The organism is Myceligenerans crystallogenes, from assembly GCF_039529775.1.
Classification (GTDB): Bacteria; Actinomycetota; Actinomycetes; order Actinomycetales; family Cellulomonadaceae; genus Myceligenerans; species Myceligenerans crystallogenes.
In genome coordinates this window covers 397900-454127 of the sequence record NZ_BAAANL010000005.1, presented here as the reverse complement: position 1 = coordinate 454127, position 56228 = coordinate 397900, and the positions used below count along the sequence as shown (strand labels likewise).

General features: G+C 73.8%; 54 protein-coding genes, 2 tRNA genes, 1 pseudogene and 1 riboswitch (1 of these 58 running past the window's edge). Of the genes and pseudogenes, 38 read left to right on the top strand and 19 right to left on the bottom strand.

Going from position 1 to position 56228, the window contains the following annotated elements:
* Positions 1–159: 159 nt before the first annotated feature.
* Positions 160–615, top strand: coding sequence for a DUF3515 family protein (locus ABD208_RS14555; protein ID WP_344104122.1), 456 nt, complete (start codon positions 160–162; stop codon positions 613–615).
* Entirely contained in the window at positions 612–1385 is a 774-nt protein-coding gene (locus ABD208_RS14550) for a TetR/AcrR family transcriptional regulator (RefSeq protein WP_344104120.1), read from the top strand. Before ABD208_RS14555 ends, ABD208_RS14550 begins: the two co-directional genes overlap by 4 nt.
* Positions 1386–1445: 60 nt before the next feature.
* Here ABD208_RS14550 and rsmD read toward each other — a convergent pair whose 3' ends face one another.
* From rsmD to rpmB, 3 genes are all read right to left on the bottom strand, one after another.
* On the bottom strand, positions 1446–2024 hold the full coding sequence (gene rsmD, locus ABD208_RS14545; RefSeq protein WP_344104118.1) for a 16S rRNA (guanine(966)-N(2))-methyltransferase RsmD: 579 nt from the start codon (positions 2022–2024) through the stop codon (positions 1446–1448).
* A 41-nt stretch (positions 2025–2065) separates the two neighbouring features.
* Entirely contained in the window at positions 2066–2572 is a 507-nt protein-coding gene (locus tag ABD208_RS14540; RefSeq protein ID WP_344104116.1) for a GNAT family N-acetyltransferase, read from the bottom strand.
* Between the two features lie 167 nt (positions 2573–2739).
* A complete protein-coding gene (gene rpmB, locus ABD208_RS14535; RefSeq protein ID WP_344104114.1) occupies positions 2740–2937 on the bottom strand; it encodes a 50S ribosomal protein L28 in 198 nt (65 codons plus the stop codon).
* A 288-nt stretch (positions 2938–3225) separates the two neighbouring features.
* Between rpmB and ABD208_RS14530 the strand changes: the two genes are divergently transcribed.
* The 8 genes and pseudogenes from ABD208_RS14530 to mutM all read left to right on the top strand — a co-directional run bounded on the left by ABD208_RS14530 (position 3226) and on the right by mutM (position 12072).
* The gene (locus ABD208_RS14530; RefSeq protein ID WP_344104112.1) at positions 3226–4890 is read left to right on the top strand and encodes a DAK2 domain-containing protein; all 1665 of its coding nucleotides are present in this window, start codon (positions 3226–3228) and stop codon (positions 4888–4890) included.
* Positions 4887–7208, top strand: a complete 2322-nt coding sequence (locus tag ABD208_RS14525) for an ATP-dependent DNA helicase RecG (protein ID WP_344104110.1) — start codon at positions 4887–4889, stop codon at positions 7206–7208. The genes ABD208_RS14530 and ABD208_RS14525 overlap by 4 nt, the downstream gene beginning before the upstream one ends.
* A 215-nt stretch (positions 7209–7423) precedes the next feature.
* Positions 7424–8443 (top strand): endonuclease/exonuclease/phosphatase family protein, encoded by a 1020-nt coding sequence (locus ABD208_RS14520; protein ID WP_344104107.1) that lies wholly within the window; start codon positions 7424–7426, stop codon positions 8441–8443.
* A gap of 169 nt (positions 8444–8612) precedes the next feature.
* Positions 8613–9098 (top strand): pantetheine-phosphate adenylyltransferase, encoded by a 486-nt coding sequence (gene coaD / locus ABD208_RS14515; RefSeq protein ID WP_344104104.1) that lies wholly within the window; start codon positions 8613–8615, stop codon positions 9096–9098.
* 242 nt (positions 9099–9340) lie between these two features.
* The gene (locus ABD208_RS14510; RefSeq protein ID WP_344104102.1) at positions 9341–9895 is read left to right on the top strand and encodes a YceD family protein; all 555 of its coding nucleotides are present in this window, start codon (positions 9341–9343) and stop codon (positions 9893–9895) included.
* A gap of 2 nt (positions 9896–9897) precedes the next feature.
* Entirely contained in the window at positions 9898–10095 is a 198-nt protein-coding gene (rpmF, locus tag ABD208_RS14505) for a 50S ribosomal protein L32 (RefSeq protein WP_344104100.1), read from the top strand.
* Positions 10095–10790, top strand: a pseudogene (gene rnc / locus ABD208_RS14500) (ribonuclease III); the annotation flags it as partial. The gene rpmF and the pseudogene rnc, both read left to right, overlap by 1 nt.
* A gap of 280 nt (positions 10791–11070) precedes the next feature.
* The gene (gene mutM / locus ABD208_RS14495; protein ID WP_344104098.1) at positions 11071–12072 is read left to right on the top strand and encodes a bifunctional DNA-formamidopyrimidine glycosylase/DNA-(apurinic or apyrimidinic site) lyase; all 1002 of its coding nucleotides are present in this window, start codon (positions 11071–11073) and stop codon (positions 12070–12072) included.
* A 111-nt stretch (positions 12073–12183) separates the two neighbouring features.
* Here mutM and ABD208_RS14490 read toward each other — a convergent pair whose 3' ends face one another.
* From ABD208_RS14490 to ABD208_RS14470, 5 genes are all read right to left on the bottom strand, one after another.
* On the bottom strand, positions 12184–12978 hold the full coding sequence (locus ABD208_RS14490) for a C40 family peptidase (protein WP_344104096.1): 795 nt from the start codon (positions 12976–12978) through the stop codon (positions 12184–12186).
* A gap of 85 nt (positions 12979–13063) precedes the next feature.
* Positions 13064–13240: riboswitch (cyclic di-AMP (ydaO/yuaA leader) on the bottom strand.
* Between the two features lie 191 nt (positions 13241–13431).
* Positions 13432–15219, bottom strand: a complete 1788-nt coding sequence (locus tag ABD208_RS14485) for an amino acid ABC transporter ATP-binding/permease protein (protein ID WP_344104094.1) — start codon at positions 15217–15219, stop codon at positions 13432–13434.
* On the bottom strand, positions 15216–17525 hold the full coding sequence (locus ABD208_RS14480; RefSeq protein ID WP_344104091.1) for an ABC transporter ATP-binding protein/permease: 2310 nt from the start codon (positions 17523–17525) through the stop codon (positions 15216–15218). Before ABD208_RS14480 ends, ABD208_RS14485 begins: the two co-directional genes overlap by 4 nt.
* Before the next feature lie 15 nt (positions 17526–17540).
* A complete protein-coding gene (gene cydB, locus ABD208_RS14475; RefSeq protein ID WP_344104088.1) occupies positions 17541–18593 on the bottom strand; it encodes a cytochrome d ubiquinol oxidase subunit II in 1053 nt (350 codons plus the stop codon).
* Between the two features lie 22 nt (positions 18594–18615).
* Positions 18616–20112: a cytochrome ubiquinol oxidase subunit I gene (locus ABD208_RS14470; protein ID WP_344104086.1), complete on the bottom strand. Its 1497-nt coding sequence runs from the start codon at positions 20110–20112 to the stop codon at positions 18616–18618.
* Between the two features lie 440 nt (positions 20113–20552).
* On the opposite strand from ABD208_RS14470, the gene ABD208_RS14465 reads away from it, so the two are divergent.
* Positions 20553–23831, top strand: coding sequence for an Rne/Rng family ribonuclease (locus ABD208_RS14465; RefSeq protein WP_344104084.1), 3279 nt, complete (start codon positions 20553–20555; stop codon positions 23829–23831).
* Positions 23832–23969: 138 nt separating this feature from the next.
* Here ABD208_RS14465 and ABD208_RS14460 read toward each other — a convergent pair whose 3' ends face one another.
* A complete protein-coding gene (locus ABD208_RS14460; RefSeq protein ID WP_344104082.1) occupies positions 23970–24542 on the bottom strand; it encodes a protein-L-isoaspartate O-methyltransferase family protein in 573 nt (190 codons plus the stop codon).
* A gap of 221 nt (positions 24543–24763) precedes the next feature.
* Between ABD208_RS14460 and rplU the strand changes: the two genes are divergently transcribed.
* The 10 genes from rplU to ABD208_RS14410 all read left to right on the top strand — a co-directional run bounded on the left by rplU (position 24764) and on the right by ABD208_RS14410 (position 32972).
* Positions 24764–25072 (top strand): 50S ribosomal protein L21, encoded by a 309-nt coding sequence (rplU, locus tag ABD208_RS14455; RefSeq protein WP_344104174.1) that lies wholly within the window; start codon positions 24764–24766, stop codon positions 25070–25072.
* A gap of 46 nt (positions 25073–25118) precedes the next feature.
* Positions 25119–25382 carry a 50S ribosomal protein L27 gene (gene rpmA / locus ABD208_RS14450; protein WP_344104080.1) on the top strand — a complete coding sequence of 88 codons (264 nt, stop codon included), beginning with the start codon at positions 25119–25121 and terminating at the stop codon, positions 25380–25382.
* Positions 25383–25505: 123 nt separating this feature from the next.
* Positions 25506–27023, top strand: coding sequence for a GTPase ObgE (gene obgE / locus ABD208_RS14445; protein WP_344104078.1), 1518 nt, complete (start codon positions 25506–25508; stop codon positions 27021–27023).
* A gap of 162 nt (positions 27024–27185) precedes the next feature.
* Positions 27186–28310, top strand: a complete 1125-nt coding sequence (proB, locus tag ABD208_RS14440; RefSeq protein WP_344104076.1) for a glutamate 5-kinase — start codon at positions 27186–27188, stop codon at positions 28308–28310.
* 67 nt (positions 28311–28377) lie between these two features.
* Positions 28378–29742, top strand: coding sequence for a glutamate-5-semialdehyde dehydrogenase (locus ABD208_RS14435; RefSeq protein ID WP_344104074.1), 1365 nt, complete (start codon positions 28378–28380; stop codon positions 29740–29742).
* A 105-nt stretch (positions 29743–29847) separates the two neighbouring features.
* Positions 29848–30036 carry a hypothetical protein gene (locus tag ABD208_RS14430; RefSeq protein ID WP_344104072.1) on the top strand — a complete coding sequence of 63 codons (189 nt, stop codon included), beginning with the start codon at positions 29848–29850 and terminating at the stop codon, positions 30034–30036.
* 27 nt (positions 30037–30063) lie between these two features.
* Positions 30064–30669 carry a nicotinate-nucleotide adenylyltransferase gene (gene nadD / locus ABD208_RS14425; protein WP_344104070.1) on the top strand — a complete coding sequence of 202 codons (606 nt, stop codon included), beginning with the start codon at positions 30064–30066 and terminating at the stop codon, positions 30667–30669.
* Complete coding sequence (locus tag ABD208_RS14420; RefSeq protein ID WP_344104068.1) at positions 30662–31852, top strand: hypothetical protein; 1191 nt, start codon at positions 30662–30664, stop codon at positions 31850–31852. Before nadD ends, ABD208_RS14420 begins: the two co-directional genes overlap by 8 nt.
* Positions 31849–32289: a ribosome silencing factor gene (gene rsfS / locus ABD208_RS14415; protein WP_344104066.1), complete on the top strand. Its 441-nt coding sequence runs from the start codon at positions 31849–31851 to the stop codon at positions 32287–32289. The genes ABD208_RS14420 and rsfS overlap by 4 nt, the downstream gene beginning before the upstream one ends.
* Entirely contained in the window at positions 32286–32972 is a 687-nt protein-coding gene (locus tag ABD208_RS14410; RefSeq protein ID WP_344104063.1) for a histidine phosphatase family protein, read from the top strand. Before rsfS ends, ABD208_RS14410 begins: the two co-directional genes overlap by 4 nt.
* A 39-nt stretch (positions 32973–33011) precedes the next feature.
* Here the strand turns inward: ABD208_RS14410 and ABD208_RS14405 are convergent, their stop codons facing one another.
* Positions 33012–34280 (bottom strand): cellulose binding domain-containing protein, encoded by a 1269-nt coding sequence (locus tag ABD208_RS14405; protein WP_344104061.1) that lies wholly within the window; start codon positions 34278–34280, stop codon positions 33012–33014.
* A 229-nt stretch (positions 34281–34509) separates the two neighbouring features.
* Between ABD208_RS14405 and ABD208_RS14400 the strand changes: the two genes are divergently transcribed.
* Positions 34510–34923 carry a hypothetical protein gene (locus tag ABD208_RS14400; protein ID WP_344104059.1) on the top strand — a complete coding sequence of 138 codons (414 nt, stop codon included), beginning with the start codon at positions 34510–34512 and terminating at the stop codon, positions 34921–34923.
* 168 nt (positions 34924–35091) lie between these two features.
* On the opposite strand, the gene ABD208_RS14395 is transcribed toward ABD208_RS14400, so the two are convergent.
* Both ABD208_RS14395 and ABD208_RS14390 read right to left on the bottom strand, forming a co-directional pair.
* A complete protein-coding gene (locus ABD208_RS14395; protein WP_344104057.1) occupies positions 35092–36432 on the bottom strand; it encodes an AAA family ATPase in 1341 nt (446 codons plus the stop codon).
* A gap of 265 nt (positions 36433–36697) precedes the next feature.
* A tRNA-Ala gene (locus ABD208_RS14390) sits at positions 36698–36770 on the bottom strand.
* 383 nt (positions 36771–37153) lie between these two features.
* Here ABD208_RS14390 and ABD208_RS14385 point away from each other — a divergent pair.
* On the top strand, positions 37154–38212 hold the full coding sequence (locus ABD208_RS14385) for a DUF418 domain-containing protein (RefSeq protein WP_344104055.1): 1059 nt from the start codon (positions 37154–37156) through the stop codon (positions 38210–38212).
* On the opposite strand, the gene ABD208_RS14380 is transcribed toward ABD208_RS14385, so the two are convergent.
* Positions 38213–38845: a permease prefix domain 1-containing protein gene (locus ABD208_RS14380; RefSeq protein WP_344104053.1), complete on the bottom strand. Its 633-nt coding sequence runs from the start codon at positions 38843–38845 to the stop codon at positions 38213–38215.
* A gap of 68 nt (positions 38846–38913) precedes the next feature.
* On the bottom strand, positions 38914–39234 hold the full coding sequence (locus tag ABD208_RS14375) for a PadR family transcriptional regulator (protein WP_344104050.1): 321 nt from the start codon (positions 39232–39234) through the stop codon (positions 38914–38916).
* A gap of 158 nt (positions 39235–39392) precedes the next feature.
* Here ABD208_RS14375 and ABD208_RS14370 point away from each other — a divergent pair.
* Positions 39393–39465 (top strand) — tRNA-Ala (locus ABD208_RS14370).
* Between the two features lie 37 nt (positions 39466–39502).
* Here the strand turns inward: ABD208_RS14370 and ABD208_RS14365 are convergent.
* The gene (locus tag ABD208_RS14365) at positions 39503–40123 is read right to left on the bottom strand and encodes a TetR/AcrR family transcriptional regulator (RefSeq protein ID WP_344104047.1); all 621 of its coding nucleotides are present in this window, start codon (positions 40121–40123) and stop codon (positions 39503–39505) included.
* Positions 40124–40228: 105 nt separating this feature from the next.
* Between ABD208_RS14365 and ABD208_RS14360 the strand changes: the two genes are divergently transcribed.
* Both ABD208_RS14360 and ABD208_RS14355 read left to right on the top strand, forming a co-directional pair.
* On the top strand, positions 40229–40609 hold the full coding sequence (locus tag ABD208_RS14360) for a hypothetical protein (RefSeq protein ID WP_344104045.1): 381 nt from the start codon (positions 40229–40231) through the stop codon (positions 40607–40609).
* Positions 40610–40651: 42 nt separating this feature from the next.
* Complete coding sequence (locus tag ABD208_RS14355; protein WP_344104043.1) at positions 40652–40933, top strand: Rdx family protein; 282 nt, start codon at positions 40652–40654, stop codon at positions 40931–40933.
* Between the two features lie 29 nt (positions 40934–40962).
* On the opposite strand, the gene ABD208_RS14350 is transcribed toward ABD208_RS14355, so the two are convergent.
* Positions 40963–41613: a transcriptional regulator gene (locus tag ABD208_RS14350; RefSeq protein ID WP_344104041.1), complete on the bottom strand. Its 651-nt coding sequence runs from the start codon at positions 41611–41613 to the stop codon at positions 40963–40965.
* A complete protein-coding gene (locus ABD208_RS14345; protein WP_344104038.1) occupies positions 41610–42014 on the bottom strand; it encodes an SANT/Myb-like DNA-binding domain-containing protein in 405 nt (134 codons plus the stop codon). The genes ABD208_RS14350 and ABD208_RS14345 overlap by 4 nt, the downstream gene beginning before the upstream one ends.
* Positions 42015–42063: 49 nt before the next feature.
* On the opposite strand from ABD208_RS14345, the gene ABD208_RS14340 reads away from it, so the two are divergent.
* From ABD208_RS14340 to ABD208_RS14330, 3 genes are all read left to right on the top strand, one after another.
* The gene (locus ABD208_RS14340; protein WP_344104036.1) at positions 42064–43254 is read left to right on the top strand and encodes a PEP/pyruvate-binding domain-containing protein; all 1191 of its coding nucleotides are present in this window, start codon (positions 42064–42066) and stop codon (positions 43252–43254) included.
* A gap of 10 nt (positions 43255–43264) precedes the next feature.
* On the top strand, positions 43265–43873 hold the full coding sequence (locus ABD208_RS14335) for a histidine phosphatase family protein (protein WP_344104034.1): 609 nt from the start codon (positions 43265–43267) through the stop codon (positions 43871–43873).
* A gap of 76 nt (positions 43874–43949) precedes the next feature.
* Entirely contained in the window at positions 43950–44432 is a 483-nt protein-coding gene (locus tag ABD208_RS14330) for a nitroreductase/quinone reductase family protein (RefSeq protein WP_344104032.1), read from the top strand.
* A gap of 16 nt (positions 44433–44448) precedes the next feature.
* On the opposite strand, the gene ABD208_RS14325 is transcribed toward ABD208_RS14330, so the two are convergent.
* Positions 44449–45237: an FHA domain-containing protein gene (locus ABD208_RS14325; RefSeq protein ID WP_344104029.1), complete on the bottom strand. Its 789-nt coding sequence runs from the start codon at positions 45235–45237 to the stop codon at positions 44449–44451.
* A gap of 209 nt (positions 45238–45446) precedes the next feature.
* Here ABD208_RS14325 and ABD208_RS14320 point away from each other — a divergent pair, with 209 nt between their 5' ends.
* From ABD208_RS14320 to ABD208_RS14305, 4 genes are all read left to right on the top strand, one after another.
* The gene (locus ABD208_RS14320; protein ID WP_344104027.1) at positions 45447–46622 is read left to right on the top strand and encodes a PQQ-dependent sugar dehydrogenase; all 1176 of its coding nucleotides are present in this window, start codon (positions 45447–45449) and stop codon (positions 46620–46622) included.
* A 56-nt stretch (positions 46623–46678) separates the two neighbouring features.
* Positions 46679–47431, top strand: coding sequence for a molybdate ABC transporter substrate-binding protein (modA, locus tag ABD208_RS14315; RefSeq protein WP_344104025.1), 753 nt, complete (start codon positions 46679–46681; stop codon positions 47429–47431).
* A complete protein-coding gene (locus ABD208_RS14310) occupies positions 47428–48267 on the top strand; it encodes an ABC transporter permease (RefSeq protein ID WP_344104023.1) in 840 nt (279 codons plus the stop codon). The genes modA and ABD208_RS14310 overlap by 4 nt, the downstream gene beginning before the upstream one ends.
* 95 nt (positions 48268–48362) lie before the next feature.
* Positions 48363–49307 carry an ABC transporter ATP-binding protein gene (locus tag ABD208_RS14305; protein WP_344104021.1) on the top strand — a complete coding sequence of 315 codons (945 nt, stop codon included), beginning with the start codon at positions 48363–48365 and terminating at the stop codon, positions 49305–49307.
* Here the strand turns inward: ABD208_RS14305 and ABD208_RS14300 are convergent.
* Positions 49294–50202 carry a phosphatase PAP2 family protein gene (locus ABD208_RS14300; RefSeq protein ID WP_344104019.1) on the bottom strand — a complete coding sequence of 303 codons (909 nt, stop codon included), beginning with the start codon at positions 50200–50202 and terminating at the stop codon, positions 49294–49296. The genes ABD208_RS14305 and ABD208_RS14300 overlap by 14 nt on opposite strands.
* Before the next feature lie 176 nt (positions 50203–50378).
* Here ABD208_RS14300 and ABD208_RS14295 point away from each other — a divergent pair, with 176 nt between their 5' ends.
* The 5 genes from ABD208_RS14295 to pntB all read left to right on the top strand — a co-directional run.
* Positions 50379–50906 carry a cytidine/deoxycytidylate deaminase family protein gene (locus tag ABD208_RS14295; protein WP_344104017.1) on the top strand — a complete coding sequence of 176 codons (528 nt, stop codon included), beginning with the start codon at positions 50379–50381 and terminating at the stop codon, positions 50904–50906.
* A 66-nt stretch (positions 50907–50972) separates the two neighbouring features.
* The gene (locus ABD208_RS14290) at positions 50973–51695 is read left to right on the top strand and encodes a phosphatase PAP2 family protein (protein ID WP_344104014.1); all 723 of its coding nucleotides are present in this window, start codon (positions 50973–50975) and stop codon (positions 51693–51695) included.
* A 177-nt stretch (positions 51696–51872) separates the two neighbouring features.
* Entirely contained in the window at positions 51873–53213 is a 1341-nt protein-coding gene (locus ABD208_RS14285) for a cytochrome P450 (RefSeq protein WP_344104012.1), read from the top strand.
* Between the two features lie 6 nt (positions 53214–53219).
* On the top strand, positions 53220–54875 hold the full coding sequence (locus tag ABD208_RS14280) for a Re/Si-specific NAD(P)(+) transhydrogenase subunit alpha (protein WP_344104010.1): 1656 nt from the start codon (positions 53220–53222) through the stop codon (positions 54873–54875).
* Positions 54872–56228, top strand: partial view of a Re/Si-specific NAD(P)(+) transhydrogenase subunit beta gene (gene pntB / locus ABD208_RS14275; RefSeq protein ID WP_344104008.1) — the 5' portion only. Its footprint extends 86 nt past the window's final position; 1357 of the gene's 1443 nt are visible here — the first part of the coding sequence; its start codon is at positions 54872–54874; its stop codon lies beyond the right edge, outside the window. The genes ABD208_RS14280 and pntB overlap by 4 nt, the downstream gene beginning before the upstream one ends.

The following is a 56228-nucleotide window of genomic DNA, read 5'->3' as shown; positions in this document are numbered from 1 at the left end:
CTCTGACCAGGTCCATTACCTCGCATGGGGCTGGTCCGTGCCGGGGCGCGACCCGCCGGGACCGCAATACGGAACGTCCGGGCCTCCGGCGCGGGAACCAGGTACGGTGGCGGCGTGCATTCACGCCTCCGGGTGAAAAACCCCTGGCTGAAGAGAATCGTGGCAGTGCTCCCCGCGACGGCGGCCGTCACGATCACCGCGGCGTGCGCACCCGTGATCGGCGTGGAGGCCGCACCGGAGGCGGCGGACCCGGAATGCGCGTCGGTGGTGCTGGCCCTGCCGGACGCCCTCGCGGAGGATCTCGTCCGGATCGACACGAACTCCCAGGCGACGGCCGCCTGGGGAGCTCCCGGCGCGGCGGTGACGCTGCGCTGCGGCGTCGAGCCCCCGGGCCCCTCGGCGCAGTGCCAGAGCGTGGAGGGTGCCGACGGCACGAGCGTGGACTGGATCGTCGCCACGGACGACGAGGGCACCTGGTCCTTCACGACGTACGGCCGGGAGCCCGCCGTCGAGGTGGTGGTCCCGCCCGCGGTGATGAAGGATCACACCTCGTCGTTCGTGATCGACCTGGCCGGCGCGGTGTCGCAGGTGGAACCAGAGAGGACATGCCAGTGACCACGAACACGACGACTGACGCACCCGCCCTGAGCGGGCGGCACGTCGAGGCCCGGCGGCAGGCGGTCGACGCGGCGCGGGCGATCATGATCCGGTCGGGCGGCGTCACCAACGTGACGATCGCGGCGGTCGCCAAGGCGCTGAAGTTCACGTCGCCCGCGCTCTACCGCTATTTCCCCGGCGGCCGCGACGAGCTGCTGCGCGCGGTGCACCACGCCGCGCTCGAGGACCTGGCGGCGAGGATGGTGACGGCGCGCGAGATGCAGCCCCGCGCCGACGTCGCCGCGCAGCTCTACGCCCTGACGCACACGGTCTTCTGCTGGTCGCTGGCGCATCCCGGCGAGTTCTCGCTGCTCATGGGATCGGACTTCCACGAGATCCAGGAGGGCTCGGAGGAGTCGGACCGCGAGGTCGCCACGATCGTGGGCGGGCCGTACGTGCCCTCGTTCGTCACGCTGATGGAGCAGACCGACCACTCGTTCTGGCCCGCCGAGCACGAGGTCCCCGCCGAGATGCACCCCCAGATCCGCGAGCACGTCAAGGCGATCGCGCCGGACCTCGACATCCCGCTCGGCCTCGGCTACACCTGGATCCGGACCTGGCGCGCGATCTTCGGCGTGATCTGCATGGCCGCGTTCGGCCACCTGTCGTTCGCCTTCGGCGACTTCCGCCCGATGTTCGACGACATGATGGCCCAGGCGCTGTTGATGTACGGCCTGGAGCCGAGCGACGCCTACGTGCCCGCGGCGTCGGCGGTGGCCCAGGTCTGAGGCCGTGCCGGGGCCCTGCCGAGGTCCTGCGCGATCGTCCCCGGCGCCCCGCGCCACCCGCTACGCGGGTTCGATCGGCTCCGCGTAGTGGACCCGCGTCTCGCCGTACGTCTTGTCCCCGAACGGCTCCAGCCCGGCCGGCCAGGCAGGTTCCGCGCTGCGCGCGGACCGCTCGACGACGACGACGGCGCCGGGCGCCAGCACCCCCGGTGCGGCGAGGTCGGCGAGCACCCCGGAGAGGTCGTCGTCGGACAGGTCGTACGGCGGGTCGAGGAAGACCAGGTCCAGGGCGCCGGACAGCGGCGGGGCGGCCGCGAGGGCTGCCGTGTAGCGCTCGACGGGCCCCGCGGTCACCGAGACGACGGCCGCCAGGCCGAGGGCCGCGACGTTCTTCCGGGCGGCGTCGACCGCGACCCGGGCGGAGTCCACGAGGGTGACGTGCTGCGCCCCGCGGCTGGCGGCCTCCAGGCCGAGCGCGCCTGATCCCGCGTAGAGGTCGAGCACGCGCGTGCCGTCCAGGACGTCGAGGTGGGCGAGGCGGGAGAAGATCGCCTCGCGCACGCGGTCGCTCGTGGGCCTCGTGCCCTGGGTCGGCACGACCAGGGTGCGTCCGCCCAGCGCGCCCGCGACGATTCTCACGGACCGATCCTAGAGGTTCGCGACGCGAGCCGGCCGCGCGGTCAGCGCCGGTAGCGCAGCTGCGTCATCGGCTTGCCGCCGATGTCGTCGATGCGCTCGGTGCCGTCGTGGGCGAAGCCGTGCCGCCGGTAGAAGTGCTGGGCGCGCTCGTTCTCCTGCAGGATCCACAGGGTGACGGACGCGTTGCCGGGGACGTCCGCGAGCACCGTGCGCATCAGGTCGCGGGCCACGCCCTTGCCCCAGGCGGCGGGGTGCAGGTAGATGGCGTAGATCTCGAGGTCGCCGTCCTCGGCGTCCTCGTCGCGGGACGGGCCCACGCTCGTGAATCCCACCGCGCCCCGGCGGGTCTCCGCCACGAGCATGCTGGTGTTCTCCACGGACCTGCGCCACAGCTCGGCACGTTCGGTGGGATCGAGGGACGCCAGGTAGTTCCCGGGGAGGATCTCCGAGTAGGCGCTGCGCCAGGACGCGATGTCCACGCGGGCGATGTCGTCGGCGTCCGCCGCCGTCGCGGGACGGATGGACACCTCGTCGAGCTGGGCCGCCATGACCTCACCTTTTCACCCTCGGGACCGTGCGTGCAAGAACCTCGTCGGACAGCGTCGAGCCACAGCCTACGTCCACCCGCCGACACCGTGCCGGTGGACCGTACCCGGAAAAAACCTCGCCCGCCCGCGGGGTGAACCGCGGGCGGGCGAGGCGGAAGTGCTGGGCGTCAGATCGAGACGCGTCGCTGCACCTTGCCGGCCTTGAGGCACGAGGTGCACGCGTTGACGCGCTTCGGGGTCCCGTTCACCACGGCGCGGACGCGCTGGATGTTCGGGTTCCAGCGGCGCTTGGTCCGCACGTGGGAGTGCGAGACGCTGAACCCGAAGCCCGGGCCCTTGCCGCAGACGTCGCAGTTGGCAGCCACGGTGTCTCCTGAGTGTCGTACGTCCGTGCGCACGAGCAGGACGTGATGGGAAAAGAGGATTCTGCCGTCCCGGGGCGCCGATCCGGACTCCGGACCCGCCACCGCCGTCAGGCAACCACACGAGAGTACCCGATGCGCAGTTCCGTGCTCAAACCGTACCGCCGGTCCGCGGCGGTGATCGCCCCTGGATCGCCCTTGACGTCGGTCACGGTGATTCGTCACACCCGGGTATCCGGCCGGTGGCATCCCGCGCCGGTACCGTGGATGCCGACCGACGCGAGAGGCAGGGTGAGCGACATCGACGCCGGACTGGTGCGCCGCTGGGTGCGTGGCGCGACCGACGCGCTGCGGCGCGAGCGTGCCGCGCTCGATCACGTCAACGTCTTCCCGGTCGCGGACTCCGACACCGGGACCAACATGTACCTCACGCTCCGCGAGGGCGAGCGCGCGGTCCGCACGATGCCCGACGACGCCGCGGGCGCCGACCTGCTGGGCGCCTGCGCCCGGGCGGCGCTCCTGGGCGCGCGCGGGAACTCCGGCGTCATCCTCTCCGAGTGGCTGCGCGGGACGGCGCTCGCCGCGCGCGACGGCGCGACCGCCGCGACGATCCTCGAGGAGGCGGCCCGGTCCGCGCGGGCGGCCGTCGCCAGCCCCGCCGACGGCACGATCCTCACGGCCGCCGACGCCGCCGCGACCGCCGCGCGCGCCACCGAGGACGCGGGGCAGGGACCGGCGGCGATCGCCCGGGCCGCCGTCGGCGCAGCCCGGGAGGCGGCACGCGCCAGCATGACCGAGCACCCCGTCCTCGCCGCGGCCGGCGTGCTCGACGCGGGGGCGTGCGGCCTGGTCCTGGTGCTGGGCGCCTTCGCCGAGGCGGCGATGTCAGACAGCCCCGGCAGGATGTCTCCCGTGAGTCTCGATCTCGTCGTCGAACGTCCGGCAGGCAGGCAGGCGGCAGCGGGCACGCCGCCGGCTCCCGGCGGGCACGGCCGTGCCCGCGCGGGGCAGGGCGGCCTGGAGCTCATGTTCGTCGTCACCCGGGACGCGGAGGGGGCCGGCGACGTCGCGCCGCGCCTGCGCTCCCGGCTGGAGGAGGTGGGCGACTCGGTGGTGGTGGTCGGCGGGGACACCGGCGCCGGCTCCGCCGTGTGGCAGGCGCACGTCCACACCGACGACCTGCCCGCCGCGCTCGGCGTCGCGGCGGGCGCCGGGGGCCGGCTGGCCCAGGTGCACGTGCGGCACCTGGAAGCGGCGGACCACCGCGGCCACGGCGTCGTCGCGATCACCTCCGCGCCCGCCCTGGCGGCCGACATCGCGCATGCCGGTGCGGTGGTGCTGCTCGGCGGGGGCTTCGGTGCCACCGTCGACGCCGTCTCGCCCCAGGACGTCCAGCGGGCCGCGGACTCCACCGGCGCCTGTCGCGTGCTCGTGCTCGGGCCCGCGCCCCGTGCGGATGCCGCGCGGGCGGATCTCGACGAGATCACCCCGCTGGACACCCCCACCGACGTGCATGTGGTCGTGGCCCTCGCCGCGCTCGGCACCGCCCCCGAGGCGGCGGATCCCGTCGCCCTGATGGACGCGGTGCTGGCGGGCCTGTACGTCGCCGGGCCGGTCCCGGCCGGGCGCGCGGCCACGGCGCTGACCGAAGCGGTCGCGCGGCTGGCCGCCGCCGGAACCGCGCCCGAGGTCGTCACCGTCCTCGCGGACGACGACGCGACGGACGCGGCAGCCGGGCTCGCGCCGCTGCTGGCCCGGCTCGCGCCGTCGGCGGAGCTCGTGGCCCTGCCGACGGGGAGGCCGGGCAGCGAGATCCGGCTGGGCCTCGAGGGCCCCGCCGGGACGACGTCGTCGGACATCGATGCGCCGCCGATCGGCGCGGGCATGCCGGCGGGGCCGCCGGGCGAGGAGACCGGCGCCATGACGCGGGACGCGGTGCTCCGGGAGCGGGCGTGACGCCCCGGGAGCGGCTCGAGGAGCCGCTGACGCGCGCCCTCGGCCAGCCCAAGGGGAAGAACCCGCTGGCCAAGCTGGGCCTGGAGACGGTCGGCGACCTGATCGACCACTACCCGCGGCGGTACGACGACCCGGGCCGGCTCACCGACATCGGGAAGCTCGTGGTCGGGGAGCACGTCACCGTGATGGCCCGGGTCGTGCGTGCCACGATCCGGGAGATGCGCAACCGCCGCGGCGCGCTGATGGAGGCCGTCATCACGGACGGCACGCACGAGCTGTCGCTGACGTTCTTCGGCAAGCACCGCGGGTCGCTGTTCTCCCACGAGAAGCGGCTCGTGCCGGGACGCACGGGCCTGTTCACGGGCACGGTGGGCGAGTACCGGAACAACCGGCAGCTCACCCATCCCGCCTTCCTCATGATGGGCGAGGAGGACCTGGAGTCCGACGAGGAGATGCTCGCCGCCGCCGCGCGCCCGATCCCCATCTACCCGGCCGTGGCCGCCGTGCCGAGCTGGAAGATCGCCAAGGCCGTGCGCATGGTGCTGGACACGCTGACCGAGGACGAGGTGCCGGACCCGGTGCCGCTGGAGGTGCGGGCGAGGGTCGGGCTGCCGGCCCGGCTCGACGCGCTGCGGCGGGTGCACCGCCCCGACTCGATGGCCGAGGCGCATGCCGCCCTGCACCGCCTGCGGTTCGAGGAGGCGTTCGTGCTGCAGGCCGCGCTGGCCAAGCGCCGCGCCGTGGCCACGAGCCGCCCGGCCACGCCGCGCGCCCTGCTGGGCCCGGGCGAGCCGAGCCTGCTGGCGGACCTCGACGCGCGGCTGCCGTTCGACCTGACCCCCGGCCAGCAGGAGGTGGGCGACGAGATCGCCGCCGAGCTGGCGTCGAACCGGCCCATGCAGCGTCTGCTGCAGGGCGAGGTCGGCTCGGGCAAGACGGTGGTCGCGCTGCGCGCGATGCTCCAGGTGGTCGACGCCGGAGGCCAGGCCGCCCTCCTCGCGCCCACCGAGGTGCTCGCCGCGCAGCACGCGCGCACCCTGCGCGCGCTGCTCGGGCCGCTCGCCGAGGGCGGCATGCTGGGCGGCGCCGCGAACGCGACGCGCGTCGCGTTGCTCACCGGATCCCTCGGCGCCAAAGCCAGGAAGGAGGCGCTGCTGGCCGCCGCGAGCGGCGCGGCGGGGATCGTGGTGGGCACCCACGCGCTGCTGTCCGAGCACGTCCGGTTCGCGGATCTCGGGCTCGTCGTCGTCGACGAGCAGCACCGGTTCGGGGTCGAGCAGCGGGACCGGCTGCGGGACAAGGCCAGCGCCGCCCCGCACCTGCTCGTCATGACCGCCACGCCGATCCCGCGCACCGTCGCCATGACCGTCTTCGGCGACCTCGCGGTGTCCACGCTCACGCAGGTCCCCGCCGGGCGCGCCGGCGTGACCACGCACCTCGTCCCGGCGGGCAACGAGCGCTGGCTGGACCGCACGTGGGAACGCGTGCGGGAGGAGGCCGGGCGCGGCGGGCGCGCGTACGTCGTCTGCCCCCGGATCCATCCGGACGACGAAGGGCCCGCCGGGGCGGGGGAGGACGGCATGGAGGTGCTTCCCGTCGGGTACGACGACGGCGTCGCGCCGGCGGCGTCCGGAGACCCGGGCACCGGGCAGGCAGCCACCGGCCGGGCGGCCGCCGGCCCGGCGGGGGACCGGCCCCAGAAGCCCCTGCGGGCCGTCCTGGAGGTGGCCGAGGAGCTGCGCGCGCGCCCGCAGCTCGCCGGCACCGGGATCGGCGTGCTGCACGGGCAGCTCGCGCCCGCGGAGAAGGACGAGGCGATGGAGCGGTTCGCGTCCGGCGAGCTGCCCGTCCTGGTCGCCACCACGGTGGTGGAGGTGGGCGTCGACGTCCCCGAGGCGACCGTCATGGTGATCCTCGACGCCGACAGGTTCGGCCTGTCCCAGCTGCACCAGCTGCGCGGGCGGGTGGGGCGAGGCAGCGCGCCGGGCCTGTGCCTGCTGGTCTCCGACGCGCCGGAGGGCAGCACCGCCCGGGCCCGCTGCGAGGCGATGGCCGAGACCACCGACGGTTTCCGCCTGGCGAACCTGGACGTCGAGCTGCGCAACGAGGGCGACGTGCTCGGCGCCGCCCAGTCGGGCCGGTCGAGCTCGCTGAAGCTGCTGCGCATCATGAAGGACACGAAGCTGATCGAGCAGGCCCGCACCGAGGCACTGGGCGTCGTCACCGCCGATCCGGAGCTCCACTACGCCCCGGAGCTCCGCGAGGCCATCGCCGGGCAGCTCGACCCGGAGAAGGAGGAGTTCCTGGAGCGGACCTGAGATCCGGCGCGGGCCCGGCACAAGGGGCGGGCCGGCGGGCTCGCCCGCGGGTGAAGGGCCCGGCGCAGGGTGGGGGCCGATGGGACCGCCCGTCGGCGAAGGGCCCGGCAGAGTGTGCGGGCGCGGGCCGGCTCGCCCGCAGCCGGGGGCGGGAAGGGGCGACGAGCAGGCCCCCGGGTCCGGAATTCACCCGGGACACGGTAAGGTCCGCGGCCATGAGCGCCCCCACGTTCGACGAAGCACTCGACGCCGGGTACGACGACCCTGCCGAAGAACCGCGCCGCCGCGGCACCGTCTGGTCCCGCGGCCTCGTCCTCGCGGTGCTCCAGCTGCTGATCGCGGCGGCCCTGTACCTCCACGCCCAGCTCCCCGACGCGCTGGGGATCGGCAGCCTGGTGGAGTCCGTGCTGCCCTGGCTCGGCGCCCTCGCCGTGCTCCTGCTCCTGCTCGGCCTCGCCCGCAGATCGGTGACCGCGACGCTCGCCTTCCTGGTGCCCGCGGCGGCCTGGGGCTGGATGTTCTGGCCGCGGGTCGCCGAGCTGTTCACCGAGGCGGACCCGCCCCGGTCCGACGTCGTCGTCGTGCAGCACAACGCGAGCGACACGAACCGCGACGTCGCCGGGACGGCGGGCGTCCTGCTCGCCGCGTCGCCCGACGTCGTCACCCTCGACGAGGTCGACGCCGCCCTGGCCGGGCAGTACACGCGCGCCTTCGGCGACGCGCTGCCGTATCACGCGACCCGCGGCACCGTCGGCGTGTGGTCGGCCCACCCGCTCCGCGACGTCCAGGACGTCGACCTGCGCCCCGCCGCGTTCGGCCCCGGCTGGGAGCGCGGGATGCGCGCCACGGTCGTGCCCCGCAAGGGCGACCCCGGCGTCACCGTCTACGCGGTGCACCTGCCGTCCACGCGCGTGGGCCCGGGCGGGTACGACGTCGCCGCGCGGAACGAGAGCATCGGCAAGCTCGCGGACGTGCTGCGGGCCGACGGGTCCGACGCCGTCGTCGTGGCGGGCGACCTGAACGCCGCGGTGGAGGACCGTGCCCTGGATCCCGTGACGGCGCTCGTCTCCGGGCCCCAGGACGGGTTCGGCCTCACCTTCCCCGCGGCGTTCCCCATGGTGCCGATCGATCATGTCCTCGCCCGCGGCGCGGAGGTCACGGCCGTCGAGATCCTGGGCAGGACGGGCAGCGACCATCTGCCGGTCGCCGCCCACGTCGACCTCCCGTGGTCCTGACGACGCCGGCGGTGGGGCCGGGCTGTGTCGGCCGTGAGCCGGGCCCGGCGCCGGCGGTGTGCCGGGCCTGGCGTCGGGCCCGGCGCCGGCCGGTGCGCCGGATCGGGGTGCCGGATCGGGGTGCCGCCGCCGGGCCTGCCGGCTGGGCCGTGCGACTAGGCTGAGCTGCATGACCATCGCCGTCTGCCCGGGCTCGTTCGATCCGATCACGCTGGGGCACCTCGACGTCGTCCGGCGGGCGTGCGGCATGTTCGACCGCGTGATCATCGCCGTCGCCAAGAACCCGGGGAAGTCCGGCCTGCTGGACCTGGACACCCGGGCGGCGCTGGCGCGGGACGCGGTGGCGGCCGATCCGGCGACCGCGGGTGTCGAGGTCGGCGTCGTGGACGGGCTGCTCGTGGACTTCTGCCGGGAGGCGGGGGCGACGGTGGTCGTCAAGGGGCTGCGCGGTGGCGCGGACTTCGACGCCGAGCAGCCGATGGCGCTGATGAACCGGCACCTGTCCGGCGTGGAGACGGTGTTCGTGGTCGCGGACCAGGCGTACGCGCACGTCGCGTCGTCGCTGGTGAAGGACATCGCGCGGCACGGCGGGCCGATCGACGACCTGGTCCCGGCGGGGGCCGCGGACGCGGTGCGCGCGGCGCTCGCCCGCTGACCGGCCCGGCGGCTGCCCGTCCGCAGGCTGCCGTCTTCCCGGGGTCCGCGCGCCGATCCAACCCCGCCTCCGCGCCGGCGGCCCGGCACGTGCCGCATCACACTGTCCCGTCGCCGCCCCCGGGCCGACAACCGGCGGGCCGATGCCGTAAGATTGCAGGCTGGTCCTCTTGGATCACCCATCCGCTTCATCGACCGCCCTTCCCGGAGTCTGCCATCGCACTTGACCCGCGCTCGCCGCTCGTGCTCGACACGCACGAGCTGTCCCGGCGTCCCGGCACCATGCGCCCGCACGGCGTCACCGTGCAGGCGCCGTCGCCCGTGGGCACGCCGGTCATCGGCATCCCCGAGGGCGGTGACCTGGAGCTGGACCTGCGGCTCGAGGCAGTGATGGAGGGCGTGCTCGTCTCCGGCACGGTCCGCGGCGAGGCCACCGGCGAGTGCGCCCGGTGCCTCGACACGGTCGTGATCGACGTCGAGACGCCGATCCAGGAACTCTTCGCGTACCCCGAGCGGGCCGAGGCGCAGGCCGACGCCGGAGACGAGGACGTGGAGGACGAGGTGTCGGTGCTCGAGGGCGATCTGGCTGACATCGAGCCCGTGTTACGGGATTCGGTCGTCACCGCGCTACCATTTCAACCGCTGTGTCGTCCGGACTGCCCGGGCCTGTGCTCCGAGTGCGGAGCGCGCCTGGCCGACGACCCCGGCCACCATCATGATCTGGTCGACCCTCGCTGGTCGGCCCTTCAGAGCATGCTCGAATCCACGGGCGTGTCCGACGAGACGAAAGAGAGCTAGCCGTGGCTGTTCCGAAGCGCAAGATGTCGCGCAGCAACACCCGTGCGCGCCGCTCGCAGTGGAAGACCACCGCAGCCGCGCTGACCTCCTGCCAGTCCTGCGGGGGCAACAAGCTGCCCCACGCGGCCTGCCCGACGTGCGGTGCGTACAAGGGTCGTTCCTACCGTGAGGCCCTGAAGACGGTCCACGCCGCGGGCTGATGGCCCGTCGCGGGGCTCCGACGCGGTCGGAGCCGGACGAGTTGCTGGAGAAGCTCGGGGTCGTTCTCGACCCCGAGCTTCTCGTGCTGGCGTTGACCCACCGGTCGTTCGCCCACGAGGCGGGCGGCATCCCGACCAACGAGCGCCTGGAGTTCCTGGGCGACACCGTGCTCGGGCTCGTGGTCACCGAGGCGCTGTACCGCCGTCACCCCGGCACCGCCGAGGGCGATCTCGCGCGCATGCGCGCCGCGACCGTGTCGCAGCGCTCGCTGGCCAAGATCGCCCGGAAGCTGGGGCTGGGCCGTTACGTGCTGCTCGGCAAGGGCGAGATCCGCACGCGCGGTTTCGACAAGGACTCGATCCTGTCCGACACCGTCGAGGCGCTGATCGGCGCCACCTACCTGTCGCACGGCCTGGAGGTCTCGCGCGCGCTGGTGCACCGCCTGGTCGACGCGCAGCTCGACGTCGCCGCGGGCCTGGGCGCCGGGCTGGACTGGAAGACGTCGCTGCAGGAGGCCGCCGCCGTGCGCGGTCTGGGCTCGCCCGACTACCTCGCGACGTTCGAGGGGCCGGAGCACGCCCGGATCTTCCACTCCGAGGTCGTGATCGACGGCACCAGCTACGGCCAGGGCTCGGGCTCCGCCAAGAAGCACGCGGAGCAGGAGGCCGCCGAGGAGGCGTACAAGGCGCTGGTCACCGCGTTCCCTGCCCTGGAGGCCACGCCGGACGAGACCGGGACGAGCGGAGCGGGCGCGAGCGGGGCCGGGACGAACGGAGCCGGGACGAACGGGGTTGGCGCGAGCGAGGTTGGTGCGAGCGGCGAGGATGCCGCCGTCGTCGTCCCGCACACCGGGGATGCGAACGCCGGGAACCCGAACGCCGGGAACGTGAGAGCCGGAGAGGCGAACGGCGGGAACGTCAACGGCGGGAACGCCGGGGACGCCTCGAGCACGGCGAACGTCGTGAAGGCCAGGGGTGCCTGAGCTCCCCGAGGTCGAGACCGTCCGCGACGGTCTCGACCGCCTCGCCGTGGGGGCCGTCGTAGGGCGCGTGGAGGTCTTCCGCGACTACAGCGTGCGCCGCCACGAGGCAGGCCCGGCCGACTTCGCGGGCCGCCTGACCGGACGGCGTCTGGCCGCCGCCGCCCGCCGCGGCAAGTTCCTCTGGCTCCCGCTGATGCCCGACGACGCCGCGGTTCCCGCCGGTGTGCGGACCGACGACGCCGCGGTTCCCGATGGTGCTGCGGCTCCCGCGGGTGTCCCCGTTCCCGATGAGGCACTGCTGGCGCATCTCGGGATGTCCGGGCAGCTGCTGGTCCGGGGCGGGGCGAGCGCGGACGACTGGCAGCACCCGCACCTGCGCGTGCGGCTGCACCTGGAGGGCGGGCCCGTCGTCGGCGGAGAGCCCGTGCGATACCTGGACTTCGTGGACCAGCGGACGTTCGGGCACCTGAGCGTCCAGGATCTCGTCCCGGCCGAGGACGGGAAGCCCGCCGGCTACGGCACCGACCTGGCGCTGCTGCCGGAGCCGGTGTCCCATATCGCCCGCGACCTGCTGGACCCGCAGGTGGTGGTCGAGGAGGTGGCGCGGCGCGTGCGGCGTCGTCGGACGCAGATCAAGCGCGCGCTGCTCGACCAGACCGTCGTGTCCGGGGTCGGGAACATCTACGCCGACGAGGCGCTGTGGCGCGCCCGCGTGCACGGACGGCGGGCGACGGAGAAGCTGCGCCAGGCGGACGTCGTGCGCGTGCTGGAATCGGCCGCCGCCGTGATGCGCGAGGCGCTGCGGCAGGGCGGCACGTCGTTCGACGCGCTCTACGTGAACGTCAACGGCGAGTCCGGCTACTTCGACCGCTCCCTGGCCGCCTACGGCCGCGAGAACGAGCCCTGCCCGCGCTGCGGCACCCCGATCCGCCGCGAGCAGTTCATGAACCGCTCGTCCTTCTCCTGCCCGACCTGCCAGCCCCCGCCCCGCTGACGACGACGAGGTTCGCCCCGCGACCACGAGCTTCCGGGGTATCGGCCGGGAGCCGATGACGGAAACCTCGTGGTCGCGGGGCGAACCTCGTTCAGGGAACCGCAGGCCTCGTCAGGCGACGCGGACGAAGGTCGGGTTCGACTGCCACATCGTCGTGTAGCGGAGGGGGGTGCCCGGCTGGACGGCCTCGACGATCATGCCGTTGCCGGCGTAGAGGGAGACGTGGCCCGAGGTCCACACGATGTCGCCCGCCACCGGGTCGGAGACGGCGGTGCCCGCGTAGTGGAGCTCGCTCGACGTGCGCGGGAGGCTGACTCCCAGCTGGCTGTACACGTAGGTGATCAGGCCCGAGCAGTCCAGGCCCTCGGACGGGGTGGAGCCGCCGAGCACGTACGGGGTGCCGACGAGCTCCATGGCCAGGTTCACGGCCTGCTGGCCGATGCTGCTGCCGGTCGAGGTGCTGGTGGTGCTCGTCGTCGTGGTCGTCGAGGCGCTGGCCTCGGCGGCGGCCGCCTCTGCCTCGGCAGCCGCGGCGGCCTCGGCCTCCGCCTGGCGCTCGGCCTCGAGCTCGGCCTGACGCTGGGCCTCCAGCTCCGCCTGGCGCTCCAGCTTGGCCTGACGCCTCTCCTCGGCGATGCGCGCGGCCTCGGCCTTGCCCTCGTCGGTCTCGGCGTAGGGCGTGATCTTGATGGTGGTGGTCTCCACCTGGGGCTGAGCCTGTGCGGGAACCCGCACGACGTCGACGAGCTCGTCGGCCAGCACGTTGGCCTCGGCCCGGTTGTAGTCGAGCGTCGTCGTCCGGGTGTTCTCGGCGGGCGCGGCGCTCGCGCTCGAGGAGAACACGGAGGCGAGCATCCCGCCGGTGACGGCTGCGATGGCGCCGGTCTTGACTGCTGCCTCTCCCACGCCGGTCAGGGGGGTGACGGCGGGTCCTTCGGCGCGGTGCCGGCCACGGGTGGTCGGCTGATTCGTTGCATGCGTGAGCGTAGCCACTGGTCTCCTCCGACGCCTGCGAGGTGAGCTGTCGGGTTCGGATGGGAGTTTCACCCGGCCTTCCGAAGAAGGCTTCACCCCAAGGGCCCTTGCGGGACCCGTACTGCGTGGTTCCCCCGTCCCCGCCGGAGTACTGAGGCCAGGGTCCGGTGGCGGGGTTCGGCGGCCGGAACTGGACCACGGTCTGGGTGCCGCGGCAGGGATGACAGTACAGAGAAACTCGTCCTGTGTCACGAATTGGTCACGCGATTCTTTTCACCCCCCAAGGGTGGCGTGTCGGAAACGACATGTCACTGCTGGTCATCGTGTGCTACAAGCGGCGCTGAGCGGTGTGGCGCGATTCGGCGGGGGTCGGTGTCGCGCTGATCACAGCTGGATCGTGGTGTCGGCCACGCCGTCCGGCGGCGTCCGGTGGGTCGCGAGGACGACGGCGCTCCCGGTGGCGCGGGCGTGCCGCGCGAGCACGCGCACGAGGTCGTCGGCCGCCTCCGGGTCCAGGTGCTCCGCCGGCTCGTCCACCAGCAGCACCTCGGCGCGCGCCAGCAGCGCCCGGGCCACCAGTAGCCGCCGTCGTTCACCCCCGGAGACGTTCGCCGCGTCCGGTCCGAGCATCGTCCCGAGCCCGTCCGGCAGCGTGTCCAGCCACGGCCCGAGCCCGACGGTCCCGAGCGCCTCGCGCGTCTCCTCCTGCGTGACGTCGCCGCGCGCGACCCGCAGGTTCTCCAGCACGGTGGTCCCGAAGACATGGGCGTCCTCGGCCACAAAAAGTGTGCCAGGCGCCGGTCCTGACCCCAGCCCTGGCAGCAGCCCGGCGACCTGCATCAGCAACGTCGTCTTCCCCGACCCCGACGCCCCGGTCACCACCGTCACGGTCCCGGGCCGCGGATCGATCACCGCCCGCACCACGGGCCGCGCCTCCCCGACCCACTCGCCACTGTCCCCGGGCGGCCCGGCCGGCGCAGGGCGGAGGGAACCTCCACCCGCCGCCGGACCGAGCGACCCGCCGTCCGCCGCCGGACCGGGCGACCCGCCGTCCGCTGCCGGTCCGGGCACCCGGCCGCCCGTCGTCGGTCCGGGCACCCCGCCGGCCGTCGTCGCCCGCCTGCCCTGTGGTCCGATCCCTGCGCCGGCCGGCAGGCCGCCGAATCGCGGGCTCGGTCCGGAACCTCCGTCCAGCAGACCGAGCAGCCGCCGGGCGGCCTCCCGCGATCTGTGCCACTGCACGGCGGCGGCGGGCAGTCCGGCCGTCGCCTCGAACACCGCCAGCGGCGTGAGCACCACGACGCTCAGCTCCACCGGCGCCAGCCGCCCCGCGGCGACCGCGGGCAGGCCGAGCGCCAGCGCCGCCAGCACGGCCAGCCCTTGGGCCAGCGCGCCCAGCCCGGCGGACAGCCCGCTCACCCGCGCGCCGGCGTCGTTCACGCGATCGAGCTCGTGATCGGCGTCGTGCAGCTCCGCGGCCCGTTGCCGGAACCTTCCCGCCACCCGCAGCTGGGGCGCCTCCTCCAGCAGCTCCAGCGCGAGCGCGCCCACGCGCCCGCGCGCGGCGGCGCCGTCGGCCTCCACGGACGCGGCCGCCCGCGCCGCGAGCCACGGGACGACGACGCCGGCCACGACCAGGCACCCGGCCAGCGCCGCACCCGCCTCCGGCAGCAGCACCCCCACCAGGACCACCGACCCCAGCCCGGTCACGACCGCGATCCCCGCCGGGATCACCGTGCGCACGACGACGTCGCCCACGGCGTCGACGTCGGCCCCGAGCCGCGCCAGCAGATCGCCGCGCCGTACCGCGGGCGTCCCGGGCGCGTCCGCGAGCCCCGCGTACACACGGGCGCGCAGCGCCGCCATGCCGCGCAGCGCGACGTCGTGCGACGCGAGCCGCTCCAGGTACCGCAGCACCCCGCGCCCGATCCCGAACGCCCGCACGCTCACCACCGCGACCGACAGCGTCAGCACCGGCGGCATCTGCGACGCCCGCGCGATGAGCCACGCCGCCACGGCCGCGAGCCCGATCGCGCAGGCCAGCGCCAGCGTCCCGAGCCCGATCGCGGCCGCGACCCGCCCGGGCCGCACCTCGAGGAGCGGCAGGATCCGCCGCAGGGGGTCGCGCCGGTCCCGTCCCCGGAGGTCCGACGACGCCGTGGGCGCGGTCATCCTTCACTTCCTTCGGCAGGCCGGGCCTCGACGTCGATCACCTGGTCGGCGATCGCGAGCAGCGATTCCCGGTGCGCGACGACGAGCACCGTCCGGCCGGCGTCCCGCCAGGCCCGGACGGTCCCGATGATCTGTTCCTCCGACCGGGCGTCCAGGTGCGCGGTCGGCTCGTCGAGGATGACCAGCGGGCGCTCGGCGCCGTCGTCCAGGAGTGCCGCGGTGAGCGCGACGCGCTGCCGCTGCCCGACGCTCAGCCCGGTCCCGCCGAGCCCGACGCGCGTGTCCCAGCCACCGGGTAGCTCACGGACCACATCGTCGAGCCCGGTCAGCCGCGCGGCCCGCGCGATCTGGACCGTACGCCGCGGCGTGCCGCCGGACGTCGCCAGGGCCCCACGCGGCGGACCGTCGGAGGCGGCCCGGGAACCCCTTGGTGTGTCCGACGCCGCAGGGGCGGCAACGGACGGGTTGTCCGATGCACCCGGATCGCGGGCGGAGAGTTCGTCGGAGGCTGCCGGGGATCCGCTCGGGGTCTCCGACATCACCGGGGCCCCGGACAGGTTCGGGTCGCGGGCGGAGGAGTCGCCGGAGGCGGCCCGGTTGCCGGCGGGCGGAACATCGGGGGCCGCCTGGTTGCCGGCGGGCGGGCCGGCGAGGGCTGCCCGGTTGCCGGCGGCGGGGGAGTGGAGGATCTCCCGGAGCGTGCCCGGCGGGATCGACGGGCGTTGCGGTACCCAGGTGAGGTGGCTCCACCACGCGTCGAGGCCGATCTCGGTGAGAGTGGTGCGCTCGCCTGACGCCGATTCGACGACGACGCGGCCGCCGTCCGGCTCGATCAGCCCGAGGGCGACCAGCACCGCGGTCGACTTCCCGGAGCCGCTCGGTCCGCGCAGCGCGACGACCCGCCCCCCGCCCGGCAGCCCGGTCCCCAGCGGAACGCGGGCGGAGAACCCAGCAGGCGCGAGGACATCCCGCTCACCGGCCCGCACGGAGACGTCGTCGAAGACGAGTACCCCGCCGGCGATCCCCTCCGCGGGGCGGGGACGCTCGGCCCCTTGTCGTGTGGTCGGCCCGATGCGCCGCTCGGTCGGCCGAAAGTCGTGAGATCGGCCGCCCGGGCGGCCGACCGCTCGACTTCCGGCCGACCACTCGACATTAGACCGACCGCCAACTTCAGGCCGACCGCCAACTTCAGGCCGACCGTCGACCTCGCGCCGACCCTCGCCGTCTGGCGCGGCCCGCTCCTCCAGGAGGGTGAAGGCCCGGGCTGCGGCCGCGACGCCGTCCACCGAGGCGTGGAACTCCGCGCCCACCCGCCGCAGCGGCAGGTACACCTCGGGCGCGAGCACCAGCACCGCGATCGCGGGCTGCAGCTCCATCTGCCCCTCCACGAGCCGCAGCCCGACCCCTACCGCCACGATTGCGACCGACAGCGTCGTCAGCAGCTCCAGCACCATCGACGACAGGAACGCCACGCGCAGCGTCCCCATCGTCGCGCGTGCCGACGCCTCGCCCAGCGCCCGCACGCGTGCCGCGGGCCCGGCGGCGCGGCCGTGGGCGCGCAGGGTGGGCAGCCCGGCCACCAGGTCCAGCACCTGGTCACCGAGCCGCGCGACGACGGCGAGCCGCCGTTCGGACGCCCCCGCCGTCAGCCGCCCCACGAGCACCATGAACACCGGCACGAGCGGCAGCGTCACCGCGACGACCAGCGCCGAGACCCAGTCCAGCCAGAGCACCACCACCACGAGCACAGGCGTCAGCACCGCCGTCAGCACGAGCTGCGGCACATACCGCACGAGATACGGCTCCAGGTCCCCGAGCCCGCGCGTCACGAGCGTCGCCACCTCGGTGCCGCCTGCCGCTGCCCCGCCGCCTCCGGGCACCCATGCGGGGCGCTCAGCCGTCTGCTCGACCTGCTTCCGTGGCCCCGCGCCGTACGCGGCCGCGTTCCCCGAGGAGGTCGCGGCCCGGGCCGCCGCACCCCGCCCGCGCGGCGGGCGTCGCGCGACCGCGTTCACCACCTGCTCCCGCAGGTCCGAGATCGTGCGCGACGCCGAGCGCAGCGCGTACCGCTCCTGTGCCCACGCGACGACGGCGCGCCCGGCGACGACGGCCGCCAGCCCGGCGAACGACGCGGCGGCGCCCGGCGGCGTCGTCCCCGGATCCTGGATCGCCGGCGCGAGCAGCGCCGCGATCAGCAGCGCCTGCGCGACCACCAGCCCGGCCGACGCGACGCCGAGCCCGACGGTCAGGATCAGGTAGGAGCGCGCCGGCCGGACGTGCCGCAGCCGGGGATCGAGGGGACGCACCGTCTCATCATCCCGTCAGAACGCCGCGTCCTTGATCCTCTGCCAGGTGAGGCCGATCGGCGGCGGGATGTCGCGCACCGACAGGCGGCGCCGGAAGACCCAGTAGGTCCACGCCTGGTAGGCGATCACCAGCGGCGTGAGGATCGCGGCGACGACCGTCAGGATGCCCAGGGTGTACGGGGTCGACGCCGCCTCGGCGATCGTCAGCGACTCACCGCCGCCGGCCCCGGGCAGCACGTCCGGGTACATCGACCCGAACACCAGCACCACGTACGCGACCAGCACCAGGGCGGACAGCCCGAAGGCGCGCCCCTCCCGCGAGCGCCCGGTCGTGACGACGACGCCCGCGAGCCCGGCGGCGGCGACGCCGACCACGGCCCACGTCCAGGTCACGGAGTAGGCGAGCTGCGCCCACACGGCCCAGCCGCCCGCGACCGGGAGAGCTGCCCAGGCGAGCCCGGCGGCGAGGCGGCGGGCGCGCGCCCGGATGTCGCCGTCGGTCTTGAGGGAGACGAAGATCGCGCCGTGCAGCAGGCACAGCAGGGTGACGACGACGGCGCCGGCCACCGCGAACGGGCTGAACAGGTCCGCGAGCGTGCCCGCGTACTGGTGGCCGGCGTCCAGCGGCACGCCGCGCACGAGGTTGGCGAACGTCAGGCCCCACAGGAACGCGGGCACCCAGGAGCCGAACTGGATGGCGAGGTCGGCGCGGCGGGTCCAGGCGGCGTCGTCGATCTTGCCGCGGTACTCGAAGGCCACGGCCCGCACGATCAGCGCGACGAGGATCGCCAGCAGCGGCAGGTAGAAGCCGGAGAACAGGGTGGCGTACCACTCGGGGAACGCGGCGAACGTGGCCCCGGCTGCGGTGATGAGCCACACCTCGTTCCCGTCCCAGACGGGCCCGATGGTGTTGATCAGGAGGCGGCGTTCGGTGTCCTTGCGGCCGGTGCCGTCGGCGCGCGGCAGCACGCCGAGCAGCATGCCGACGCCGAAGTCGAAGCCCTCGAGCACGAGGTAGCCCGTCCACAGGACGGCGATGAGCACGAACCAGACGAGTGCGAGATCCATGGTCGGTCCTCTTCCGGGAGGCTCAGTAGGCGAAGGACAGGGGGCGGTCGGCGTCGTCGTCCCGCGCCTCGGGTGAGTCGTCGTGGACGACGTCGGGCACCCCCTCGACGGCGTACCGGTGCATGAGGCGTCCCCACACCACGGCGAGCACCCCGTACAGGACGGTGAAGACGATCATGGAGGCGAGCACCATCCCGGGGCTGACCGCCGTGGAGACGCCGCGCTCGGTGAGCAGCCGGATCTGGTCGATGCCGGTCGGGTTGGGGGCGACGACCCAGGGCTGGCGGCCCGTCTCGGTGAAGATCCAGCCGAACGACGAGGCGACGAACGGCATGGGGATGGCCCAGACGCCGACGCGCGCGAACCACTTGTTGCCGGTGACCCGGCCGCCGCGCGTGAACCACAGGGCGAGGAGCGCCAGGAGCGCCGAGCCCGCCGCGAAGCCGATCATGAGGCGGAAGGACCAGTAGGTCAGCGCGAGGTTGGGGGTGTAGGAGATCGGGTTCCCGGCGGCGTCGGTCTCGCCGTAGCGCTCGGCGTACTCGGCCTGGACGTCGTTGACGCCGGGCAGGTAGCTGTCCGGCCCGCTGAACTGCCCCGTGCCGAGGTAGCTGGCGACGCCCGGTACCTCGAGGATGTGGCGGACGCCCTCGCAGGAGTTGGAGAGGTCGCCGATGGTGAGGATCGAGAAGTTGGCGGCCTCCTCGCCGTCGCACAGCGCCTCGGCCGACGCCATCTTGCCGGGCTGCTGCTCGAACATGAGCTTGCCCTGGAAGTCGCCGGAGATCGCGACGCCGGCGCCGCCCACCAGCATCGCGACCGTGCCCAGCACGACGGCGGGCCGGTACACGTCGCGGGCGAGCGCGATCCGCGTCTCGTCGCCCGTGCGCACCAGCCGCACCATCCACCAGGCGGCGATGCCCGCCACGAACGTGCCCGCGGTGAGGAACGCCGCGGTCACGGCGTGCGGGAAGGCGGCCCAGAGGGTGTTGTTGCCGAGCACGGCGAGGATGTCCACCATCTCGGCGCGGCCGGTCTCCGGGTTGAACCGGGTGCCGACCGGGTGCTGCATCCACGAGTTCGCCGCGAGGATGAAGAAGGCCGACAGGTTCACCGCGATCGCCACCGCCCAGATGCAGGCGAGGTGCACGCCCTTGCGCAGCCGGTCCCAGCCGAAGATCCACAGGCCCAGGAACGTCGACTCGACGAAGAAGGCCGCCAGCGCCTCGATCGCGAGCGGGGCGCCGAACACGTCCCCCACGAACCGCGAGTACTCGCTCCAGTTCATCCCGAACTGGAACTCCTGCACGATGCCGGTGACCACGCCCATGGCGAAATTGATCAGGAAGAGCTTCCCGAAGAACTTCGTGAGCTTGAGCCAGCGCTCGTTGCCGGTGCGTACCCAGGCGGTTTCCATGATCGCCACGAGCGGCGCCAGGCCGATCGTGAGCGGGACGAAGATGAAGTGGTAGACCGTCGTGATGGCGAACTGCCACCGCGCCAGATCGAGAGCTTCCACTGCGGGCTCCTGGAGGTCGGATGGTGGTGCCGTACTTGCTCTGATGCCGGTTCGAAGCTTGTTCAGATCTTCACAAGCAGCCTATGCCTGCCCCGCGGCAGGTGATGACGACGCGCGGGGTGACATCGCCCACTCAGGGGAAGTGTCTCTCCGTCCCCGCGGGTCGGCCGATCGGGATGCGCGTCGTTGTGCGAGAATGGTTCTGCCCTTGCCGGACCACATCACCGGCGGGGGTTGCAGAGCCCGCAGTACCGCGTCCGCCGCGGTGCCGCGAGGGCGGGGCGTGAAAGGGCCCGTCGTCGCAGCCGACCGCGAAGACACGGCGGGGCCGCAACCGAGACTTCTGTCCGGCACGGCGCTTCGTTGCGACGTGCTCCAGGACGCCGACCGCCTGGCGGTTCGCGGGTGTGGGGCGGACACCAGCACAGGAGCAACCCAACGTGACGACTCCCTCCACCACAGGTCCGGCCGCCGGGTCACAGAACGATCACGACGCCGAGGTCCTGGCGACGCAGAGCGACTCGGAGAGCACGGCGCAGCGCAAGCCGGTGCGACGGCGCGCCACGCGCACCACCTCGGCCCCCGCGCAGCCCGCGGCCCCGATCATCATCAAGGTCGCCCCGCCGGCCGAGCCGACGACGTCGGCCCCGGCGCCGTCCGCCAACGTCACCGCCGGGACCGGCGCGCCGATTAAGCCCAAGCGCCGCCGCGCGGCCAAGCCGGCGGGTGCCGCCGAGCAGGCGCCGCTGTTCCCGGCGGTCGCCGAGCGGCCCGAGCCGGTCGCGCCGCCGGAACCGAGCGTCCAGGAGCCGGCCGCAGGGGTGCCCGCCGTCGCGCCCGCAGGGGTGCCCGCCGTCGCGCCCGACGCCGACGCCGAGGAGCCCGCGGTCGAGCAGAAGCCCGCGCGTCGCACGCGGTCGCGCAAGGTGGCCGAGCCCGAGCCCACGGCCGAGCCCGAGGCCGAGATCCCCGCCGCCCCGGCCCGGAGGCGGTCCACCCGGAAGGACCCGGCGCCGTCGGGCGCCGCACCGGACCTGGCGCCGTCGGGCCGCACGACGTACGCGGACGCGACCGGCGGCGAGAGCGCCGAGCAGCTCGCGCGGCCGAAGGTCGCGCCGCGGCTGGCGACCACCGCCCTGCTGTTCCAGGCGCCGGACCCGGCGGCCGCGCAGCGGCCCCGCCGCAAGGCCGGGCCGCGCAACGAGCCGGCGCTGGGCTTCTACTCGGACCGCCTCGCGACCCGCGAGGCCGAGGACGAGCCGGCCGCCGAGGTTGCCCCGGCGCCGGCCGTCGAGCAGGACGTCGTCCCCGAGATCGCCGAGGCCACCGTGCCGGTGGCGCCCGCGGCGCCGCAGTTCCAGGTCGCCGAGCTGAGCGCCGACGACGCGGCCGCGGTCGACGAGGTCGCCGTGATCGAGGAGGAGCTCGTCGCCGAGGGCGTCGAGCTGACCGAGCTCGCGCCCGAGGATCTCGACGAGGTCGAGTACGCCGAGGAGGAGGACGACGAGGCGCGCCAGGCCCGCCGCCGGCGGCGCCGGGGCGGACGGGGACGCCGCGGCGGCCGCATCCGCGACTCGCGCCACGACGACCCCGAGGCCGAGGGCGAGGCCGACGAGGAGACCGAGTCCGCGCAGGGCGACGGGTACGAGGGCGAGGCCGACGAGACCGCCGACACCGCGGAGACCGCCGGGGACGACGACTCCGACCTGGGCGACGACGAGGCGGGCAGCCGCCGTCGCCGGCGCCGCCGCCGGGGCAGCCGGGCCGAGCGCGCGGAGGCCGCGCGCGGCCGGGGCACGTCCTCCGACGAGGTCACGGCCCTCAAGGGCTCGACGCGCCTCGAGGCCAAGAAGCAGCGCCGCCGCGAGGGGCGCGACGCCGGACGCCGCCGCCAGATCGTCACCGAGGCCGAGTTCCTGGCCCGCCGCGAGTCCGTCTCGCGCTCGATGGTGGTGCGCGAGCAGGACGGCCGCACCCAGATCGCGGTGCTGGAGGACGGCGTGCTCGTGGAGCACTACGTCTCGCAGCAGTCGCAGGTCTCGATGGCCGGGAACGTGTACCTGGGCCGCGTGCAGAACGTGCTGCCGTCCATGGAGGCCGCGTTCGTCGACATCGGCAAGGGCCGCAACGCCGTGCTGTACGCGGGCGAGGTGAACTGGGACGCCGCGGGCATCGCGGACGGTCAGCCGCGCCGCATCGAGGAGGCGCTGAAGTCCGGCGACACGGTGCTGGTGCAGGTCACCAAGGACCCGATCGGGCACAAGGGCGCCCGCCTGACCTCGCAGGTCACCCTGGCGGGGCGCTACCTGGTGTTCGTGCCGGGCGGCGGGATGACCGGGATCAGCCGCAAGCTGCCGGACGTCGAGCGGAACCGCCTGAAGAAGATCCTGCGCGAGGTCGTGCCGGAGGGCGCGGGCGTCATCGTGCGCACCGCCGCCGAGGGCGCGAGCGAGGACGAGCTGCGCGGCGACGTCGAGCGCCTGCAGAAGCAGTGGGACGCGATCAGCTCCAAGGCCGAGAAGTCGAAGAAGTCCGCGCCCGTGCTGCTGCAGGGCGAGCCGGACCTCGCGATCCGCGTCGTGCGCGACATCTTCAACGACGACTTCTCCTCGCTCGTGGTGCAGGGCGAGGGGGCCTGGAACGAGATCTCGTCGTACGTCGAGGAGCTCGCGCCGGACCTGCGCGAGCGCGTGAGCAAGTGGGTCGGGCAAGAGATGTCCTCCGATGTCTTCCAGGTGCACCGCATCGACGAGCAGCTCGCCAAGGGCATGGACCGCAAGGTCTGGCTGCCGTCCGGCGGCTCGCTGGTCATCGACCGCACCGAGGCGATGACCGTCGTGGACGTCAACACCGGCAAGTTCACCGGCGCGGGCGGCACGCTCGAGGAGACCGTCACGCGGAACAACCTCGAGGCGGCCGAGGAGATCGTGCGGCAGCTGCGCCTGCGCGACATCGGCGGCATCATCGTCATCGACTTCATCGACATGGTCCTGGAGTCCAACCGCGACCTGGTGCTGCGCCGCCTGGTGGAATGCCTGGGTCGCGACCGCACCAAGCACCAGGTCGCCGAGGTGACCTCGCTCGGGCTCGTGCAGATGACGCGCAAGCGCGTCGGGCAGGGCCTGGTCGAGGCGTTCAGCGAGACGTGCGAGCACTGCAACGGCCGTGGCTTCGTGGTGCACGACCACCCGATCGAGCGCGGCGGCCCGGCGATCAGCGAGCCGTCCGACGCCGCCGGCGCGCGCAAGCGGCGCAAGCGCGGCGGGAAGGCCGAGACCGGCCCGGCGCCGAAGGCCGCGGGGACGACGACGGCCGCCGTGCTGCCGGAAGAGAGCTCGGAGGAGCGTGAGGAAGTGAAGGCGCGCCTGGCCACCATCGCGGCCGCGGCGCAGCACGCGCACGAGGAGGAAGAGGCGCACGCGGTCGCGGGTGCCGACGACGCCGGCGCGTCCGCCGAGCCCGGGCCCGGCGAGGCGGAGGCCGCTGCCGACGCCCCCGGCACGACGCCGGAGGCGGCGCCCAAGGTCGCGATCACCCTGCCCGAGCCGCGCCAGACGGCAGCCGAGCGCCCGGCCGTCCCGGCCTCGCTCGACGCGATCGTGCTGCCGGACCGCTCCGGGGGAGCGCCTGCCGGTGCGCCGTCCGACGACGACGCCGCCGGGCCGGGCGACACCGACGAGACCGGCGCGCCCAAAGGAGCCGGCGACGAGGTCGCCTGAGCCACGCAAGGGCTTCTGGTCCCGCTTCCTGGGCCGCTGACCCGCACCGGAGGGCCGTCACCCGCAGGGGTGGCGGCCCTCCGCCGTGCTCTCGGGGCCGTTCGTCGTGAGGGCGCGGGCCCCCGGCCTTCCCGCGGGTCAGTCCTCGACGAGGGGGACGAAGCGGTAGCCGCCGTGTTCCGTGATGCGGAGGTCGCCCTCCGGGTCGTTCTCGACCAGGAGCATGCGGCCGCGGACCGGGATCACCATCAGGCCGCCCGGGGCGAGCTGGTCCACGAGTTCGTCCGGGAGATGTACTGCCTGGGCCGACACGAGGATCCTGTCCCAGCCGCCCGGCCGGGGGCGGCCCAGCACGCCGGGGTCCGCCGTCTCGACCGCGGCCCAGCCCATGCCGGTCGCCGCGACGTTCTTCGCGGCCCATCCCGCCAGCTCCGGGTGGCGCTCGACGCCCAGCACCTCGCCCTGCGGCCCGGCGAGGTGCGCCAGCAGCGCGGTGGTCCACCCCGATCCGGCGCCGACGTCCAGGATGCGGGCGCCGCGTGGGACGCGCAGCAGGGCCAGCATGTCGGCGACCGTGCGCGGCTGGGAGGAGGTCTGGCCGTGCCCGATGGGCAGCGGGTGATCGGCGCTCGCGTAGGGGCGCTGGTGCTGCGGGAGGAAACCGGTGCGCGGCACGGCCTGCATGGCCCGCGCGACGGCGTCGTCGGCCATGACCATCAGCCTAGATCGCCGTCGGCGATCTCACACCGGATCGCGCACCGTACGGTTTGAACGGAGCGGCGCGATCCCGTAATCTGGGACGTCGGTGCGCCGTCTGCGCACCTGTCCCGCGTGCCCATGGCGCACCGCACTCGACCGCCGCGGCGGTGAGAGTCACAGCCAAGCCGGTGAAGAACGTCGTGCGCACGCCAAGACGAGGAGAAGAGTTCAACGTGGTGTACGCGATCGTCAAGGCCGGTGGCCGGCAGGAGAAGGTTTCCGTCGGATCCATCGTCGTCATGGACCGTGTCCCGGCGCAGCCGGGAGAGACGGTGGAGCTGCCGGCTCTGCTGCTGGTCGACGGGGAGAAGGTGACCACCGACAAGGCCGCGCTGGCCGGTGTCAAGGTCACCGCGGAGGTCGTTCGGGACGAGAAGGGCCCGAAGATCACGATCATGAAGTACAAGAACAAGACCGGTTACCGGAAGCGCCAGGGCCACCGCCAGCCGCTGACGCGGCTGAAGGTCACCGGCATCAACTGATTCTGAGCTTTCGTACTTCGGACTCCCCTGAAAGAGGTCAGCAGAGATGGCACACAAGAAGGGCGCGAGCTCCTCGCGCAACGGCCGTGACTCCAACGCCCAGCGCCTGGGCGTGAAGCGCTTCGGCGGCCAGAAGGTCAACGCGGGCGAGATCATCGTGCGCCAGCGCGGCACGCACTTCCACCCCGGTGAGAACGTGGGCCGCGGCAAGGACGACACGCTGTTCGCCCTGACCGCCGGCGCCGTGCAGTTCGGCACCCGCCGCGGTCGTCGCGTCATCGACATCGTCGAGGCGACTGCCGGGGCCTGATTCCCGGAGCCTGCCGAAGGGGGCGCGCCGTGGACGGCGCGCCCCTTTCGCATACCTGCTGCCCTAACCCGGGCACACCCGACGGGCCGCGCCCGTCACCGAACATCCTGAGAGGATCGATCCATGGCCAGCTTTGTCGATCGCGTCGTCCTGCACGCCGCAGGCGGAGACGGCGGGCACGGCGTCGCGTCGATCCGCCGGGAGAAGTTCAAGCCCCTCGCGGGCCCCGACGGCGGCAACGGGGGCGACGGCGGCTCCGTGAAGCTCGTCGTCGACCCGCAGGTCACCACGCTGCTCGAGTACCACCACTCGCCGCACCGCCGCGCCGCCAAGGGCAGCCAGGGCATGGGCGACGACCGCGACGGCGCGAACGCCGACGACCTCGTGCTGGGCGTGCCGGACGGCACCGTCGTGAAGGACCGCGCGGGGAACATCCTCGCGGACCTCGTCGGCACCGGCGCCGAGTACGTCGCCGCCGCCGGCGGCAAGGGCGGGCTGGGCAACCGCGCACTGGCGTCGCCGAAGCGCAAGGCGCCGGGCTTCGCGCTGCTCGGGGAGCCGGGCCAGGAGGCCGAGGTCGTCCTGGAGCTCAAGACGATCGCCGACGTCGCGCTCGTCGGGTACCCGAGCGCCGGGAAGTCCTCGCTGATCGCCGCGATCTCCGCCGCCCGCCCCAAGATCGCCGACTACCCGTTCACCACCCTCGTGCCGAACCTCGGCGTCGTGCAGGCGGGCGACTCCCGCTACACCGTCGCCGACGTGCCCGGCCTGATCCCGGGTGCGAGCGAGGGCAAGGGCCTGGGCCTGGAGTTCCTGCGGCACATCGAGCGCACCGCCGTGATCGTGCACGTGCTGGACTGCGCCACGCTGGAGTCCGGGCGCGACCCGGTCAGCGACCTGGACGCGCTGGAGGAGGAGCTGGCCGCCTACGAGGGCGACCTCGGGATCTCCGGCGGGCGCGTGCCGCTGAGCCTGCGTCCGCGCCTCGTGGTGCTGAACAAGATCGACGTGCCCGACGCGCGGGACCTGGCCGAGATGATCCGGCCCGACCTGGAGGCCCGCCGCCTCCCGGTGCTCGAGATCTCGACCGTCTCCCACGAGGGGCTGCGTGAGCTCACGTTCGCCCTGGCGCGGATCGTCGAGCAGGCGCGCGCCGCCGCGCCGGAGCCCGAGCCCACGCGCGTGGTCATCCGCCCCAGGGCGGTCGACGCCGCCGGGTTCACCGTGACCCGCAAGGGTGGCGAGGAGGCCTACTGGTTCGAGGTGCGCGGCGAGAAGCCCGAGCGCTGGGTCAAGCAGACCGACTTCAACAACGACGAGGCAGTGGGCTACCTCGCGGACCGGCTCGAGCGGATCGGCGTCGAGGACCAGCTGTTCAAGGCGGGCGCGATCGCCGGTGACGAGGTCCGGATCGGCGACCCGACGAACGCCGTCGTCTTCGACTGGGAACCGACCCTCCAGACCGGCCCCGAGCTGCTCGGCGCGCGCGGTACGGACCTGCGCTTCGAGGAACGCCTGCGGCCCACCCGCTCGGAGAAGCGCCGCGAGTTCACCGAGCGGATGGACGCCAAGGCGGAGGCCCGCCGCGAGCTCTGGACGGAGCGCGAGGCCGGGGTCTGGACGGACCCGGACGGGGAGTAGGGGTGCGGGCGGACTCAGCCGTTCCCCGGCCGCCGGAAGCGTGACGACGACGCACGGGCGAGGTACGGGCCGAGCACGTCGGAGCCCGGCGGCCCGGGAGAACGGGGTCCGCGTCGTGAAATACCCGGGCGGTCGCGCGGGTGCAGCGGCGATGATGGGAGGGTGTCCGCCGCCTCGTCCCGTGCCGCGCTCCGCGCCGCACGCCGCATCGTCGTCAAGATCGGCTCGTCCTCGCTGACCCGCCCGGACGGCCATCTCGACGAGGGAGCGCTGCGGTCGCTCGTGGACGTGCTCGCGGCCCGGGTGGCCGCCGGCGGCCAGATCGTGCTGGTGACCTCGGGTGCGATGGCGGCCGGCGTCGGGCCGCTCGGCCTGCCGGGCCGGCCCCGGGACGTGGCGACGATGCAGGCCGCCGCGTCGGTCGGCCAGGGACAGCTCATCGCGCGGTACACCGAGGCGTTCGCGCACCACGGCCTGCGGGTCGGCCAGATCCTGCTCACCGCGGAGGACGCCGTGCGCCGCTCCCGCTACGCGAACGCGCAGCGGTCCCTGGAGAAGCTGCTCGCGCTCGGCGTCGTCCCCGTGATCAACGAGAACGACGCCGTGACCACCGCCGAGCTGAAGTTCGGCGACAACGACCGGCTCGCGGCCCTGACCGCGCACCTCGTGCGGGCCGACGCCCTCGTCCTGCTCACCGACATCGACGGGCTCTACGACGGGCCGCCGTCGCGCCCCGGCGCGCGCCGGATCCCGCACGTCGCGCAGCTGTCCGACGTCGCGGACGTCGAGGTCACCGCCCGGGGCAGCAGCGTCGGGACCGGGGGGATGGTCACCAAGCTGCAGTCGGTCCGCATCGCCACCGGCGACGGCATCCCGGTGGTGCTCACCCGGGCGTCCGACGCCGATGCCGCGCTCGGCGGCGAGGACACCGGCACGTTCTTCGCGACGACGGGCCGCCGGATGACGGCACGCCGCCTCTGGATCGCCCATGCCGCCGGGACGCAGGGCCGCATCCACCTCGACGACGGCGCGGTGCGCGCGATCCGCGGCGGCAGGGCCTCGCTGCTGCCCGCCGGGGTCACGAAGACGGAGGGCACGTTCGACGCCGGCGACCCGGTCGAGATCGTCGGGCCCGACGGCGTCGTCGTCGCGCGCGGGCTCGTCGCCTTCGACGCCGCGGACCTGCCGGCGCTCCTCGGGCGTACCACCCACGCCCTGCGCGAGGAGCTCGGCGAGGGGTACGACCGCGAGGTCGTGCACCGGGACGACCTGGTCCTGGAGTCCTGACCTGGGCTCCTGCTCAGCCTGTGGATAAGTGCTGACGGCTGTCGGGGGCAGGTCTTAGGCTCGGGGCATGACGAGCCTCGTACCCGAAACCCAGTCCGCTGCCGGCGCGACCGCGGAGGCAGCCGTGCCGCCGTCCGCCGAGCCGGCCGGACAGGCGGGTACGGCCGGGTCCGCCGAGCAGGCGGTGCGGGAGATCGCGCGGCGCGCCAAGGTGGCCTCGCGGGCTCTGACGACGGCGAACCGCGCGGCGAAGGACGCCGCGCTCGCCGCCGTCGCGGAGGATCTGGTGGCGAACGCCGAGCGCATCGTGGCCGCGAACGCGCAGGACATGGAGCGCGGCCGCGCGAACGGCATGACGCCGGGCCTGCTGGACCGGCTCGTGCTCACGCCCGCGAAGATCGAGGCCATCGCGGGCGCCGTGCGCGACGTCGCCGCGCTGCCCGACCCGGTCGGCGAGGTGGTGCGCGGGCAGACCCTGCCGAACGGCCTGCGGCTGCGGCAGCTGCGGGTGCCGATGGGCGTGGTCGGCATGATCTACGAGGCCCGGCCGAACGTGACCGTCGACGCCGCCGTGCTGGCGCTCAAGTCCGGCAACGCGGCGATCCTGCGCGGCGGGTCCGCGGCGGCGTCGTCGAACCAGGTGATCGTCGAGGTGCTGCGGGGCGCGCTGGAGCGGTCCGGGTTCCCGGCCGACCTGGTGCAGACCATCGACGCCCACGGGCGGCCCGGGGCGCGCGCGCTGATGCGGGCACGCGGGCTGGTTGACGTGCTCGTCCCGCGCGGCGGGGGAGAGCTCATCCAGACCGTCGTCGCCGAGTCCACGGTGCCCGTCATCGAGACCGGCGTCGGCAACGTGCACGTGTACGTCGACGCCACCGCGGACGTCGACAGCGCCGTGGCGATCACCCTGAACGCCAAGACCCAGCGCGTCGGCGTGTGCAACGCGGCCGAGACGCTGCTCGTGCACGCCGACGCCGCGCCGGCGTTCCTGCCCGCCGCGCTCGCCGCGCTCGCGGACGCGGGCGTCGTGCTGCACGGCGACGAGCGCGCGCTCGGGTACGCGCCGGAGGGCGCGACGGCGGTCCCCGCGACCGACGAGGACTGGGCCACCGAGTACCTCGCGCTGGAGCTGGGCGTCAAGGTCGTGGACTCCCTCGACGAGGCGATCGACCACATCCGGACCTGGTCGTCGGGCCACACCGAGGCCATCCTCACGCGTGATCTGGCGGCCGCCGAGCGGTTCACGGCCGAGGTGGACTCCGCCGCCGTCATGGTCAACGCGTCGACGCGGTTCACCGACGGCGCCGAGCTCGGCCTCGGCGCGGAGATCGGGATCTCCACCCAGAAGCTGCACGCGCGCGGGCCCATGGGCCTCGCCGAGCTCACCACCACGAAGTGGATCGTCCAGGGCGACGGCCACGTGCGGCCGTGATGTCCCGCAGGACATCACAACTCCGTCACGACATCGCGTGCCGCTCGACGGAAGCGTCGTGAGAGACTAGCCCTCACCTGAGCACGAACCACCAGGAGGACATCCGTGCTGCACATCGCGGTCCAGATCGCCGAGACCACCACCGAGCACGCCGCCGAGGCGCCCCTGCCGCCCCTGGCGTTCGGGCTGATCGCGTTCGGCTCGCTCGTCGCGGCGCTGCTGTTCACCTTCTCGTTCCGCAACGTGGGCAACCGCCACGCCGGCGTGACCGTCCACGCCGACAGCGGTCACTGAGACAGGGCGCAGGCGAAGGGGTTGTCAGTGTCTCCTCGGCGGCCGCGTATCGGCGTGATGGGCGGGACGTTCGATCCCGTCCATCACGGCCACCTCGTGGCCGCGAGCGAGGCCGCCGCGCGTCTCGACCTCGACGAGGTCGTGTTCGTCCCGACCGGCCGTCCCTGGCTCAAGCACCACAAGACGGTGACCTCGTCCGAGCACCGGTACCTCATGACGGTCATCGCCACGGCGTCGAACCCCCAGTTCACCGTGAGCCGCGTCGACGTCGACCGCCCGGGTGTCACGTACACCGTGGACACGCTGCGGGAGCTGCGGCTCGAGCGGCCGGACGCGGACCTGTACTTCATCACCGGGGCCGACGCGATCGAGCAGATCCTCACGTGGAAGGATGCCGACAAGCTGTGGGACATGGCACACTTCGTCGCGGTCACGCGTCCCGGACACCACCTGAGCACCGAGGGCCTGCCCGCGGACGGCGTGACGATGCTGGAGGTCCCGGCTCTCGCGATCTCGTCGTCCGACTGCCGCCGGCGCGCGGGGGCGGGGCTGCCGGTGTGGTACCTGGTACCGGACGGCGTGGTCCAGTACATCGCCAAGCACGGACTGTATCGAGGTCTTTCGGATGAGTGACAACAACGGTCGCCCGTTGACGCGGCGTGAGCTGCGCGAACGCGAGGCAGCGCGAGCCGCCGAAGGCGGTGTGCCGGGCGCGCAGCCCGGCGGCCAGGCGTCCGGCGGGTTCCCGCCGGCGCAGCCACCCGCCGGGCCTCCGCCCGTCACCAGGCCGCCTCAGGCGTCCGCGTCGCGTGGTCTGGACGCGACCGGCCGGCTCACGCCCGTGCAGGGCGCGGGCGGCCCGGACGCGCCCGGCGCCGGCAGCGGCCCGGGGTTCCCACCGCCGCCCGCCGCACCCGCACCCGCACCGGCGGGCGCGGCGCCCGGCGGCCCGCCGTCACCCTTCCCCGCTCGCGGCGGCAACCCGCCCGCGGGCCACGGAGGCGGCGCGACCGGCGGGCAGAGCCCGTTCGCTCCTCGTTCGCAGGCGGTACCGCCACCCGCGGCGGGCCCGCGCCCGGCCGGCGGTCCCGGCCAGCCGCCGCCCGCCGCCGCCTGGGGTGCCGCCTCGGCGCCCACGCGGCCGCCTGCTCCCGGCGCTCCTGCCCCCGGCGGCCAGGGCGTGCCGGCCACGGTCCCCGGCTCCCCGTTCGGTGGCCCGAGCCCGGCACGGCCCGACGTCACGCAGGTCGCGGGCCCCGGGTCCCCCTGGGGGAGCCCGGCTCCGGCCGGTCCGGGCCGCGGCGGCCCCGGTGCGCCGCCCGTCGTCGGGCAGCAGCCTCCGGCCGGCCCGCCGTCGCCGTTCCCGCCCGCGGCCGGGCCGCGCGACAGCGCGCCCTCGCCGTTCCCGCCGGCCGGTCCGCCCGCCGACGGTGCCACGTCGCCGTTCCCGCCGGCGGGCGGTCCGCCCGGCGCCGCGGCGTCGCCGTTCCCGCCCGCAGCGGGCGGCCCGCCCGGAACTCACCCGCAGGCGCAGCCCGCAGGTCCCGGCGGTCAGCCGCAGGGCTTCGACGCCATCGCGGGCGCCGGGCGCCCGCAGTCGGTCCGCAGCACCCGCCGTGCCGAGGACGACTGGGAGGACCTGGAGGACGAGGATCCCGGTCCCTCCTACACGTGGCTGCACTACGTGATCCTGATCGTGGTGGCCTTCGTCCTGGGGCTGCTGGTCTGGAAACTCGTCCTCGAGCCCGAGGACGAACCCACCACGGGCGAGGCGCACGTCGTCAGCTCGATGGTCACCGAGGAGGTACTCGCATGACGGCGACCGAACGCGCCCGTGAGCTCGCCGTCGTGGCGGCGCGGGCCGCGAGCGACCGCAAGGCGCAGGAGATCATCGCCCTGGACGTGAGCGAGCAGCTGGTGCTCACCGATGTCTTCCTCATCGCCTCGGGCACCAACGAGCGGCAGGTCAAGGCCATCGTCGACGCCGTCGAGGAGGCCATGCACAAGGCGGGCTCCAAGGCGATCCGCCGGGAGGGCCTCTCCGAGGCGCGCTGGGCCCTGCTGGACTTCGGCGACGTCGTCGTGCACGTGCAGCACACCGAGGACCGCGTGTACTACGCGCTGGAACGGCTCTGGAAGGACTGCCCCGCCATCGACCTGCCGGAGGACGCCCGCGGCGGCGGCGACACGGGGGAGTTCGGCGGGCAGGAGACGGACGCCGCCATCTACCTCGACCCGGGGCTTCGCCCGTGACGGCGGGCACCATCGTCCTGCTGCGTCACGGCCGTACCGCGTACAACCACACGAAACGGCTCCAGGGTCAGATCGACATCCCGCTCGACGACGTCGGCCGCTGGCAGGCCGAGCAGGGCGCGAACGCCCTCGCGTCGTCGCACACCGCGGTGAAGATCGTCGCGAGCGACCTGGAGCGGGCCTTCGACACGGCCACCGCCTACGCGAAGCTCGTGGAGCTCGACGTCGAGTCCGACGCGCGGCTGCGCGAGCGATCCTTCGGCGAGTGGGAGGGCCTGACCGGCGAGGAGATCGCCGCGCGCTGGCCCGACGAGCACGCCGCCTGGCGGGCGGGCGCGGATCCGGTCCGGGCCGGTGCGGAGTCGCGGGCCGCCGTCGCCGAGCGCACCGCGGCCGCCGTCGTCGAGCACGCCGCGGCGCTGGGTGACGACGACACGCTCGTCGTCGTCTCGCACGGCGCGGCGATCACCCTGGCCCTGACCCGGATGATGGACGAGGACCCGACCACCTGGCGCGGGATCAGCGGCCTGCACAACGTGCACTGGTCGCACCTGCGGGCCTCCGGTGCGCAGGCCCGCCCGGCCTGGCGCCTGGTCGCCCACAACGTGGGCGCCGGTTACCCCCTCGACCGCTGGCAGGCCGGCCCGGACTGGAACCTCGAGCCGGCCGGCAAGGGCGAGTAGCACTCGACCCTGCCGGCCGGTTCCCCGGTCGCGCGGCGGTCAGCAGCCGATGCGAGACGGGCCGTAGGCGACGTCGTCGTACCAGAGCGTGTCGGCGTCGCCGCCGTAGCTCTCCCAGCCGAGGCGGAGGTCCGTCAGGCTCGGCGACCAGCCGGCGCGGCGCAGCCACTGGCTGTCGACGTCCTGCGTGGGCGTGCCGTCCGCGACCAGGCCGGTCACGACCGTGCCGTCGACCCACGTGCTGAGGGTGCCCCCGGAGACCTGCCACTCGACGCAGGTCCAGGTGTTGACCGGCAGCGGCTTGCTGAGCGCGACGCCGTTCGGGCTCTGCTCGGGCAGGGTCGCGTCGTCGGACTCGCGGTTCCACTGCAGCGCGCTGTTCTGGCCGCCGAACCGCAGGTCACGGCCGCCGTCGTTGGCGTCGTTCATGGCGATCATCGTGGTGTGCGTCTGCGGCTGCGCCGTCGAGTGCCGCATCCAGACGCGGAACCACTGGGTGCCGGCGGGGATGTCGCGCCCGACGAACTGGTGGTTGCAGTACCCGCCGCCGCCGTTGACGCGGATCGACTTCGAGCCGGCGTGGGTCACGGACGAGTCCACGGCCGCGGTTCCCGTGCCGGAGCAGTTCTCCGCGCCGACCCTCCAGTCGCCGCCGGGGGTGCTGCCGGCCTGGTTCTCGAAGCCGTCGCAGGTCGCGCCGGACGGGCAGCCGCCGGGGTTCTGCGTCGGCGTCGGCGAAGGAGTCGGTGACACGGTGGGGGACGGGGAAGCGGTCGGGGTGGGGGACACCGTCGGCGTCGGGCTCACGGACGCGCTCGGGCTCGGGGTCTGGGACGTCGGCGACGCCGTCGGGCTCGGCGGCGCCGTCGTCGGGTCGACGCCGCACAGCGTCCCGTTGACCGTGAACGCCACCGGAGCGACGAAGCCGGTCCCGCTCTGGGACGCCACCGCCCCGAACAGCTCCCGGGTCGTCCCCGCGGGGACGGACGCGTTCCAGCCGACGTCGGACGCCGTGACCTTCGTGCCGGACTGGCTGACCGTCGCGTTCCACGCGTTGGCGATGGTGCTGCCCGCGGGCATGTCGAACTCGATGGTCCAGCCGCTGATCGCGGTGCTCCCGGCCGTCATGGACACCGACGCCTGGTGCCCGCCGTTCCAGCCGTTCACCACCGTGTACTTGACCGCCTGGCAGGCGGCGGCCTGGGCGGGCGCCGCCGTGGCCGCCGCGGTGAGTCCCGCGGCGAGCAGGCCTGCCGCGGCCACGAGCGCTCCCAGCCGCCGCCGTCGTTCCCGGATTCCGGTTCGCATCTGTGTACTCCTGTCGTCGGCGGCCGCACTGCCGCCTCGCTCGTGGCCGGCACCGTCCGGTGCGGACCTCCCCGGCGAAGGTAGGGGACGCTTGCCCCGGGGGATGAGCGGGTTATACGTTTCGCTGGCGACCATCGCACCACGAGGCACTCTCTCGGGGCCGGGCATGAGGAGTGCGAGAGGAAACGCGGGCAATCCGATGAACATGCGGAACGACGAAGGAGCGGGTGTGGGGCAGTCCTGGGCCGAGCAGCGTACCGAGGCCGCGCGCCTGCAGGCGGAACGCCTGCGGGAGCGGCAGGACGTCGAGCACGCGCGCGCCGAGGCCATGCTCGCGCGGTTCGCACGGGCGGCCCGGGAGGCGGGGCTCGCGACCGAGCCCCTCGTCGTCGTCGGCTACGGCGGGCGCGGCCGGGCGCGGACGCCGCTGCGCGGCTGGTACCTGCGCACGGACCGTACGGCGGCCGTGTCCGACGACGGCGCGTTCTACGTCCTGACCGCGCCGCTGTCGCTGCTGGACCGCGTCCGGGGCGTGCACCCGGAACCGAGGCGGCCGCCCCTGGTGCTCGGCGCGGGCGGCAAGGACGGCGACTCGATCGAGCTCGCGGCGGCCCTCGACCGGCTCCTGGCGGACTGGAGCTAGCCGCACGACGTTGTAGGGCCTCGTACCGAGCCGGCGATGCCGTCGGCAGTCAGGATTCAGGTGGCCGCCGCCTGGTGGCGCATGCCGTAGACGTCACGCAGGGGCAAGGAGATCGACCAGGATCGGCATCGCCGATGACGGGTGCCCGGTTCGGACGGCGCGCCACCGTCACGCCGTCCCGGAACCGAGCAGCGCGGCAAAGGAACTCGGCGCGAGCCGCGGTGTCCCGCCGTACCGCCCTGTGAGGTAGCGCTTGGCCACATTGGCATCGGGATGCCTCGGGAAGTCGGCCAGGCAGAACAGCTCGGTTGCGCCTTCATAGGTCTTGTCCGTGAACCACACCTGTTCGGGCTCCAGGGTCACCTGGCTCAGTGGGGAGAGGACGTACGACTCGTGGCTGGTGAAGATCAGCTGCGCCTGCTTGGTGTTGAGCCCGGGATCGGCGAACGTGTCGAGGAGTACGTCGAGCAGGTGCGGGTGCAGGCTCGCATCGATCTCGTCCACGACAAGCAGTCCACCGCTCCGCAGAGTCTCGAGAGCCGGTACCGCGATCGCGAGCCAGGCGATGGTCCCGTCGCTCTCGTCCTGGATCGAGAATGCGGGGCTCGTGCCTGCGGTACCGCGGTGGGTGAAGACGAGATGCCTGACGACCTGGGCCAGCTGGGCGTCGTCGAACTCATCTTGGTCGTCATCATCGTTCGACGAGTTCGTGGTGGCGTCGGCGACTTCTTCGTCATCACGCAGATCGCGCTGGAGCCGGCGAAGTGCCCGGCGCACACGCTCGGGAATGCTCTGCTCTTCGACGTCGACTTTCACGACGCCGATGTCAGCGACTCCGAGCAGAGCCTCGAGGTCGGCGAACGTGATCGTTCCGTCGGCGAGCGAATCGGCGAGGTCTTTCAGGCGGGCTTCCCGGTGCGAATCCTTCACCAGTACGTAGTCGATGCTCTCCGTGAGGTCCCGAGCAATCGGGTACAGCGACGATTCGCCCAGGAGCAGAGCACGGCTGAGCACGAGCTCGCGCTGCGTGACTTCGATCCTTCCGCGAAGGCTCTTGTGGAACGTCAGAATGTGTCCGTCACGGTCCCGCTCCAGCAAGGTGCGCCACCGCGAGCTGGGAACGTCACGCAGCCACTCGCGTTTGATGCCGTCGGAGTCGACCTCGAATCCGTACAGGTGACGCCGACCTTCGTGAACGAAGTCGAGTTCGTACGTGCTCGACATCGTGCGGGAGGTCTCGTCCAGCGCGAAGGGCCGCCGGACCATTCCCTTCGATGCCTGCCAGCTGGTCGCAGAGCGACCGATCGCCGTGCTCATGTAGATGATCGCGTCCAGCACGGCGGATTTGCCGGTCGCGTTTCCCCCGAAGATCCCCGCGATCGGAAAGGTTGCCGCGGCCCACGTGCCGCCCTGCGGTTGCAGGGTCCGCAGCGATGGGCGGGACAGGTCGATGGTGACCTCGTCGCGGATGCTCTTGTGATTCCTCACGGTGAAACTGAGCAGGATCATGTGGCCAAGCTAGCACGGAGCAATCGAAATATCGCGAATTTCGATCAGATCGCTTGGCCCAGGTCGGCTGGGCGTGCTGGGGGCGGTCTCTGGATGGGGTCGACACACGGGGGCGCTGAGCCCCGAGCGAGACGCAGTCGGGGTGGAGTCCACGCGAGTTGAGGCTGAGGCTGTGACAGGACAGGGAACGGGCCGTGGCCATGCGCAGGGTCACAGAACAACAAAACGGCGTGACTCCTCATGGGAGTCACGCCGCAATCATCGGTGGAGCTGAGGGGACTCGAACCCCTGACCCTCTGCATGCCATGCAGATGCGCTACCAGCTGCGCCACAGCCCCGACACCCGCAAACCAGCGAGCCCCGCAAGCATACGCAGCAGGCGGCGCGGCCGCCAAATCGAAATGAACACTTTGCCAGGTGGCCCTCGTCACTCCGGCGGCCGGCACCGCGGCGCGGCCTTCACGCCTCAGATTGCCGACGCGGCGGACGAGCGTATGCACTACCGTTCGTACGTCGCCGAGACGACCGAGACATCGACCGCGGACCCGCCGGTCGGCGCGCCGGGGACGAGTTCATCGTCACCAGGCGCGACGGCGTGAAGCGGGTCACGGAAGGCGCCCCCGGCCGGGGAGCCGGACGGGGCACAGCCAGCTTGACCGAACTTCTCTCCCGGACGCGCCTGCCAGCCCGCGCGCCCGCACCCGACCTTGCGCGTGGTCTGATGCTCCTGGCCATCGCGGTCGCGCATTCCTACCTCCTGCTCTACACCGCCGACGGCGTCCGCCAGCCCTTGCTGAGCGACCGGGTGACGGTGCTGGTCGAGGACCTGCTCGTGAACCACCGGGCCCGGCCGATGTTCATCTTCGTGTTCGGCTACGGCCTGGCGCAGCTCGCGCTGCGGCGGCGCCGGGGCGGGGACAGCTGGGGCGCCGTGCGCGGGCTCGTGCGGCGCCGCGGCCTGTGGCTGCTGTTGCTCGGTGTGCTGCACGTCGCGCTGCTGTTCTACGACGTGCTCACGATGTACGGGATCGCGAGCCTGGTCCTGGCGGGCACGCTGACCTGGTCGGACGCTCGGCTGCTCAGGGCCCTGCGGTTCGCTCTCATCGGGGTGGCCGTGGCGTTCGCCGGCTACGGGATCTTCTCGGCGACCGAGGGGTTCAGCCTGGTCATCGGGCCGCGGAGCCCGATCTTCTCGCCGTCGGACCGGATCCTGGAGTGGCTCCGCATGGCGCTCTTCATGACCTGGCAGGTCGTACCGGGAGTGCTGCTGGGGATCTGGGCGGCGCGCCGCCGGATCCTGGAGGACCCGCAGCTGCACCGGGAGCTGCTGACCCGCGTCGCGGTGGTCGGCCTCGGGGTGTCGATCGCGGGCGGCCTGCCGTACGCGCTGATGGACGCCGGATTCTGGCGGGAGCCGACGGCGCTCGTGGCGGCGGTCGCCGCGGTGGTGAACGGCGTGGCGGGGTACGTGGGCGGCGTCGGCGCGGCCGCGTCGATCGGGCTCGCGGTGCTGTACCTCCCGGTCCCGGCGCATCCGCTGGTGGTCGCGGTCCAGGCGCTCGGCCAGCGGTCGCTGACGTTCTACCTGTTCCAGTCGGTGGCGTTCGTCGGGCTCATGGCGCCGTTCACCCTCGGGCTGGGGGGCGAGGTGCGCTACCTCGGGGCCGCGGGGATCGCGCTCGGGACCTGGCTGCTGTCCGTGGCGGGCGCCTACTGGCTCCATCGCGCCGGCCACCGCGGCCCGGCCGAGAGCCTGCTGCGCAGGCTCAGCCGGAGCTGATCAGCAGGTGGCGAGGGTCCGGCGGGCCGACGCCGTGATGAACCCCATGGGGACGACGACGAGCGCCGTGACCAGGATCCATCCGGCCGGGTCGCGCCCGGCTCCGAGGGCCGTGAGCGCGAGGCCGGTGCCCACCATCAGGGCCGCCGAGATCATCGCCACGCCGGCGGTGGCGACGGCCAGCGAGCGGCCCGTGCCGGCCCGGCGCGCGCCGATTCGCGTGGCGACCAGCAGCAGGGCCGCCAGGGCCATGGTCACCGCGCCGGTGGTCTCGACCGCGGTGCCCAGGGTCGCGTAGAGCGGGCCGCCGGGGGCCGGGGTCGAGTCGAACCGGATCAAGCCGCCGTCCCAGAGGAACGGCTGGACGACGAGGACGCCGAACAGCAACCACGCCGTGCGGCGGGCGGAGGCCACCGCCAGGGTCGTCTGGAACCCGGGAGCCACCTCGGCGACCGAGCCGAAGTCCGCGACCGCGCGGGCCGCGGCGTCGGTCTCCGTGAGCCCCGCGGCGGCGTGCGCCTCGGTGGCGTCCTCGAGGTGACCGGCCGCCTCGCGAAGCAGGTCGCGGCGGACGCGAGCAGGGCCGACGAGGGCCTTGCCCAGCTCGTCGAGGTAGGTCGTGACAGGAGACACGACGTCATCGTCGCGCGGTACGCGCGCGGCCGCATCGGGGGTGACCCTGGTTCCCGGCCCGGAGCCGGTCATGGCTCGCCGAGGACGCGGCCGACCACCGCCGAGAACGTGCGCCACTCGGCCCGGTGTTCCGCCAGCGCGCGTTCTCCCGCGCCGGACAGCGAGTAGGTGCGCCGTTCGCGCCCACCGACCGTGGACCAGGAGCTGTCGAGGTAGCCCGCGCGCTCCAGGCGCCGCAGCGCGGGGTAGATCGTGCCGGTGGGCAGACCCAGCTCACCGCCGCTGCGTTCGGCCAGTGCCTCGATGATCGCGTAGCCGTGCAGCGGCCCGCCCTCGACGACGGCCAGGATCAACGAGTCGAGGTGCCCGCGCAACGCGTCCGCCTTCATGTAGGCAGCCTACACGTCAAGGGTGTGGCGGGTGCGGGCCGCCGCGCGACCGGGGTCAGGTGTCCCGACTCGGCCCTCGCCGGACGGATCCGGATCAATTTTGCCGGTTGCCCTCGGGCTGCGTATGCTTCTCGGGTCCGCCGGATCCGGCGGGCACTGGGGCTGTGGCGCAGCTGGTAGCGCATCTGCATGGCATGCAGAGGGTCAGGGGTTCGAGTCCCCTCAGCTCCACCCATTTTCTTCCTTCCCGTGACGGGGATCCCTCGGCCTAGCTCCGGCCCGCAGCCTCCGCGCGGATGCCGTTGATCAGCAACCGCAGGCCGTACCCGAACTGCTCGTCCGAGCCCACCGCGAACATCTCGTCGCCCGGTGGCCCGTCCGGCAGGCCCGTCACGGCCCGGCTGACCTGTTCCCAGCGGGCATCGCGGCTCCCGGCGCGCACGCTCATCGCCAGGGCGGCGGCGAGGTAGGCGATCAGCGCCTGCGAGGAGCGCACGACGTCGGACGCCGGCAGGCCGGCCTCGGTCAGCGCGGCGAACAGGCCGGCACCGAGCCGCAGGCCGTGCTCGCCGAGCGGCGGGCGTGCCGCCACATGCGCGGCGATGCCCGGATGGCGGAGCGCGCAGGAGCGGATCTCCGTGGTGATCGCCCGCAGCCGGTCGTCCCACGGGACGGCCGGGCCGGGATCGCGTGCGCCGGCGAGCGCGGCGTCGGCGACGGCGTCCAGCAGCGCCTCACGGTTGGCGAAATGGCGGTACAGCGCCATGGGATCGCAGCCGAGGTCCGCGGCGATGCGGCGCATGGACATCGCGGCGGGACCCTCGCGGTCGCCGAGGCGCAGCGCCGCGGCCGCGATCGCCGCGGGTGTGAGCCGCTCCGGCCTGCCCATCGTGACCCCCTCCGCTCCGGAACCGGGTAAGTCTACGACGTAGACAAGCGCGAGGTCCGTGTCTACGCTGTAGACCTCAGCATCGCCCGACCGGAGGAGACCGATATGCGTACCGTCACGGCAGGCAGGGTGGGGGCGCTCGTGCTCGGTGTCACGACGTTCGCGTTCCTGTTCGTCCACGACTCCTGGCGGCCCGAGAACCTGTTCCTCGTTCCCGATCTCGTGCTCTGCGCCCTGCTCCTGGGCGCCGCCCTGGCGCCGGCGCGGTGGGCGGGCCGCGCCCTGCTGTTCGCGTTCGGGATCGCGGCCGGGGTGTTCCTGACGTCGGTCGCGTCGTACGCGGTCGACGGGCGGTTCGGCGCGGCGAGCGCGCTCGGCGTCGTCGGCGCCGTGGCGTTCGCCGCGTTGGTCGCACGGGCGGAGCCCGTTGCCGGAGGCGGGCCGACGGCGTCGGCGGCCCCGGAGGGCACCGCGGCCGCGCGATGATCGCCCGCCGGGCCCTCGCGCCCGTCGTGGCAGAGTGGCGCCATGGCCGAACCGCGCATCGTGATCACCTTCTGCACCCAGTGCCGCTGGCAGCTGCGCGCCCAGTGGTACGCGGGGGAGCTGCTGCAGACGTTCGCCGACGAGATCGGTGAGATCGCGCTCGTCCCCGCCACCGGCGGGGTGTTCCGGATCGACGTCGGCGACGAGCACGTCTGGAACCGCAAGAGCGACGGCGGGTTCCCCGAGATCACCGACCTCAAGCGTCGCGTCCGTGACCTGATCGCCCCGGGCCGGTCCCTCGGCCACACGGACGCCCGGGACTGAGGCCGGATCGGCCCGGGGAGCCGACGGTCTTACGCTGGGCTGCCCGGGACCTCTCTTCCTCGGTCGACGCCGAGGGTGGCGATCAGGTCCTCGTGGAGCTGGAACCAGGTCCGGTGGCAGGAGTTGACATCGGTGCTGTCGATCCACTGGTGCCGCCCGCCCTTGGCCTGGTCCAGCGCCGATGCGTAGCGGACCGCGTATCCGTCGAATCTCGCCAGGACAGCGTGGAGGCGTTCGGTCAAGAGGGCGAGCTCCCTGCCGAGCGCCGTGAGCTCAGCGAGGATGCGTTCGTCCCACGCCTGGTCGGAGTGGTCGTTCGGGGCGAAGCGGTCTGCCTCGGTCGGTTTGATCTGCCAGTCGGTGACGGCGCGCAGCAGCCGGGCGTTGAGCGGAAGGAACCGGCGGTAGGTGCTCTCGATGACGCCTTCGCGGTCGGCGTCGGCGCGTTCGGCTGCCAGCCGGCGCTCGTTCTCCGCCTTGCCCGCGTCGGTGAGCGACCAGCCGGCGAGGTCGGCGAACGCGAGGTACTGCACCCAGCCCGCGCGTTCGGCCTCGCTGAGCACCCGCAGAGCTTCGGCGTGGCTGGTTCCGGCGCGCTCGGCCAGCAACGGGCTGTCGCCGAATCCCAGAAGCCGTACCGCGTGCAGCACGAGGAACTCTGGCTCTGAACGGCGGGTCATGGCTGCTTTTCCTGTCTGGCGCTGAGCCGGTTGACGTACTGCTGGCAGGCCTGCGGGGAACGGAACCCCATCGCCTCGGCGATCTGCGCCCAGGTCATCCCTTCGCTGCGCGCCACGAAGAGCAGGGCGACCTCGACGCTCTCGAGTTCGGCGCGTGCGGCCCGGAGCAGGGTGAGGGCACTCGACACCCCGTCCAGACCCAGGTCGGACGAGCGCCAGAGCGCGTACTGGGTGAGATCGACCGCCGAGGGCGGCATGGCTGCGGGCCGCCACGGCCGTGGCTCGATCTGGTCCCCGCCCTGTGCGAGAAGGCGGTCCTGGGCGTCGCGCTCACGCAGGGCCTGCGCGTCGTCGGCGACGGCGGGTCGTTCGAGGTCGTGCTTGCGTTTCACGTCGCCCATCCTGCTACTATCAACAGATTGTTGTCAACGTTTCGTTGATCGGAGTGCGATGCTGACAAGGCTTCGTGAGGCAACCCCTGCCGCCTCGGGCCACAAGGCGGGTGCGCTCGGGGAGCTGCTGCGTGAGGGGCTGCCGGTGCCCGATGGGTTCGTCGTACCAGCCGATGTCCATCCGTCCGGTACCGAGACAGCGAGTTCTCTGCGCGATGCGGTGGCCGCCGAGCTCGCGTGGCTCGATGTCCCGGCGGTGGCGGTACGTTCGTCGGCGGTGGACGAGGACACCGCTGGCGCCTCGGCGGCCGGCCAGTACGAGAGCGTCATCGGAGCCAGGGGCACGGACGAGGTGTGCCGGGCGATCGCGGTGTGCCGCGCCTCAGCTCGTGCGGCACGAGTCGGCCCCTACCGGAGGCGAACCGGCGGGAGCGATCCGTCCTCGGTGCCGGGGATGGCGGTGCTCGTGCAGCCGGTGATCGAGGCCGAGGCCTCGGGCGTGATGTTCACGCCCGAGCAGCCGGGAGGCCTGACCCGGATCGAGGCGTCCTGGGGCCTGGGGCTGTCCGTCGTGGGTGGAACCGTCACCCCGGACAGCTACGAGGCCGCGGCCGACGGCACCATCGGTCGGTCGATCGGCGGGAAGCAGGCGCGCACCGACCTCAGCCGCGCGGGCAGCGGCGTCGTGACCAGCACCGTCACCCCCGATCACCAGCATGCGCGAGTGCTGGACGACGCTACGGTGGCCACACTGACGGATCTGGGTGGCCGGACGGCACGCATTCTCGGCGGTCGCCAGGACGTCGAATGGGCGGTGGCCGACGGCGCGGTGTGGATCCTGCAGGCCCGCCCGGTCACCGCGCCCCTGCCCGCCGGCCGCGTTCCTGCCCTGTCCATTCCGGCCGGAGCGCTGGTCGGCACACCCGGCTCCCACGGCACGGTCACCGCTCCCGCTCGCATCGTGCGCGGCCCTTCGGACTTCCCGGCCGTCCGCGGCGGCGACATCGTGGTGTGCCGCTACACCGACCCGGCGTGGACCCCGCTGTTCACGATCGCTGCCGGCGTCGTCACGGAGACCGGCGGTGCTCTCTCGCACGCGGCGATCGTCGCGCGCGAGTACGGCATCCCTGCGGTGCTCGGCGTCCCCGGTGCCACGACCTGCATCACCAACGGTGCCCGCATCACGGTGGACGGCACGGCCGGAACCGTGACCCCGTCCGGAGGAAGGAGCGCGCGAGCACTGTCGTGATGCTCCCGGCATGCTGATGGCCACCAGGTATCTCTACATCGCCCGCCACGGTGACGCCGACGCGTTCGGCGGTCTCACGGAGCTGGGACGCGAACAAGCTCGCCGCCTCGGCCGGCGACTCGCGCACCTGCCCGTTGACGCGGTCTGGCATTCCCCGTTGCCCCGCGCCGCAGACTCCGCCCGGGAGCTCGATACCTACCTCAGCGGCGACGTCCCGGTGGGTGAGGCCGCCGAACTGATCGACCATGTGCCCTATGTGCCCTCACCGGAGGAGACCCCGCCGTCGTGGGTCCCGTTCTTCGACGGCTACGAAGCAGCCGAGGCCGCGGCCGCGCACGAGATCGCCCGGAGTCTCACCACGAGGTTCGCCAAGCCGTCCGAGGGTGCGGATGACCTGCATGAGGTGCTCGTCACCCACGCCTACCCGATCGCGTGGCTCGTTCGCGATGCCCTGGATGCGCCACGAACGCGGTGGCTCGGCCTCAGCAGCGCCAACGCCGCGCTGACCGTGATCGAGTACCGGATCGGCCTGCCCCCGAGCGTCGTCATGTTCAGCGACATGAGCCACCTGGGTCACGAGCTGCGATGGACAGGATTCCCCCGGACCCTGCGACCCTGACCGGTGAGTCGATCCGAGCGGGTGAATGATGGCGCGAACCGTTGTCCGGGCGGGGCGCCGCCGCGATCATTGCGACATGGGCGCTGATCAGACCGCAGGCTCCGGGGCGAAGGTGCCGCCCCGCTGGTTCATCCTCACCGCGTGGCAGGTGCATCGCGCCCTCTACCGGGTCTCCGGCGGGCGGCTCGGCCTGCGACGGCCGAAGCCCGGCGCCTTCGGCATGATGCGGATGCACACGACCGGCCGGAGGTCCGGCCGGGACCGCGCCGTCATCGTCGCCTACTTCGAGGACGGGCCGAACGTGGTCACCCTGGCGATGAACGGCTGGGGTGACCCGCCGCCGGCCTGGTGGCTGAACCTGCAGGCGAACCCCGACGCCACCGTGATCCTCCCCGGCGACGACCGCCGCCGCGTCCGCGCCCGCGAGGCCACCGGCTCGGAGCACGCCCGCCTCTGGGACACCTTCAGGACCCAGTTCGGCGAGGGCTCCGACCTCGACGCGCTCGCGAGGCTCCGCTCCCGCCCGACCCCCGTCGTCGTCCTCGAACCCGCCCCCTGAACCCACCGCCCCCGGATCAGTCCAGCAGCTCCAGGTCCGGCGGGACGATCGAGCGGGACGCCATCAGTTCCACGATGAGGTTGTGCTTGAGGCGGTTGCCCACCGGCTGGCCCACCTCCTGGGCCAGCAGACCCTTGACGCCGGCCTTCGCGAGGCGCTCACGGACACCGTCGACGACGCGGCCCACCTTCGACCTGTTCCAGTTGCCCGCCGGGTCCACCTCGGCCAGCAGCGTGGCCACGGCGTCGCGGGCCCACGGCTCGGGGTGCTCCTCGTGCAGCAGGTACGGCTGGGCCGTCGCGACCAGCGCGAGCCGTTCGACCGGGTGGAGCGGCCAGCTGTGTCCCTCGAACGTGGGATCGCCGTAGACCGGCCGCGGGCCCTGTCCGGTCCCGTCGGTCACGAAGATCTCCACGAGGTACGTGCAGCGCGGGGCGGTGCGGATGAACACGGGGGTGTAGCCCGGCTGCAGCGGGTACGGCTCGCTCTCCGTGAACAGCTGCGTGGTCCCGGGCAGCTGCAGGTTGCGCCGGCCGTTGTTGCGGAGCCACCAGTGGCCGCTGTCGTACCGCAGGATCCCGTGCGTGCGGCTGACGTTGCGGTCGTCGCCGCCGACGAGCACCCCCACCTTCGGCTTCTCCCTGCCGAAGGTCAGCTCGGCGCCGGGCCGCGGGCGCTGCCGGACGCCGCCCGCGAACGACTTCACGTAGAGGGTCCCGGCGATCCTGTCGGGCACGCCGTGGGCGAGGCTGCCCAGGTCGCCGGGCAGTGTCTCGAGGCCGTCGGTGCGGGACTCGCTGGTCATGGTCGTCCTCCTTGGTTTCCTGGCCGGAAGCCTGGCACCACGTTCCCGGGACCCCTCCCGGGGCGCTCCGGGTGTCGTGAACGATTCACATCCTTCCCCTACCAGGTGAAGATCTGATTTCATCCCTGGATCCGGGCCTTCCCCGTTCGCGGGGGACGGGGTTGGTCCGGGCCCGGTGAACCGTCAGACTCAGGGACATGAGGAGACCGATGAGCGCACTCGCGATGACCTGGGCCGTCTGCATGGCTGTCGTGGGGTGCGCGGCCCCGGGCCCGGCCGCGGATCCCGCGGGGCCCGACGGCGGCGCGCCGTCGTCCGCCGTGCCCGGGTCGGGCGCGTCGGGATCGGGTTCCGGCGCGGAGGCGTCGTCGGGCACCGGGACGTCGTCGGGCACCGGGACGACGGCGGAGCCGGGCGCCGTCGAACCCGACGGCGAGCCGGAGGCGGTCACGACCGGGCTGGACGCGCCGTGGTCGTTCACCTTCCTCGGCGAGACCGCGCTGATCAGCCTGCGGGACAGCGGCGAGGTGCTCGAGCTGCTCGGCGACGGCGGCACGCGGTTCGTGGGGACGGTCGAGGGCGTCGCCCCGGGCGGCGAGGGCGGGCTGCTCGGGATCACCGTGGCCGACGACGGCGCCCTGTACGCCTACTCGACCACCGCGCAGGACAACCGGATCCAGCGGATCGAGCTGACGGGCGAACCCGGCTCGCTCGGGCTGGGCGCCGCCGAGACGATCCTCGACGGGATCCCGCGCGCGTCGTTCCACGACGGCGGGCGGATCGCGTTCGGGCCGGACGGGATGCTGTACGCGACGACGGGCGACGCCGGGAACGCGGCGGCCGCCCAGGACCTGGGGAGCCTGTCGGGCAAGATCCTGCGGATGACGCCCGACGGCGGCGTCCCCGGCGACAACCCGTTCGAGGGCTCGCTCGTCTGGAGCTACGGCCACCGCAACGTGCAGGGCCTCGACTGGGCCGCCGACGGCACGCTGTTCGCGAGCGAGTTCGGCGAGAACACCTGGGACGAGCTGAACGTCATCGAGCCGGGCGGCAACTACGGCTGGCCGGAGGTCGAGGGGATCGGGGGCGGCGGCGAGTACACCGACCCGGTGCAGCAGTGGGCGACCTCCGAGGCGAGCCCGAGCGGCCTGGGGATCGCGGGCGACACGATCTTCGTCGCGAACCTGCGCGGCTCGGTGCTGCGCGCAATCCCGGTCGCGAACCCGGACCGGTCCACGGAGTACTACGCGGGCGAGTACGGCCGCCTGCGCGACGTCGCCCTCGCCCCGGACGGCAGCCTCTGGTTCCTCACCAACAACACCGACGGCCGCGGCACCCCGGGCCCGGACGACGACCAGCTCCTCACGGTCCGCCTCACCGGGTGACCCGGCGCCGCGGGCGCCACCCCGCGGTGCGCAGGTCGCGGTTTATCGTGGGGCCCATGGCCAGGAGGACATGCGGGCGGTGGGTCGGTGCGGTGGTCGTCGCGGGCGTGCTCGCCGGCTGCACGAGCGGGGCGAGCGGGGACGAGCGGTCGCTGCAGGTGCTCGCCGCGGCCTCGCTCACGGAGGTGTTCACGGACCTGGGGGAGGAGTTCGAGGCGGCGCACGACGGCGTCGACGTCGAGTTCTCGTTCGGGTCCAGCACGGACCTGGCCGAACAGGCCGCCGACGGCGCCCCCGGCGACGTCCTCGCGACCGCGGACGAGGCCGCGATGACCGTCGCCGCCGACGCGGGCGCCGCCGTCGGCCCCGCGATCTTCGCGACGAACACCCTCGTCATCGCGACGGCGCCGGGCAACCCGGCCGGTATCGAGTCCCTCGCCGACCTGGCGGGCACCACCTGGGTCCGCTGCGCCGACGAGGTGCCCTGCGGCCGCGCCGCCGTCGCCCTCCTCGAGGACGCCGGGGTGCCGGCCGAACCCGCCAGCCTGGAGGAGGACGTCCGCGCCACCCTCGACAAGGTCACATCCGGCGAGGCCGACGCGGCGCTGGTCTACGCCACCGACGCCGTGTCCGCGGGCGGCTCCGTGGACGCGATCGAGATCGAGGGCGCCGACGCCGCCCGGAACGCCTACGCCGTCGCCCCCCTGGCCCAGGCCGCCGACGCGGACCTCGCCCGGGCCTGGATCGACCTCGTCACCGGCCCCGAGGGCCGGGCGGCCCTGGCCGGAGCGGGTTTCGGGCAGCCGTGACCGATCCGACGCCGGACACGCCTGCCGCGCCCGGGCCGCGCCGGCGCCGCGACCCGCTCGGCCGGGCGCCGCTGCTGCTGACGGTCCCCGCGGCGCTCGGGCTGCTGATCCTGGTGGTCCCGCTGGTCACGATGGTCGCCGCGACCGATCCGGCGAGCCTCGTCGCGGCGCTCGGGCGGGACGTCGTCCGCGAGGCGCTGTGGCTGTCGATCCTCACGTCGACCGCGGCCATGGTGATCTGCCTGGTCGTCGGCCTACCGCTCGCCTGGGTCCTGGCCCGGGTCGGTTTCCCGGGCCGCCGGCTCGTCCGCTCGCTCGTCATCGTCCCGATGGTGCTGCCGCCCGTCGTCGCGGGCGTCGCGCTGCGGACGGCCTTCGGCCGGTCCGGCCTGCTCGGGGAGCCGCTGCTCGGCCTCACCGGTTTCGCCTTCCCGTACACGACGTGGGGCGTCGTGCTCGCGCACGTCTTCGTCGCGCTGCCGTTCGTCGTCATCAGCACGGAGGGCGCCCTGCGGGCCGCCGGTCCCGGGTACGACGACGCCGCCGCGACCCTCGGCGCCTCGCGCTGGCTCACGTTCCGGCGGGTCACCGTGCCGCTGGCGCTGCCCGGCATCGCCGCCGCCCTGGTCCTGGGCTGGGCGCGCTCGCTCGGCGAGTTCGGCGCGACCATCACCTTCAACGGCAACTACCCGGGCCTCACCCAGACCATGCCGACGCTGATCTACGTCGAGCGGCAGTCCGACGCCGACGCCGTCCTCGCCCTGAGCCTCGTGATGCTGCTGGTCTCCGTCGGGGTCCTGCTCGCCCTCCGGGACCGCTGGCTGGTGACGGCGTGAGCGCCGGCGGCGAGGTTCGCGGCCTGCCGGACGGGCGGCGTGGTGGCCTGTCCGCCAGTTCGCCCGGGGGCGCGCGAGACGCTCCGGTCGCAGGATTGTCGGCGCGCCTTGCGGTACCCGGCCGCCTGGACGTCGAGCTGTCCGCCGCGCCCGGCGACGTCGTCGCCGTCGTCGGGCCCAACGGGGCGGGCAAGACCACGCTCGTGCAGGCGCTCGCCGGGCTCGTGCCCGCCGGGGGCGAGGTACGGCTCGGCGGTGCCGACCTGGGCAGCCTGCCGCCGCAGCACCGGCGAGCCGGCGTCGTCTTCCAGGACCAGCGGCTCTTCCCGCACCTCAGCGCCCTGGAGAACGTGGCGTTCGGGCCGCGCTCGCGCGGGGTGCCCGCCGCGCGGGCGCGGGACACCGCGCGGGACTGGCTGGACCGGCTGCACGTGGGGGAGCTCGCCGCGCGGCGCCCGGGCCGGCTCTCCGGCGGGCAGGCGCAGCGCGTCGCGATCGCGCGGGCGCTCGCCGCCGAGCCAGCGCTGCTGCTCCTGGACGAGCCGTTCGCGGGGCTCGACGTCGGCGTCGCGGCGGCGCTGCGGATCGAGCTGTCGCGGCACCTCGCCGCCTACGACGGCGTCGCCGTGCTCGTCACCCACGACGCGCTCGACGCGCTCACCCTCGCGACGCGGGTCGCGGTGCTGGACCGCGGGCGGCTCGCCCAGACCGGCACCCCGCAGGAGGTCGCCGCGCGCCCGCGCACGGAGCACGTCGCGCGGCTGGTGGGCCTCAACGTGATCCGCGAGGGGACCACGTTCCGCGCGTTCCCGCCGTCGTCGGTCACGGTGTCGCTGCACGAGCCCGACGACTCGGCCCGCAACCACTGGCGCGGCACCATCCGCGGCGCGTCGCCGCACGGCGACCAGATCCGCCTCCAGCTCCACGGCGACCACGACCTCATCGCCGACGTCACCCCGGCGGCCACCCGCGACCTGGGCCTCACCCCGGGCCGCGAGGTCTGGCTCTCGGTCAAGGAGACCGCGATCACCACCTACTGACCCGCGAGGCGGCCGCCTCACGGTCGACCTCCCGGGCCTCGTCGCCGGCCCGCCGCGGCCAGTGCAGCACCGTGAGCGACACGCACACCGCGATGAAGCCCATCAGCCAGCCGCCCGGGATGTCGCTGAGCCAGTGGTAGCCCATCAGCAGCACCAGCACGCCCGTCACGCCGAGCAGCCCGCCCACGTACAGCACGCCCCGGCGGAACTTCTCCCGGTCCGGGCGCAGCCCCGCCGAGCCGTACAGGAGGAACACGACGACCGTCGCGGTGAACGCGGTGTTGGCCGCGTGCCCGCTCGGGAACGCCTGGCCGCCGGCGTGCAGCACGTCCAGCCCCGTGACCGGGCTGGACCTGCCCAGCCCGAACTTCACCGGGTAGCCGATCGCCGCGATCGTGGCCAGTCCCGCCGTCACCGCGTACAGGGGCCGCAGCCAGTGCTGCCGGTACGCCACGAGGGCCGCGACGCCCATGGCGACGGGCACGGTGACCCAGCGCTCGCCCGTGACGAACGCCTGGAACTCGAGCAACGCCTCGGCAAAGCCCGTGGCCCGGTGCGCGTAGACCCACTCCCGTGAGATCTGGTCCCAGGCGACGAACGGGCCGGCCGCGGCCACCTGGAACACCGCCCACGCGAACGCCAGTACGAGCAGGACGCCGGTGGCCGCCGGGGCGACCCACGACTCGGCGAGCGTCCCGTGCCGCACCGTGCGCAGATCGGCCCGGACGTGGTCGGCGACGGCCGACACCGCGGCCCGCGTGGCGCCCGGTTCGGTGACGGACGTGGCCGTGAGGGTGCGGTCGATCACGACGAACCGGCCGCCGGACAGGTCGTCCTCGCCCGGCCCGGCCGGATACGACGCCCCCTGGAATTGTGCCCCCTGAAATCGCAACATCGTGCGCGATCCTACGAGCGAATTCACCCACCTGCCCGGCCGGGTGCCCGGGTCGCACGAGGCCTTCACACCGCTCGTCGAATGGTTATGGCGCCGTGATCTGCGGGCCTCGGCCGACCGTCCGTGCAGGTCACGAAACCGCAACGGGATGCTGGGTTGCCGGTAACCGTGCGGCCATGTTCCACCTGACAGACTGGGTGCATGCATGCGAGCGGCCTGGGACGATGACGGGTGCGATGACCGGCCCCGCGGCGGCGACGCGCGCCGACCGCGAGTTCCTCGCCGAGGCGATCGCCCTCGCCCACCGCTGCCCGCCGTCGCGCACCGCGTTCAGCGTCGGCGCGCTCATCGTGGCCGACGACGGCGTCGTGCTGGGCCGCGGCTGGTCGCGCCGCCACGACCTGACCGAGCACGCGGAGGAGGCGGCGCTGGCCGACGTCGCCGCCGCCGACCGCCGGCGCCTGCGCGCGGCCACCATCTACTCGTCGCTGGAGCCGTGCGGCCGCCGGCTCTCGCGCGAGGTGACCTGCACCGAGCACATCCTGGCCGTGGGCATCCCGCGGGTCGTGTTCGCCTGGTCGGAACCCTCCCTGTTCGTGGAGGCCCAGGGGGCGGACCTGCTGCGGCGGGCGGGCCGGGAGGTCATCCAGGTCGCCGAGCTCGCGGACGCCGCCCACGAGCCGAACCTGCACCTCCTGCGCTGAGGCCGCCTCGCGCCGGGGCCGCGCCGGGGCCGTGCTCTTCACGCGCGGCCCCGTAGGATCGCCACCGTGAAGCTCGTCCCCTCAGGTCAGGTCGCCCCCTGGGTGTGGTGGCTCGGGGGAGTGTCCGCGCTGCTGCTCGTGGCGGGGGCGTGGCAGGTCGCCGTGAGCGGCCCGTTCGTCGCCGCCGACTGGCGCTTCCACCTCTGGGCCGAGGCCGGCATGCCCACCGGGATCGGCAAGTGGCTGCTCGACGAGTTCGCCAGCGTCACCGGCGAGCGCCTGTTCACCCTCCCCGTGCTCGGGATCCTCGCGGCCTGGCTCACGCTCCGCGACCGGGACTGGCGGCCGCTGGTCGTGGTCCTCGCGGGGCTGGCGACCATCGCCGTGATCGGCTACGGGATCAAGTTCGGGCTGGGCCGCACGATGCCCTGGACCGGCGTCGACGTGCTGCACGGCGGCGGGCGGGCCTGGCCGTCCGGGCACGCGGCGAACGCCGCCTACACCTGGGCGATGGCGGGCATCCTGCTGATCGGCGAGGGCGGGCTGCGGCCGCGGCCGCGGCTGATGGCGCCCTGGATGATCGTGTCCGGGCTGGTGGCCCTGGCCTCCGGCTGGATCATGGCCCTGGTGGACTACCACTGGCTCAGCGACATCCCCGGCGGCTGGGTGCTGGGGCTGCTGGCGCTCGCCGTGTCGTGCGGGCTGCTGCAGGCGGCCCGGCCGATGCCGGTGCACGCGGCGTGGGTGCTGCGCCTGCGGGAGCGCGTCCTGGCCCGGCGCCGCCGCTGAGCTCGCCCGGCTCCCGCGAACACGGAGGCGCGCCGGCCGGGTTTCGCCCCGCCGAAATTCACCGCCACCCATCGGCCGCGGTGAGCAATTCGTGACCGGAACGCGCGTCTTCGTCGGCTAGCATCCCTGAGACTCCATTGACCAGTCGCAGACCTGGACGTGGACCGAGGGGACAGCATGACCGAACAGCAGGAGCGTGCCGTGAGGCCCGATCAGCAGGAGAGCCGCCCGTCGTTGCCCAGGCTCGGTAGCCCGGGACCCTGGCCCGGCCCGTACGACCACGTGGTGCGCCTGCGCGAGGTGCGCGACCGCCTGCTGCTGTCCGAGACCACGTCCGGGGCCGACCCGACCGCCGTCTACGCGCGCCTGCGGGAACGCTGGGGCGGGGTGGCGCCGGTCGACCTGGAGCCCGGCGTCCCCGCGTGGCTGGTGCTGGGACACTCCGAGGTGGTCGCCGTCATGCGCGACGACCGCGGCTTCACGAAGGACCCGTCGATCTGGCGCGGCCACGCCGACGATCTGCTCGGCCCGCAGTCCGGCCTGCACCTGCTCATCTCCCGCGTTGCGCAGCCCACCGCGATCAACACCGACGGCGCGGAGCACGCGCGCCTGCGGGCCCCGATCGACGACGCGCTGGAGGAGGTCGACGAGATCCGCACGGCGGTCGTGACGCGCCGGCTGTGCTCCATGCTCATCGACCGGTTCGAGCAGCGCGGCAGCGCGGACCTGGTGGCGGAGTACGCGGCCGCGGTGCCGTTCCTCGTGCTGTCCGAGCTGGCCGGGTACGACCCGGAGGACGCCCAGCGCCTGCAGGAGATCACCCGGGCGATCTTCGAGACCGGGCCGGACGCCCGCGGCCTGACGAAGGAGCTGCAGGAGATCGTGCGCGGCCACCTCGAGCGCAGCCGCGACCGCAGGTCCCGCGACATCGCCGGCTCGCTGGCCCGCCACCCGGCATTCAACGACGACCGGGAACGCGCCCAGACCCTGATCGCCCTCACCTCCACGGCCAGCACCACGATCCTGCCGTGGGTGGCGCAGACCCTCGCCCTGATCCTCACCGACGAGCGGTTCTCGGCCCGCCTCAGCGGCGGCCGCGCCGACATCGACGACATCCTCGACAGCGTCCTGTGGCGCTCGACGCCCAACCCGAACCTGACGCCCCGCTACGCGACCCGTGAGGTCATCCTGGGCGACAAGCTCATCGAGCAGGGCGAGGCCGTGGTGATGTCGGTGCACGCCGCGCACCACGATCCCGCGGTCATGGCCGACGACTCCTGGGACCTCATCGGCAACCGCGCCCACCTGTCGTTCGGCGCCGGGCCGCATGCCTGCCCCGCGCCGCGCCTGGCGCGTGCGATCGCCCGCATCACCGTCGAGACGCTGGTGCGGCGCCTGCACCTGACGTTCGACGGCGACCCGGGCGACCTGAGCTGGGCGCCGACGCCGTTCCTGCGGCAGCCGGTCCGGCTGCCCGTCACGTTCCCGGTGCCGCGCCGGATCACCACCGAAGGGTAGGCAGAGATGCAGATAGGGATCCCCGACGACGCGGGTCCGCTGGTCGCCACGACGCCGTCGACGGTCTCCCGGCTGACCGCGCTCGGGTACGACGTCGTCGTGACCGCCGGGGCGGGCGACGCCGCCGGTCTGCGCGACGACGCCTACCGGGAGGCCGGCGCACTGGTCACCTCGGACCCGGACGTGGCCTGGGAGTCGGACGTGGTGGTCTGCACGGCCGTGCCCGACGACGTCGCCGAGCGGCTGCGCCCCGGCGCCACGCTGATCGCCCAGCTCGCCCCCGCCGCGCGCCCGGAGCGCACGGCGGCGCTGGCCGGGCGGGGCGTCACGGCGCTCGCGCTCGACGCCGTCCCCCGCATCTCCCGGGCGCAGTCGCTCGACGTGCTGTCCGCGCTCTCCAACGTCGCCGGCTACCGCGCCGTGGTCGAGGCCGCGGCCGAGTACTCCGGGATGTTCGGCGGCCAGGTCACCGCAGCGGGCTCCACCCGGCCCGCCACGGTCTTCGTGATCGGTGCGGGCGTGGCGGGGCTCGCCGCGCTCGGCGCCGCGACCTCGCTCGGCGCGCGCGTGCGGGCGTTCGACGTGCGGCCCGAGGTCGCCGAGCAGATCGAGTCCATGGGCGCCGAGTTCGTCTCCGAACCCGCCGCGCAGCAGCAGGTCAGCGCGGACGGCTACGCCGCCCCGCTCACCGAGGAGCAGCTCGCCGCCGCGCTGGCCCTGTACACGCGCGAGGCCGCCGCGGCCGACGTCGTCATCACCACCGCCCTCGTGCGCGGCACCGCGCCCACGACCCTCACGGCCGAGGCGGTCGCCGCGATGCGCCCCGGTTCCGTCATCGTGGACCTCGCCGCACCCGGCGGCGGCAACTGCGAGCTGACCGTGCCGGGCGAGCGGGTCGTGACCCCGAACGGCGTCGTCGTGCTCGGGTACACCGACCTGCCCGCGCGCATGCCGCGGCACACCTCCGAGCTCTACGGCACGGCCGTCGCCAACCTGCTCACCCTGCTGACACCCGGCAAGGACGGCGAGCTGACGCTCGACCTCGACGACATCGTCCAGCGCGGCATGACCGTCGCCCGCGACGGCGACGTCCTGTGGCCGCCGCCTCCGGTGCAGGTGAGCGCGGCGCCGTCGGCCGCGCCGGCGTCGTCGGGCACGGACGGGACCGATGCGGCCGCGGCCGCCGTCGTCGCCCAGGAGGAGGGCCGACGACGGCCCGCGTGGCTCGGCAAGGCGCTCGCCGTGGCGGGCGCCGTGCTGGCGGGGCTGGCCGTGGCCGCGTCGCCCGCGGACACCGCGGGGCACTTCGTCGTGCTGGCGCTCGCCGTCGTGGTCGGGTTCTACGTGATCTCCAACGTCACGCACGCCCTGCACACGCCGCTCATGAGCCAGACCAACGCCGTGTCCGGGATCATCCTGGTCGGAGCGCTGCTGCAGATCGGGTCGTCGTCGCTGCTGGTGACGGTGCTCGCGACGATCGCCGCGACCGTGGCGAGCATCAACATCTTCGGCGGGTTCCTGGTGACGCGGCGGATGCTGCGGATGTTCCGCCGTGCGGACGAGGACGACGACGGCGGGGGCCGCCGCGCGGGTGCGCGTGGCGCGGGTGGCGGCGCGGGTGCCGCGGCCTCTGGAACGGCCGCCGGAGGGGGCGCGCGATGACGATCCACGGACTGGCTCAGGGCGCCTCCGTCGTGGCGGCGGTGCTGTTCATCCTGTCGCTCGCGGGGTTGTCGAGGCAGGAGACCGCCCGGCGCGGCGTCAACCTCGGCATGATCGGCATGGTCCTGGCGCTGGGCGCGACGATCGCGCTCGCGCTGGTGAGCTCGCAGCGCCCGTGGGGCGTGACCGCGGCGCTGATCCTGCTCGTGCTGGTGATCGGCGCGGCGGTGGGGACCTGGCGGGCGCGCAGCGTCGAGATGACGCAGATGCCCGAGCTCATCGCGCTGCTGCACTCGTTCGTGGGGGCGGCGGCGGTGCTGGTGGGGTTCGGGTCGTTCCTGACGTCGTACCCGGCGGGTGCTGACTGGCGGACCGAGGACGTGGGCGGGCACGCGAGCGCGGCGCACGCGACCGAGATCTACCTCGGCGTGCTCATCGGGGCGGTGACGCTGACCGGGTCCCTCGTGGCGTTCGGGAAGCTGTCCGGGCGGGTCAAGTCGGCGCCCGTCATGCTGCCCGCGCGGAACTGGCTGAACCTCGCCGTCGTGATCGCCTGCGCCGGGCTGCTGGCGTGGTACCTGGTCGCGGCGCAGCCCGGAGGCTTCCTGCCGGTGGTGCCGCTGCTGGTCATGACCGTGCTGGCGCTCGCGCTCGGCTGGCACCTGGTCGCGGCGATCGGCGGCGGCGACATGCCCGTCGTCGTCTCGATGCTGAACTCGTACTCCGGGTGGGCGGCGGCCGCGGCCGGGTTCATGCTCGGCAACGACCTGCTGATCATCACCGGGGCGCTGGTGGGGTCCTCGGGTGCGATCCTCAGCTACCTGATGTGCAAGGCGATGAACCGGTCGTTCGTGTCGGTGATCCTGGGCGGGTTCGGGCAGGGGACCGGGGCGGCGTCGTCGGACGGGCCGGCGGGCGAGCACCGCGAGACGACGGCGGTCGCGGTCGCGGAACAGCTGGTGGGCGCGAGATCGGTGATCATCGCGCCGGGGTACGGCATGGCCGTGGCCAAGGCGCAGTACCCGGTGGCGGACCTCGCGGCCAAGCTGACCGAGCGCGGCGTGCGCGTGCGGTTCGCGATCCATCCGGTGGCCGGGCGCCTGCCCGGGCACATGAACGTGCTGCTCGCCGAGGCGCGCGTGCCCTACGACATCGTCGAGGGCATGGACGAGATCAACGGGGACTTCGCGGACACCGACGTCGTCCTCGTGATCGGCGCCAACGACACCGTGAACCCGGCCGCCCAGGAGGACCCGGGCTCGCCGATCGCGGGGATGCCGGTGCTGGAGGTGTGGCACGCGCGCGACGTCGTCGTCTTCAAGCGGTCGATGGCCACGGGTTACGCGGGCGTGC

Excerpts from the sequence above, each read along its gene's own strand:
- ABD208_RS14355 (WP_344104043.1), top strand. The coding sequence starts at position 40,652 with ATGGCCGAACCGCGCATCGTGATCACCTTCTGCACCCAGTGCCGCTGG.
- coaD (WP_344104104.1), top strand. The coding sequence starts at position 8,613 with ATGACCATCGCCGTCTGCCCGGGCTCGTTCGATCCGATCACGCTGGGG.
- ABD208_RS14385 (WP_344104055.1), top strand. The coding sequence starts at position 37,154 with ATGCTCCTGGCCATCGCGGTCGCGCATTCCTACCTCCTGCTCTACACC.
- ABD208_RS14485 (WP_344104094.1), bottom strand. The coding sequence starts at position 15,219 with ATGACCGCGCCCACGGCGTCGTCGGACCTCCGGGGACGGGACCGGCGC.
- ABD208_RS14365 (WP_344104047.1), bottom strand. The coding sequence starts at position 40,123 with ATGGGCAGGCCGGAGCGGCTCACACCCGCGGCGATCGCGGCCGCGGCG.
- obgE (WP_344104078.1), top strand. The coding sequence starts at position 25,506 with ATGGCCAGCTTTGTCGATCGCGTCGTCCTGCACGCCGCAGGCGGAGAC.
- ABD208_RS14330 (WP_344104032.1), top strand. The coding sequence starts at position 43,950 with ATGGGCGCTGATCAGACCGCAGGCTCCGGGGCGAAGGTGCCGCCCCGC.
- ABD208_RS14435 (WP_344104074.1), top strand. The coding sequence starts at position 28,378 with ATGACGAGCCTCGTACCCGAAACCCAGTCCGCTGCCGGCGCGACCGCG.
- ABD208_RS14540 (WP_344104116.1), bottom strand. The coding sequence starts at position 2,572 with ATGGCGGCCCAGCTCGACGAGGTGTCCATCCGTCCCGCGACGGCGGCG.
- ABD208_RS14375 (WP_344104050.1), bottom strand. The coding sequence starts at position 39,234 with ATGAAGGCGGACGCGTTGCGCGGGCACCTCGACTCGTTGATCCTGGCC.
- ABD208_RS14295 (WP_344104017.1), top strand. The coding sequence starts at position 50,379 with ATGTTCCACCTGACAGACTGGGTGCATGCATGCGAGCGGCCTGGGACG.
- ABD208_RS14345 (WP_344104038.1), bottom strand. The coding sequence starts at position 42,014 with ATGGGCGACGTGAAACGCAAGCACGACCTCGAACGACCCGCCGTCGCC.
- rpmA (WP_344104080.1), top strand. The coding sequence starts at position 25,119 with ATGGCACACAAGAAGGGCGCGAGCTCCTCGCGCAACGGCCGTGACTCC.
- modA (WP_344104025.1), top strand. The coding sequence starts at position 46,679 with ATGGCCAGGAGGACATGCGGGCGGTGGGTCGGTGCGGTGGTCGTCGCG.
- ABD208_RS14395 (WP_344104057.1), bottom strand. The coding sequence starts at position 36,432 with ATGATCCTGCTCAGTTTCACCGTGAGGAATCACAAGAGCATCCGCGAC.
- ABD208_RS14350 (WP_344104041.1), bottom strand. The coding sequence starts at position 41,613 with ATGACCCGCCGTTCAGAGCCAGAGTTCCTCGTGCTGCACGCGGTACGG.
- ABD208_RS14300 (WP_344104019.1), bottom strand. The coding sequence starts at position 50,202 with ATGTTGCGATTTCAGGGGGCACAATTCCAGGGGGCGTCGTATCCGGCC.
- ABD208_RS14285 (WP_344104012.1), top strand. The coding sequence starts at position 51,873 with ATGACCGAACAGCAGGAGCGTGCCGTGAGGCCCGATCAGCAGGAGAGC.
- cydB (WP_344104088.1), bottom strand. The coding sequence starts at position 18,593 with ATGGATCTCGCACTCGTCTGGTTCGTGCTCATCGCCGTCCTGTGGACG.
- rsfS (WP_344104066.1), top strand. The coding sequence starts at position 31,849 with ATGACGGCGACCGAACGCGCCCGTGAGCTCGCCGTCGTGGCGGCGCGG.
- ABD208_RS14280 (WP_344104010.1), top strand. The coding sequence starts at position 53,220 with ATGCAGATAGGGATCCCCGACGACGCGGGTCCGCTGGTCGCCACGACG.
- ABD208_RS14325 (WP_344104029.1), bottom strand. The coding sequence starts at position 45,237 with ATGACCAGCGAGTCCCGCACCGACGGCCTCGAGACACTGCCCGGCGAC.
- ABD208_RS14420 (WP_344104068.1), top strand. The coding sequence starts at position 30,662 with ATGAGTGACAACAACGGTCGCCCGTTGACGCGGCGTGAGCTGCGCGAA.
- ABD208_RS14405 (WP_344104061.1), bottom strand. The coding sequence starts at position 34,280 with ATGCGAACCGGAATCCGGGAACGACGGCGGCGGCTGGGAGCGCTCGTG.
- ABD208_RS14520 (WP_344104107.1), top strand. The coding sequence starts at position 7,424 with ATGAGCGCCCCCACGTTCGACGAAGCACTCGACGCCGGGTACGACGAC.
- ABD208_RS14460 (WP_344104082.1), bottom strand. The coding sequence starts at position 24,542 with ATGGCCGACGACGCCGTCGCGCGGGCCATGCAGGCCGTGCCGCGCACC.
- ABD208_RS14335 (WP_344104034.1), top strand. The coding sequence starts at position 43,265 with ATGCTGATGGCCACCAGGTATCTCTACATCGCCCGCCACGGTGACGCC.
- ABD208_RS14340 (WP_344104036.1), top strand. The coding sequence starts at position 42,064 with ATGCTGACAAGGCTTCGTGAGGCAACCCCTGCCGCCTCGGGCCACAAG.
- ABD208_RS14320 (WP_344104027.1), top strand. The coding sequence starts at position 45,447 with ATGAGCGCACTCGCGATGACCTGGGCCGTCTGCATGGCTGTCGTGGGG.
- ABD208_RS14360 (WP_344104045.1), top strand. The coding sequence starts at position 40,229 with ATGCGTACCGTCACGGCAGGCAGGGTGGGGGCGCTCGTGCTCGGTGTC.